The sequence below is a fragment of the Prosthecobacter sp. genome (genome assembly GCF_044222565.1).
GTDB lineage: Bacteria > Verrucomicrobiota > Verrucomicrobiia > Verrucomicrobiales > Verrucomicrobiaceae > Prosthecobacter.
The window spans coordinates 57,672-113,394 of record NZ_JBGANA010000024.1; the positions used below are offsets into that span (position 1 = coordinate 57,672).

A 55,723-nucleotide genomic window follows, 5' to 3' on the forward strand; every position below is an offset into this window, starting at 1 on the left:
CGAGGGTGCGGTCGCTGGTGGAGAAGACGATGGCGTTGGATTTGACGTGTTTGACCACTCGCCAGCCGAAGCGCATGGCTTCGAGTTCGTCGCGGGTTGGCGGGCGGATGGTCTTCACTTTGGACTCGAGATCGTCCAGGCCGAGAGCGCGGGAGTCGCTGTCCATGACCATGACACCGCCAGGGGCCGAGCGGATGATCGGCTCGGTGAGCGCCTCGGCCACGCCGGGGAGCATCTGGATGAGGCGCAGGTTTTTTTTCTTCTGCAGCAGGGCGCGGGCATCAGCATCGAAGTCAGGGGCGATGATGACGTCGGTGAAGATCTCGGAAATGATGCGGGCCAGGCCGATGGTCATGCTGCGGTTCACCACGATGACGCCGCCAAAGGGGGCCTGCTTGTCGGTCTCGAAGGCTTTCTGCCAGGCCTCGCGCAGATCTTCATCCGCACAGCCCACGCCGCAGGGATTCGTGTGCTTGAGGATGGCCACGGTGGGGCGGCGGAATTCGAGGGCGATCTCGGCAGCGGCGTGGATGTCGAGCACGTTGGTGTAGCTGAGGTCCTTGCCGTGCAGCTTCACGAAGTAGTCGCCGAAGTTGCCGTAGAGGGAGGTCTTCTGGTGCGGGTTGTCCCCGTAGCGCAGCTCCGAGTAGAGCGGCAGGCTGAGATTGAAGGTCTTCTGCGTGGTCTGCTCCTTGTTCAGGTAGGCGGCGATGGCGGAGTCGTAGGCACCGGTGCGCTGGAAGACCTTGCAGGCGAGGCGCTCGCGAGTGGCCAGGGTGGTGTCTCCGGCGTGCTCTTTCATTTCTGCCAGGACGACTGAATAGTCGGCGGGATCGGTGATCACCGTGACCCAGCGGTGGTTTTTGGCGGCGGAGCGCAGCATGGAGGGGCCGCCGATGTCGATGTTTTCGATGGCTTCCTCAAGGGTGACGTCCTTCTTGGCGATGGTCTGCTCAAAGGGGTAGAGATTCACCACGACGAGGTCGATGCAGGGGATGTCGTGCTTCTGAGCGTTCTTTTTGTCCTCGTCGTTGTCGCGGCGCTGCAGCAGGCCGCCGTGGACCTTGGGGTGCAGGGTTTTCACACGGCCGTCAAACATCTCGGGAAAACCGGTGTGGTCGGAGACATCGATGACGGTGAGGCCGCCGTCTTTCAGATGCTTGGAGGTGCCGCCCGTGGAAAGCAGTTCCACTCCCAGAGCCGCCAGTCCTTTGGCGAATTCGAGGAGGCCGGATTTGTCGGAAACGGAGAGCAGGGCGCGGGCGATGGGCATGTGAGTGAGGAGAAAGTTCGGGCGGGGGAGTAAAGGGAGATTTGCGGGGGTGCCAAGCGCATTTCACAGGCCAATATTGTGTAGGCAGATCCTGTATTTTCTTGTCCTTGACGCATCCTCTGAATTAGAAAGTTTGTCCCGAGCGCATGAGCACTCCACCGCCCCTCCCGCCTGACCCTTCCAATCCCTCGGGAGAGCATCCGGACAAAAGGGACGCGTCCTACCCGGAGAATCCCTTCGTCTATACCGGACCACCAGAAGAAGCGCCGTACCAGATGGCACCTGTGACGGACGATGCCTCTGCCAAGCCGGAAGCCTGCGTGGCCTGTGGTGCGCCGGAGTTTAGCTCTCTAACGGAAGTCCCTGTGTGCGAGACCTGTCGTGTGGCGCTGATTCGGTACCCGTACCCGAAGTGGGTCAAGGGGGCTGCTGCGGCGGTTTTCGCGCTGACGATGGTGGCACTGGGGCTTTCGATCGGGCGCATTCAGGATGCGTACCACTTCACCCGGGCCAAAAAGATGGTGGCGGAGCAGCGGTGGGAGGAGGCCTGCCAGACCTACCGCATCCTCGCCCCACGCCACACTGACAACGAAACTGCCACCCTGTATGCAGAGGCCGCCTTCAAAAGCGGGCACCATGACGAAGCGATGACAGCCATGCATTCACTGCAGGTATGGATGATGACCACCGACCAGCGAACGCGTGCAGGAGCTGTGCTCAAAGGCCTGGAAAAGCTGGGGATAACGATCGAGACGCCGGCTGAATCCGTCCAGATGGTGAAACCGCTCACGCCTTGATGAGGGCACGAACACTCCCGCAGCCCTCTTTTTCACCCCCATGATTTTCATTCCTCGACCCATCATTGCGGCGGCCACCTTTCCAGGCGTCATCGTTCACGAGGTTGTGCATCAGCTCGTGTGTCGCATCACCTGCACGCCGGTGCTGAACGTCTGCTACTTTCAGGTGGCGGCCCCCGCGGGCTATGTGATCCACGATGAGCCGTCCGATGGCTGGAAACAGCTGCTCATCTCGTTGGCTCCCTTTGTGGTCAATTCCACGCTGGCTGTCCTGATCTGCCTGCCGGTGGCTATGGCGGAAACGGCGAAGGCGGAGACCGGGGCGCTGGACATCTTTCTGGGCTGGGTGGGCATGTCTGTGGGCATGAATGCCTTTCCAAACTTCGCGGACGCCGCCAGCCTCTGGGAGGCGGTGAAAAAGAAGGATGCCTCCTGGCTGATGAAGATCACCGCCACGCCCGTGGTGGGATGGAGCTACGCGGTGGCGGCACTTTCCTTGTTTTGGTTCGATGCCCTGTATGCTGGCCTCCTCTGCTTCGGCCTTCCGTTGCTGGTACTGGAAGCGATCGTTTAACCGGCCGTCGTGGTGGATGTGTGCTGACAGAAGGGATTCACGGCCCGGTTTTCGGCACAAAGGGCGGGTAAAACTTCCGCGCGCCGAACTCCACGTAGAGGTTCTCGCCGATCTTTAAATAGACGGGCAGGGGAAGGGGAGTCTTGTCGCCGGTCTTGCCGGGGGCAGGGGGCGCGGGCTGGTAGATGAAGTGGCGGCCGGTGGAATCGCGCGCCCGTTTGAGCATCGTAGCGTCGTCAAAGGTTACGGCCTTTTCGCCGCGGAGGAAGAGGCCCTCCTCCTGGCCGGGGAAACGCAGATTCGGCTCGTAGCGGTCGTCCTTGCCGAAGGTGGTGTAGTACTGGCTGTCTCCTAGCGCAGTGGGGTATTCGGTCCAATCATAGTCCGCACGGTGAAGGTGGATGCGCCAGGACAGGATGACGAGAGACGTGAACAGCAGCGCCCAGCCGAGCAGCAGACGGCCGGGGGTGTCGCGGATTTCATTCGCCATGGGCAGGGGACATCAAAGCGGGGAATGCCCGGTGGCCAATGGAAAAGTGCGGGGGCTTCGGGACGCTGGCGAGGGGTCCAGTTGGTAAAATGATGGAGGGTAAAATGATTTAAAATCAAAGGATTGGAATCATTTTACCCTCCATCATTTTACCATTAAGGCGTTCCCTTCGGTCATAAATGAGCAGTTGTCAGCGCTGCTCGCTTCGGCTTCGATGCAGCCCCTATGAGCAAAAAATGGCGCATCGCCGGCATCAATTTCGATCACTTCCACATGGGCGACCTGCTGCGCCAGACCTCCGAGCACCCGAACGCGGAGATCGTGGGCATCTGCGATGAGCAGCCCGCACGCCTCGTGGACGCCCAGCGGAATTTCAGCCTCACCGACGCCCAGGTCTTCACCGACTACCGCGCCTGCATGGAGCAGACCAAGCCGGACATCGTCATCCTCTGTCCCGCCGCCTCCAATCACGGCGACTGGGTCTCCAAGATCGCCCCCTTCGGCACCCACATCATCATGGAGAAACCCTTCGCCGGATCCCTGGCGGAGGCCGATGCCATGATCGCCGCCATGCAGCCGCACGGCAAGCTCCTCACCGTCAACTGGCCCCTCGTCTGGGATGCCGGCCAGCAGACCGCGCACCGCCTCATCCAGGAAGGCCTCATCGGCGAGGTCCGCGAATTCCACCACCACGGCGGCAATCGCGGCCCGCTCTACCACGGCGCCGACAAGATCGAAAAAGAACCCAGCGCCGCCGAAAAAGCCGCCAGCTGGTTCTACAGCAAAGCGCAGGGCGGGGGCTCCTTGCTCGACTACATGGGCTACGGCACCACCCTCGGCACCTGGCACCTCGGCGGCCGGGCCCCGTTGGAAGTCACCGGCGTCTGGGACGAACCCGCCGGGCTGGAGGTGGACGAGCACGCCGTGGCCATCATCCGCTACAGCTTCGGCCTCAGCAAAAGCGAAACCCGCTGGGGCACCTTCACCGATCCCTGGACCCACCAGCCCCAGCCCAAGTGCGGCTTCGTCCTCAAAGGCACCGACGGCACGATCTCGTGCTACGACTACGCCACCACCGTCCGCGTCCAAACCCGCGCCCGCCCTGAAGGCTACGAGATCCCGGTCGATCCCGTCCTCGCCCCGAACCGCAATCCCGTCGAGCACGTCATCCACCACCTCGAAAACGGCGCGCCCCTCATCGGCCCGCTCCGCCTCGACATCTCCCGCATCGGCCAGCAGATCGTCGATACCGCCTTCCAGAGCGCGCAGGAGAAACGCACCCTCAAGCTGGTGGGGTAGGCTGGCGCTCGGTAGCCGTTTTGCCCAGTGTAGGCCTCTCCATGAGCCTCCAAACGACCCGGTTGTTAACTACCAACAATCAATGTAATGTAAAGTATTGTGGCGGTGGGTCAGACGGATTATGAAGCTGGCACCGGAATAACTCAAGGCGGTGATGGCGACCTCTCGTCAAGGTGTATTCTTCCATCGTTATACAGACCGATTGCCTTGGCGGGTTTCCTTATTAACTTGCTTGCCATGACGCCATTTAAACCTTGGACTGAATCGCAAATTGTACATGGTCTAGAAGCCTATTGCGGATATTTGCCAGATGAGCGGGTCCTCGTTGTCACAGTAACTCATGGTGATCGAGGTGGTCCGAGTTCGGTCGTTTTTGAAGTCAATGGGAGACCGCCAACTGCTTTCTTCACTCAAGGAAAGGTGTTCGTTTACAAAAACGATAAGATGAACCTTCTTCAGTATGAGCCGGGAATAGTCCGCTCTGGCAAGAACTATGAATTGGCTTGGCAAATTTATAATTATGCGACGAATTGCTTGAAGGCCACTCCTCGTAAGAAGGACCCAATGTTAACAACCTGAATACCTTTGAATCGTACCTTTTAGGAAAAATGCCAGTAATTTAATGCGCAATAAGAAGCATGGAAGAACTACACGCTAAATACGAAGGAAAGACTGTTCAAATTGTTGGGGGTGGAACTCTCACAGTCACGGGAAAAGACGTGTGGCTTGAATACACGACTCGGGGCGATGTGGGCGTGCTTGTTGCCAATTCTATCAAATTGACGCCGGAGCAGCTGAAATCACTGGCACCTCACAAGGACACTACGATTGCAGACTTTTTTCTTGCCGGAGTTCTGCCAGCGCCCACGAATATCTGATCTCAATTTTGCGTCCCGAGAAAGGAGACGTGTAGTACCTTTACCCTCCCACCGGTAGCCTTCGACGGGCTGCCGAAGCCGGCGCAGTTGATGTCATGTTCTTGGAGGTTTGAGGATGATTATCCTCTGACGGTCTTGAAGATGGCTAAAACGCAGCAGGTAGCCACAATGTACTGCAATGGGTTGCCATTAGCGCCAGGTTTCAAATTAAGCCAGCCGCAGACCATCACATAGACAACCAAAAATGCGATGGCTGCACCCAAGGCGCGCCAAGTACGTGGCCCTTTAAGATCGGGTTTGCGAATTTTGTTCACCACTGTCACGACCACCGCAGAAACGAATGCCAGTGCCGCCAGACCCAGCAGCCAGATCATAGGATCAAACACATTAAATGACGACAATATGAAGAATCTCATAAAGGAGAAAATGTCAGGCATTTAGCACACCACCAAGGCAAAAATCGGCCAAAAAAGACTCCAGGCATTTAGTACGCATACTGATGGTGTATTCATCTGAAAATCTGCAAGTTACGGCATTCTTTAGGAAAAGATGCCAGACATTTCGTATGCATAGCCATGGTGTATTCATCTGAAAATCAGCAAGTTCCGGCATGCTTTACGCGTGCCTCACTTGGCGCGTGAACTGGGGCATTAGGTGACCAAGCCTGCGAGACGGCAGGCCACCGTCAGGTAGAGCGACGACGGAGGCAGGACTTTGTCCGATGGTCCTGCCCTACCCAGAAGCCCCCCTTCCCTGCTCCCCGTCCAAGGCCGCCGGGACGCTGGCCGGAAGTTGCCGAGTTGCCATCCCTAGAGGTGGAAACTCGGCAACTTGGGGGCTCCGGCCCGACGGGCGGCAGCGGAGCGCCGGGAGGCGCGGCGGAGGATCCAAGCTCAGCGACCCGGCGGACGAGACCCAAAGATTGCAACCGCGACCCTCAAGCCGGGTTCGCTGCAGACATGGTTAGCCCTCATGATTTTGGGGGGCTACCACCGAGAACCTCGGTGTAAAACCTCCGGTTTCGTGCGACCAACTCGTCGAGGGATTTCTGCCGTGCGATCCGGTAAGCACGGAACTCCTCAAGGGACTCTCGCTTCACCCAAAGCTTGGCCTCGCAGTCAAAGACCGCGCTTCTCTTCGCGGCGCGACAAAGCGCCAGATACTGCGTCGGGTCTGCTGCCGCGGTCCAAATTCTGCCCTCCGGTGAGTCTTCGCCGCCACCCGAGAACTGAATCTCAGCACCCTCTGCACTATACCTGACGAGCTTCGCGCCAATACGCTGCGCCTCCGCCTCGATTACTGTGCGCATCGATGGGCAAACGTATAATTGGATTTGGCGACCCATGCGCGTGAAGGCTAACAGGTGGCTGGTGAACCGATGTGTTGGGTGAATCCCAACCACTTTATCGCTGACGGATTTGCTGCCATATGGGACAAAGCTAACAAAAGCGTCGGCTGGTGCGCAAGAGGCTTGTTATTTGGCACCACAGACCGTGGCGGCCTCCAAGCGAAAGCCCCCTTCCCGGCTCCCCGGCCAAGGCCGCCGGAACGCTGGCTGAAAAGTTTCCAAGTTTCCATCCCTAAGCATAGAAACCTGGAAACTTTTGCCTCGGCCAGCCGGGTGGCAGCGGAGCGCCTGGAGAGGCAGGCCTCATGCGCTGCTTATCCTGCGTGCGGAAGCAACTCTGCGAGGGTGACCTGATGGCCCGGAGCGATGACAACCATTGCATTCCGATTCCGGGGGTTCACCTGCCACATCAGCTCGCGGCAGCGCCCGCAGGGAGCGACGACCATCCCGCCCGATGCCACCGCGACCACAAGCGCGATTTCGGATTCTCGCGCTTTGAGCATCTCTGCGACTGCCGCGTGTTCCGCACAGAACCCCATGCCGCATTGAGTATCCACGCAGATGCCCGTGTAAACCCGCCCGGACGCTGACAAGATGGCAGCGGCCACGCCGCCGGCGGAGCAGTCGGCGCTCGTGCGGAACTCGCCAGCTAAAGCATTCGCAGTGGCGATCAGCTCTGCTTCGGTCATCATCAGGTTTCAGTTACGGTGCTTTGTGGTGGGCCTAACTCCTTGAATGGTCAAGCTGCGGTGGACTTCCATTCGGAATACCGTCTGTCCAAAACGGGCTTGAGCTTGTCGAAGGTCTCCCAAGTGTCTGGAATACGGTAAAGGTCATCCGGGGAGAATCCAAGTGTCTCGCCGTAATCATTGATGTATTTGCCAGTCTCGAAGTCGAAGTAGTGCTCGGTAAAATCGTTGCCTTCCTCATTCAAGTCTTCGTCTGTGAACTTCCCATCGCAGAACTTGAGGAAGAAGGCTCCCGGTGTGAGTGACCGCTCCTTGAGCGTCGGGATGCTCTCTGGAAAGTCCTCCACATGAATGTCCCCAGCCAGGCCCGACAGGAGTGACCAGGCCAGAAACATTCCTGTGTGGGTTGCTCCTGCCTCGGGCGGCAGATCTTTCGGGAAATTCCCGCCTGAGTGCCATGACGCATCGTCGTATTTCATATCGACAAAGCTAACAAAAGTGTCGGCTTGTGCGCAAGAGGCTTGTTGTTTCGCACCACGGAGTATGGCACTCTCCCTGCGAAGCCCCTGCCCGGCCTAGGCTCGACGGGCGCTGGCCGGAAAGTTTCCAAGTTTCCACCCCTAAGCATGGAAACATGGAAACTTTTTGGGACGTGGAAATGGAGCGCAGGAGGAGGAAGCGGTGGGAAGCTGGTAGGGCTGGTCGTCCCCAACCAGCCGCGTGTGTTCGCGGGGTGCCGAGCGGTCATGTGCCGTCTAGAGGGCCACAGACCCTGCGAAAGACGGCGCTTGGGGGACCAAGCGACCTACCCGTGAAAACGATGCGAGGCATTTGGTACTCGGATGAAGTCACACTTGCATCTCGAACTGGACCTGGTCTCCAGGAATGGCGTAGCCCTTTTCGGGGGTGAAGAAGCCCTGCTCGACATGGAAAAGTCGGAAGCCTCGCTTGAGGTAGAAGGCGATGTTTTCGCTTTCCCAGGATGCGGTGCATACCATCAGGCGGCTGAGGCCCTTGAGGCGGCAGTAATTCACCGATTCTTCGATCAGGCGGCACCCAATGCCCTGCCCTTGGTGGCACCCTACGACCGCAAGGCTGATGATCTGTGCGGTAGTGCCCACCGTCTCAATCTGGGCCATTCCGATGACTTCGCTGTCGATCAATGCGACCAAAGCGTCCCCAAGCTTGTAGTAGCTCTGGATCTCGCTTTCGGACTCATCCGCCATACGGAACAAAGGCAGCAAGTCTGCCCTGTCCCCCTCGTGCAACTGAATATGGGCCATCATTCGAACTCCTCGCGGTTCACCGTTCTCGGTTACATCCCCGCAGGAGCACTAGATGAATGACATGAAGGTTTTATTCCGGAAAAAATCATCCGTCACGGGAATACCCCGAGGCAGCGAGCTAACCAAAGCGTCGGCTGGTGCGCATGAGGCTTGCTATTTCGTACCACGGACAGTGGCAGCATCCCTGCGAAGTCCCCTTCCCGGCTCCCCGGCGAAGGCCGCCGGGACGCAGGCTGGAAAAGTTTCCAAGTTTCCACCCCTAAGCATGGAAACTTGGAAACTTTTTGGGACGTGGCAGCGAAGCGAAGGAGGAGGCAGCGCTACGCGAATGGCGGCAGTCCATTCCGGGCGGGCGTCTCAACGGGAACGGTCACTTGGGCGCAAAGATGAGCCCGCTCACAAACTCATTCGTCTTGAAGAAGTCCGAGTTGATCACCGGCTTGCCGGCGAGGGTCAGGTTTTCAAAGGTCAGGTTTCGGATGCGGCCCTCATTGTGGCCCCACAGGAACTGGGGCTCGCCGAGCACGCTGGGGGCGGCGATGGAGATGTTTTGGAAGAGGACGCCTGAAAGGTCGCCCTTTTCATGCTCGCCGCTGCCGTAGGGCTTGGGCACGGTCAGGCAGAGGAAGAACTGCTGCAGCGTGGGGCGCGGGTCGGTGATGCGGATGTTGCGGAAGATCACGCCGGGGCCTCCGGCTTCGTTGTTCTCGCCGCGTGCATTGAAGACGCGGCCGCCGCTCCAGTGGTGCCATTTGGCGCGGGAGTAGATCACATCGCAGTCCTCCACGATGAGACTGCGCGCGGGGATGCTGCTGAGCACGAAGGAGGAGCCGTTCGCGTCATTCCACAGCACGCAGCGGCGGATGCCGCGGCCGTTGACATAGAGCGAGTCGTCTTGCGTGCGGAGGAAGCAGTCCTCGATGAGCGTGTTGCCAAAGGGATTGATGCCATCGCCGTTGGCGCGCCAGGTGAAGATTTTCGTCCACTGCACCTGGTTCGGGTGCCCTTCGGTGTAGCGATTGATGAGCATGACCGAGTGCGAGGCGGAGTCGGCGATGGTGAGCCCCTCCACCTGGGTGTCCTCCGCCCCGAAGATCTCCACGGGCTTGCGGCTGATCTTGCGCTGGGCGGAGTCAGATGCGGGCAGCGCGCTCTCGTGCTTCAGCCGTGCGCCGGAGAGTGTGCCGTGGCCGAAGATGCGGATGTTTTTCCCGTCCTTCCATTCGGGATTGCAGAAGGAGCCATACACCATGGCATCTCCGGGTAGATAATACCGGCGGCTGGCATGCACGGGAAATGCCGCGCCGATGTCATGCACTCCGGGCAGAAAGTAGAGCGTGCTCCAGTCGCCGTCCGCCGGCGGTTTCTCGCCGGGCTTCACCGTGCGGACGCCGGAGCCGTCGGGGCGTGGCTTGTCCGGGAGCGGTGGATTGGCAAAGATGGAGACGGTGTGGATTGGCGGGCCGTGGTAGCCTTTGCCGGTGTCCTGCCCGTCCATCTGGCCGTCGATGTCCACCGCGACGAGGCAGGGCCCGCCGAGCTTCACGAGAGCCTTGCCCTCCTTCACTGCGCATGCCGAGGACGGACGCTGTGGGTGCACCGCCGCGCTGCGGATCGGCTGGCCATCCGCCCGGCTGATCTCCACCTCCACGGCGGCGGAGGTTTCAAAGTTCACGTAGGTGTGCGTCCAGCCTGCCAGGGTGTCAAAATAAGCCTCCTCCGTCTTGCATGCCGTCTGCCACGCAAAGGCACTCTTCCATTCCCCATCGGTGCCACGCACGCGCACTTGGTAGTGCTCCGAGGCGGCAAGCCCCGGCACGGGCGGGTAAACCACAAGATCACTGGCAGCGTGCAGGACAGCCAGCGGCAGGAGCAGCAGGGCGAGGGTGGAGGTGATGGCTCGGTCCATGGTCACTAAAAGGCTCCTGCTTTCCCTTCTTCGCATCCTCTTTCGCCGTTTCCGCCAAAATAGATGGCAGGTGTTCAGCATGTCACGAAGCAGTGGGGCCAGAGGCAGCTATCGGGAAGGTGCGATCGGACTTGCGACTTCTCGGGCTGTGGCTTGTTTCTGGTTGGAGTGGCCGAGGCTGGCGCTTCCGTCCCCTCCCCCCCCTCGCAAACTGCCATGAAAACCGAGACCATTGATCGTGCCCGCCAAGTCGCCACGGAGTGTCATCAGATGCAAACGCGTCGGGACGGCGTGACGCCCTACATTGTGCACCCGGAAAAAGTGGCGGAGATCGTGGAAAAAATGGGCGGAGGCGAGCTGGAGATCGCGGTGGCGTGGCTGCATGACACGGTGGAAGACACGGAGATGACGCAGGAACGTCTGCTGGAGCTCTTTGGCCCGGTGATCGCCGAGGCGGTGCAGGCGCTGACGCACGCGGAGGGGGAAGACTACCCCACGGCAGTGCTGCGCGCGAAGGCGAACCCGATTTCACGGATGGTGAAGATGGCGGACAATCTGGCAAACCTGTCTGACAGCCCTTCGCCGAAGCAGGTGGCGAAGTATGCGGGGTCGCTGATTCAACTGCTGTCCAAGTGACTCTGCTTTCAACGACTTCCCGCCCTCATCTTTGGGCTTCGGGGACACGGCTGAAAAAGTTTCCAAGTTTCCATGCTATAGGATGGAAACTTGGAAACTTTTTGGCTGCGGCCTGCGGAGGGGCAACGGAGGGCAGGGAGAGGCAGTGCCCCCCTGCCCTGATCGTTAGATGGTAGGAGGCTACCAGCAAAGGGGCAGGATCCAGATCAATGGATGGACACCATCACGCCTGCCCTCACATGGGTGGCGAGGCGGGCGATGTCCCAGTTGGCGAGGCGGACGCAGCCGTGGCTGGCGCTGCGGCCGATGGCGTCGGGGTCGCTGGTGCCATGGAGGCCGATGCCGGGCTTGTTCAGGGCCACCCAGATGACGCCGACGGGATTGTTCGGGCCGGGGTGGAGGAGGTAGGTTTTGTCCCCACGCTCGCCAGTGTTCAGGAAGGAGAGGTCGTAACGGAAGTCGGGCAGCAGGGCGACACCTTTGACCTTCCACTCGCCGAGGGGGGACTCGGTCTGGGCGGAGCCGATGGTGACGGGGTAGGCGGCGACAAGTTTTTCGTTTTCGAAGAGGCGGAGCATATTGTCTTTCGTGTCCACTTTGACGGCGATTTGGTCGGGGGAGAGCGGGCCGGTGGGCGCTGTTGCGGGTGCAGGGGCATCCTCAGGCGAAGGATCCTTTTCGGCGGCCTTGGGGGCTTTTTTGGCCTTGCTGTCCTTGGCTCCGGTAGAGGGGTGTTTGGGCTTGTCTTCTTTGACCTGGCCGGAGGCTTTTCCATCCTTGGACTTGGACGCCAGCAAATCGAGAAGGGGGAGGGTCTTCACGCTGGCGAGATCGAAGGGTTCGACATTGGGAACTCGAAGGGTGTCTCCGGCTTTGAGGGCTTCGAGCTTGCCGGGATTGAGCTCCCGGAGGTAGTCGATGTCCACGTGAAATCTTTCTGCAACGGCCTCGGCCACAGTGGCATAGGGCAGCCATTTGAGCTTGGCCATCTCAGGCACCTTCGCGGGCAGCTGGCCAGCGGCGCTGACGTCCGCCTCCGTGACGGTGTAGGTGGTGAAGACATCCTTCACGGCGCTGGCCAGGTCCATGTCCGAGAGGTCGGGCAGCGGGAGGGTCTTTTCGGGTTTGCCTGCCTCCTTGGCGGAAGGGGCGGTGGGGGCGGCCGGGGTTGGGAGCGGCGGGAGGCTGTGGGCCTCACGGTAGAGTTCCAGGGCCTTTTCGGAAAAGCCGCCGAAGCGCCCGTCGATCTTGCCGGGGCCGAAGTTGCCGCGGTCGAGGAAGACCTGCAGGCGAGTGGCGGCTTCGTGGTCGGCAGGGAGAGCGTGCGGGGCTGCGGGCGGGTGCGACAGGTCGGCTGCGGGGAGCGGCAGGCCGAGGAGCAGGATGAAGACAGTCAGCACACGGGGCAGTAGGGAGAGATTCATGCTCTGATCTTCGCCCCTGCGCGGACCGGTGGCTGTGCGGGATTCCTCCTGAGCACCCCTAGGGGGCGGCACTGAGGCAGGCGGCCATTTCCTATAACACGAGCCGTTGTAAAGAGGTTCTGTCTTTTTTGGCAATGACTCCCCCCGCCCAGCGTGAACTTTTTGAGAACGGGTTTACACTGGCTGCATGCGCCGCCGCCCCGCAAGCAAGAGCCTGGACCCCTCCCCCTGCCCGTCTGAAGATGTGGCGGCATCGGTGCCGGCGCCAGAGCTTGGGATCCTGCACAGCGAGGGGGAAGTGCGGAGGCTCATGGCAGGCAAAGGCCGGGTGAATGCTGCGCAAATGGCTGAGGTGCTGGCGAGGATCAGCAGCGTCATGGCGGACTATCTCGAAGGCGGGAGGCACATCGAGGTGGTGCTGAACCCGGTGGAAATCCTCTCGGCTGTGGATGCGGCGCTGCAGGAAGCGGAAGGGCGCCCAAGTCCCTGGCCGGACGGCGCGGATGCTCGCACCTTCTTTGTCCACGGACTGTATGAAGAGCTGGTCCAGCAGCCGAGCAATCTCTTCCAGACGCGCGTGTTTCCAGATGGCTCCGAGCGGTATATCCCGCTGGACAAAGGCACCTGGAAAGCCTGCCTGAAGCGTCTGCGGGAGCAGATCGTGAGAAGCGGATCGCAGCTGGGACGGCGCGGCGGGAAACGGGGATGATTTTGAAGGATGAAGCGAGGAGTGGCCAGGCGGACATAGCGTGGGCTGTACCTGTCAATTACAGGGGGCGTGAGAACTCACTCAGGGGCCTGCTGGATGAAAAGAGAGAGGCAGACGCCCTGTTCCAAGATCAGTTCATAGGCGCTGGCGGCGAGGACGGGCTTTTCGAGGATGGCAAGGACGAGCTCCACGAGCGTGGCGGCTTTCCGTTCAGCGGTGGGGTTGTCGCTCACACTTGCAATCAAGGTGCTGCAGGCGGCCCGAAGCCGGGCGAGTTGCTCAGGACTCAGATCCTGGTGCTGACTGGCATAGACTTTGACATCGATCGTTCTGAGTGCCTCGAGGGCTGCCTCCTTTTGCATAAGGTGCTTGTTTCGGTTCAGGAGTTCACTGTGGCAAATGGCGTCACGCAGTATGACGATCTTTTAATTATAAGATATGGGCCATTACACCTGAATAAACTAAAGAAAATGTTCATTTTAGGTCACTTTGGTGCCTTTTTACCAAGAGAATCCAGCTTTCGAAGTCTTCTCCACCCAAAAAGCAGGTTCGCCTCCCCTGCCCTGTGCTGTGGCACGAGCGGCAGGCTGGCCGGTGGGAGACGCTTTGCTGTTCCGCATTTCCATATGGTCTCGCATGGGGACGCCTTTGCGGCGCAGATACCGCCACATGTGGACGCTTGGGGATGCTTCTTGAGCCGTGTTCGTGTGAACGGTCCAGAAAATCAATACATCCACTTTTTGCTCAATCTTTTCGTAAGTTTTTAGCCGCTAACTTGCGCCGCGTGATCCGAATTCTGGGTGTCAGGAGGTAAAGACCCCATGAAAACGTTTAAAGTGTCTCTCAATATTGGCGGCGCTTCCTTTATCCCGGCTGATCGCTGGGAAAAAGATGGCGACTGGTACAAGTTTTATCGGGAAGGTTCCATGATCGCGGAATTTGCCGCGCCCTGGGTGAAAAAGATCGAGGAACGTGACTTCCCCAACGACAATGGAGAAGCGGCCAAGTGAAGAAGCTTCTGGCTGCGAGCATGCCGAGCCCTTTCATTTCCGGCCACCTCTGTCCTCTTTCAGGGAGGAGGCGGATTGAGCAGGATGAAGAGGAGGTGGCCGGAAAGTGTGCCCGGTAGGGGTGGTCAGCGATGCGCTACAGCCAGCTTATGGGAGGACGAGGTAGCTGCCTTCGACGGCCTGCTTCTTGTATTTCTGGCCGTTGTACAGATACTCCACGGTCAGCATGTTGCGGCCCTGTTCCTGAACCACGACCTGGGCGACACCGGCGGTGGTGGTGCCATCGGTGACGGCCACGGCGGCTCCGGTGGCGATGGTGGAGTTGCCTTGGTCTAAGGCAGCATCGCTAAGCTGGTCGGTGACGAGGATGGAGACGGGTGCATTAATCACACCGCTGGGCACCAGCTTGTTGAGGCGGTTTTTCACGTTTCTGGCAGCCTCATTGGGCAAGGAGTAGCGGGCGCTGATGAGCTGGATGGTGCCAGGGACGAAGCCGTTGGTAACCACGACCGGGGCACCCGCAGGAGCGGCGCCAGGAGGCACTGCACCGGGAGGGACCGCACCGGGAACGGGGGCAGGCGGGGCATCGACGACGGCCATGCGGCGGGCGCTCAAGACTTCCATGGCCTGGGAGAGCAGGCTGGCACGACCGGTGGGGGTGATGACGGCGCCATTGAAGGTGCCCCCGTTGGGATTGGCCTGGCACCAGTCGCGGGTGCTGATGGCTTGCTTCAAGGTGGCGAGGGACTGACCGGTGAGGTCCATGAGCTGCAGGGCCTCCCTTTCCTGGCGCTGGAGCATGGCGGCCTGGGCGTTGCCAGCCTTGCGATCCATCTCAGCCTGGGCCTCGGCGGCTGGATCGGCCTGACCATATTTGACGCGAATGTCTGGCGGCAGATTGGAGAGGGTGATGGTGGCAAACCCATCGGAATGCATGATGCGGATCTCGGTGGGAGACACCTTCATGACCTTGACCTGCTGGAAGGTCTTGCCGTCCAGGGTATTGAGCTGGGGATAGACATCAGCAGCTTTGACCGCCAGTGTGCAGGAAAATAAGGACACCACTGCAAGAATTGTTCTCATAGTGGGCGCATTGCAACACAGGCGGTCCCTTTCGTCAAGGCGGTGTTCGAAAATAGAGAAAACACGCACTTCTGATCTCTCAGACGATCTTCCAGGCCTCGCGCATGGGGCGGAGCAGCATTTGGTTGGCCTGCTCGTCGCCCTCAAAGCGTTCGGCCTTCGGGTCGAACTTGAGAGGCCGGCCGAGAGCGGCGGAGATGGCACCGATGTGGCAGGTGGTGGCGGCGCGCTGGGCGATCTCTGCCGTGGCGGCGGTGCGGCTGCGGGAATACACGGCGTCGATGAAATTGCGGTGGTGGTTCTTGGACTCGTAGAGCTTCACGTCGGTGTCCTTGAGCTTGGCGCGCAAGATGGCGTCGTCGCTGGCCTTGAGGACTTCGGACTCGGTGTAGATCCAACCCTCGCTGCCGATGAAGCGGGTGCCCCATTTCGTCTTGTCCTCGGTGCTGGTCATCACCACGCGGGGGCCGTTGGTGTATTGGTACTCGATGCGGAAGCTCTCGGCGGCATCGTAGATGCCGGAACTGCGGCGCTTCACCTCCGTGGCGCTGACCTCTGTGGGGGTGGTTTCATCCATGCCGGCCCCCCATTGGGCCACATCCAGAAAGTGCGCGCCCCAGTCGGTGATGTAGCCGGGGGCGTATTCCTCGATCCAGCGGAAGTTGAAATGACAGCGCGCCGCCGTGTAGGGTTTTTCGGCGGCTGGGCCGAGCCACATGGCGTAGTCCAGGTGGGCGGGCACGGCCTCCGTGGCCTCCAAGCCGGTGTAGCCGCCACGGATGGCAAACTTCCCCGGCACGCCGATTTCGATTTCCTTCAACGTGCCGATGTAGCCATTGCGCACGCGCTCGCAGGCCATGCGGACTTTCAGGCCGGAGCGCCGCCAGGTGCCGCACTGAAGCACGCGCTTGTTTTCCTCCACCGCACGGCAGATGGCGCGGCCTTCCAGGATGCTGGCGCCGAGAGGCTTCTCGGAATACAGGTCTTTCCCAGCTCTCGCGGCGGCGATGGCCACATTCGAGTGCCAGTGGTCCGGCGTTGCGTTCATGATGGCGTCCACGTCCTTGCGGGCCAGCACCTCGCGGAAGTCTTTATAAATGGCGGTCTCGGGCAGGCCGGCCAGCTTGGCGGCCGCGGCAGCGTGCTGGGAGTCCACGTCGCAAATGGCCACAATTTTCACGCGTTCATCGGCCATGAGGGCCTTCAGGTTGCTCGTTCCCTGCCCGCCCACACCGATGCAGGCTAGCTGCACCTTTTCATTCGGGGACACGGCTCCTGCTCGCCCCAAGGTGGCGGCGGAGACGATGAAGGGGACGGCAGTGCTGAGAAATTGACGACGGGTGGGAGATGCTGCGGTGCGCATGGGAAAGAAACGCCACTGGTTTCCGATATTCATCATTCCACCTATTCCGCCTCATTCATGGATTCCCCTGCCCTGCCCCGCCGTCGTGACTTTCTGCAAACCACCGGCCTGGGCCTCATAGGCTGGCCTGCGCTGCAGTCCTTCTTTGGCAGCACCGGTTCCGCGCTGGCACAGTCGTCAGCCGCGCCTGCCACTGCCGCCGCAGGTGCGACCACTCTTCCCCAGCTGAACCGCTTCCCGCGCATGATGCAGGACTGGCTGGTGACCGAGGTGCGTGCTGCCGAGCAGCGCGGCAACGCCCGGCGTGAGGCTTTGAAGACCAAGGTGGATGCCGAGGCCTATGTGAAGTCTGTGCAGCAGCGCATCCGCGACTGCTTTGGCCCGCTGCCAGAAAAGACGCCGCTGAATGCCAAGGTGACCAAGACGCTGGAGCGGGAGGGCTACCGCATCGAGAACATCGTGTTTGAAAGCCGTCCGGGTTATCTCGTCACGGGAAACCTGTACCTGCCTACCGCAGCCAAAGGCAAGGTGCCGGGCGTGATCGGCGTGTGCGGGCATTCGCTCAATGGCAAGGCGGCGGAGGCGTACCAGAGCTTTGCGCAGGGGCTTGCTCGCCAGGGGCAGGCCTGCTTTCTCATCGATCCCGTGGGCCAGGGCGAGCGCTTTCAATACCTCAATGAAAAGCTGGGATCGCGCCTGGGCGGAGGCACTTCGGAGCACAACCAGATGGGCGTGCCGCAGGCGCTGGTAGGCGAGTTTCTCGGCACCTGGTTTGTGTGGGACGGCATACGTGCGCTGGACTACCTGATCACGCGTCCGGAGATCGACACGAAGCATCTTGGCATCACCGGCAACTCCGGCGGCGGCACGCAGACGACGTGGCTGTGCGGAATGGAGCCGCGCTTCACCATGGGAGCCCCATCCTGCTTCGTCACCACCTTCCGCCGCGATGCTGAAAACGAACTGCCACAGGACATGGAGCAGTGCCCGCCACGCGTCCTCGCGCAGGATCTCGATCATTGCGATTTCCTCGCAGCGATGGCGCCGAAGCCGGTGATCATCCTCGCGCAGGAGAAGGACTTCTTTGACAATCGCGGCTCTACGGAAAGCTACGAGCGGCTGAAGAAACTCTACACTCTGCTCGGCAAGCCGGAAAACATCCAGCTCCACATCGGGCCGGATCCGCACGGCTACACGCAGTCGAATCGCGAGGCGATGTACAAGTTCTTTGGCAAGGCCACGGGCGTCCCCGCCGCTGCGGCGGAGCCAGCGCTGGTGATCGAGAAAGACGAAGAGCTGCTCTGCACGCCGAAGGGCCAGGTGGCGGAGTCTGGCTCGCGCACGCTGATGAGTTTCACGCGGGAAAAGGCAGAGGCTCTGGCTGCGAAGCGCAAGCCGCTCTCCGGCGAGGCTTTGCGCAAAGCGGTGCGCGAGGTGCTGCGGTTGCCCGCGCTGGCAGAAACCGCGCCGGATTACCGCATCCTGCGCAGCGTGGGCCAGCGCAAGTACCCTACCAAGGGCTACTGTACCTACGCCGTAGAAACGGAGCCTTCAGTGTTTGCCCTCGTCACACGCCTGAGCGATGAGGCGCTCACCTCGCGCCTGCCGCGTGGGCAGAGCAAGGCCGTGCTCTACATCTCCCACCGCTCCGCCGATGCCGAGCTGCGCAGCGATCCCTTTGTAAAAGCGCTCATGGCCGCCGCACCTGACGCCGCCTTCTTTGCCTGCGATGTGCGTGGCATGGGAGATTCCCAGCCGGATACCTGCGGGGCCAATCAGTTCCTCGGCCGCTACGGCAGCCACTATTTCTACGCCGCCTTCAGCCAGATGCTGGACCGTCCGCTGCCAGGCCAGCGCGCCCACGATGTGCTGCGCGTGCTGCAGCTTCTCGCGGCTGCTGGGCACACAGAGGTTCATCTCGCCGGTCAGGGCTGGGGCGCTTTGCCTGCCGCATTTGCCGCGCTGCTGTCTCCTGAGGTGAAACAGGTCACGCTCAAGCACGCGCTGACCTCCTTCCATGAACTGGCGATCCACGAGGACCAGCAGTGGCCCGCCGCCGTCATGGTGCCGCAGGTGCTGCAGCACTTTGACCTGCCCGACTGCTATGCCGATCTGCAAACGCGCGAGTGCAACCTCAGCCTCATCGAGCCCTGGACTGCCGCTGATGGCATGAAATGACATTTTTCCACACGCCTTTTCTCCACCCACCCACGCCATGCAGACCCAACTCAAGATCAAGCTCTCGCTTTTCATGTTCCTCCAGTACTTCATCTGGAGCTGCTGGTACATGACGCTGGGTTCCTACCTCGGCACGGTGCTGAAGTTCAATGGCGAGCAGATCGGCCTGGCCTATGGCGCTTTTGCCTGGGGAGCGATCCTTTCTCCCTTCATCGTGGGATTGATCGCAGATCGCTTTTTTGCCTCGGAGAAAATTATCGCCGTGCTGGGTGTGGTCGGCGGACTGGTGATGCTGGGGATACCGCAGTTGAAGACCTTTGGGGCGGTTTATCCCATGCTGATTTTGTATTGCACGCTCTACGCGCCGACGCTGGCGCTGGGCAATTCCATCTCCATGACCCATCTCGCGGACGCGAAGAAGGATTTCCCGTTTGTGAAAATCTTCTCCGCTGTGGGCTGGATCGCCGGTGGTGTGGTGCTGAGCCAGTTGAAGGCGGAGCAGTCAACACTGCAGTATTATCTGGCGGGCGGCTCGTCGATCGTGTTTGGCCTGTTTGCTTTGGTGCTGCCGCATACGCCGCCGAAGAAGAAGGGGCAGGATGTCTCGCTGGGGGAGGTGCTGGGGCTGGATGCGCTGGCGCTGCTGAAGCGGCCCGCGTTTGCCATCTTCATCCTGTGCATGTTTCTCATCTGCATTCCGCTGTACTTTTACTTCGTGAACATGGGCAGCTACCTCACGCAGCTGAAGTGGGAGGACATGGCGCAGAAGATGACGCTGGCGCAGGTCTCGGACATTCTTTTCCTCATCCTGCTGCCGCTGATGCTGAAAAAGCTTGGCTACAAGAAGACGATCTTCCTTGGCATCTTCGCCTGGGTAACCCGCTACTTCATGCTCAGTGCCAGCGCCTCGGGCACGGGTACGCTGCTCATCTTTGGAGCGATCCTGCTGCATGGCGTCTGCTACGACTTCCTCTTCATCGCGGGGCAGCTTTACGTCGATAGCGAAGCCAACGAGCGCATTCGCGGCGCGGCACAGGGCCTCATTGCCATCATCCTCTGGGGTTTTGGCTCGCTGGTGGGCACCTACCTCGCCGGATATTTCATGGAGCAGCATAAGCTGGCCGCACCCAAGGGAGATATCACCCACGACTGGTCCGCCATCTGGGCCACCCCGGCTTGGATCGCCTTGGGGGTGCTGGTGCTGTTTTTGATCTTCTTCCGCGAGCCGCGTGGTACTACCAGTGCCCGCTGATGAAAAAAACGTAAGCTTGCCTTCCGAGCGAGATTCGAACTCATGGTCGCGTCACCTGCAAACGCATCATTCGGCGGGTGAGACCATTGCTCGGCACCACATCGCCTATCAGCACTGGGTCAGGAGTGGTGCCGGGTTTCACGATGTGCGGGGTGCTGCCACCTGCGCTGGTGTTCCACTGCCACGCACCACCGCCCTGCTTGGTCGCCACGGAGCTCCAGTTCACCAAGTCCTCGGTGGCCTGCACCGTATAGATCACATCCGCCGGCGGCGGGGTGGGAAGCGTGAAACTGAGGGAGAGCCGGTCAGTGAGCAATGGATCTGCCGAACTCTGCACGATGTTTGGCAACGCGGAAGATGGGGCCGTGACGAGGGGACTGTGGCCGAGGGCATACTTCAGCAGGTTTGGCAGCCCGTCTCCGACGTACGACTCAGTATCCGCGAGATTTGCGGAAGTGGCATCGGTGCCGAAATGGTTGAGCCTCCAGATTTGCATGCCAGGGGAGAAGACAATCTTGCTGACTGTGCCGGTTGGACCGTTTGCGACAAAGAGGTCGCCGGAACGGTCAAAGGCCAGGGCTTGAGGTTGATTGATGCCGGTGAGGGAAGGTGGATTGACACCGGTGAGAGCGCTGGATGGAGTCGTCGATCCGGCGACGAACTTGCTTACCGTGACGCCATGAAAATTTGCCACGAAGAGATTGTCGTAGCTGTCAAAGGCCAGAGAGAAAGGCCCGCCGAGGCCGGTGAGCGTGGCGGAAGGCGTGATGGCTCCCGGTGCAAATTTGCTGACCGTATCTGCACTGGAATTTGTCACGAAGAGGCTTCCGAAACTGTCAAAGGCCAGAGCGGTGGGATTGCTGAGACCCGTGAGCGTGGCGGAAGGTGTGGTGGCACCCGGCGCAAACTTGCTCACGGTTCCCGCCTGATAATTTGCCACAAAGAGGTTGCCGAAGTTGTCGAAAGCAAGTGAGACTGGCCCGCCGAGACCGCTGAGCGTGGCGGAAGGAGTGACGGAGCCAGGCGCAAACTTGCTCACCGTGTTAACATGAAAATTGGAGACGAAGAGATTGCCAGCACTGTCGAAGACCAGGGCAGTGGGACTGCCTAGACCGGTCAGCGTGGCGGAGGGACTAACCACACCGGGCGCAAACTTGCTCACGGTGCCGTCGAAAAAATTGGCGACAAAAAGATTGTCAGAATGGTCAAAGGCCAGTGCGTAAGGATTCCAGCCGCAGACGAGCGTCGCAGATGGCACGGTGGTCCCAGGTGCAAACTTGCTCACAGTGTTGTCATTGCTGTTTGCCACAAAGAGGTTGCCAGAACTGTCGAAGGCTAGAGCACGAGGCGAGGCGAGTCCCGTCAGAGTGGTAGTCGAGCAGTCCTGCACCAGCGTGGCGACCACGACCGGTGGGCCGGAGGATAGACCGTTGACGGAGACAGAGGCCCGCAACACACCGGTAGTGTCCGGTGGAATTTCGAATGTAAGGGTCAACTTGGTGGAGGTGGCGGCCGTGACCACACTTCGGCCACCATTGTTGTAGGCTACGATGTTGTCGAAGACCACGATGTTGTTGCCGGGGGTCGTGGCATCGAAACCGGTGCCGTTAATGGTGAGCGTAATGGCGTCACTCAACTGGTTCGCGGTGCTGCTGGTGACAGTGGGAGCGGCCGCGGCCCCCTCAGAAACAAACAAAGCCAGAATGAGCGCCAGCAGGATATGGCGCAAGCTTGTCATGCTGCTGGCGGACCCGGAGATTTCGCGAGGCGATGAATTCAACGTGCATAGCAAAGGAGATGGGCATTTCATTGGCCGAATTAACATGTGCCACTGCATAGACATGGGGCGTAATTCAGAATTATATGCAGAGGAGGCTTTCGAGAAAACAAAATCTCTGACACCTTCATCTGGGGCATGTCCTACGTGCCACGGTCACATTTGATCTGCTCCCTTGATCCGTATTAGAGAGCCATCGGATCCCCTCGGGGGGGAGACATATTAACCGTGGTCGGGCTGGCGAGATTCGAACTCACGACCTCTTGCACCCCATGCAAGCGTTCTACCAGGCTGAACTACAGCCCGACCTATGGTTGACGTTCTCACCAGCGGAGCCGTTTTTGAGGTGGCCGCCGTTTGGCGAGAGGACGCGCATTTTGGACAGACCTGGAAGCTTTGCAACTGCGATGTTGTGTTCTTGTGAGAATGTCTGCGGGGCTTGCCATTGTACGGCGGCTCAAGTAAAACCGGGGCCTTAATCCTCTGCATGGTCACCATTACAATTCAGGAACTCACCAAACGATTTGGCGGCAGTGTCGTCCTGAGCAGTGTGGATCTGCAGATCGCGGCCGGAGAGCTGTTCTTTCTGCTGGGGCCGAGCGGCTGCGGCAAGACGACGCTGCTCCGGCACATCGCGGGCTTTTACACGCCGGACGCGGGCAGAATCTACTTTGATGACGAGGACGTGACCCGCCTGCCGGCACACCGGCGCGGTACAGGCATGATGTTTCAAAGCTACGCACTGTGGCCGCACCTGAACGTGGCGCAGAATGTGGCCTTTGGCCTCGAGGAGCGGAAGCGCCCTCGGCGGGAGATCGAGCACCGGGTGTCTGAGGCGCTGGAGCAGGTGAAACTGGACGGCCTGGGCACGCGCAAGATCCAGCAGCTCTCCGGCGGGCAGCAGCAGCGCGTGGCGCTGGCCCGCGCGCTGGTGGTCCGCCCGAAATGCCTGCTGCTGGACGAGCCGCTGTCCAATCTGGATGCCAAACTGCGGCTGGAGATGCGCACGGAGATCCGCCACATCTGCAAAGAGCATGGCCTGACGGCCATCTATGTGACGCATGACCGTGATGAGGCGCTGAGCATGGCAGACCGCATGGGAATCATGGACGCGGGAAAGCTCACCCAGGTGGGAGCGCCTCCGGAGATCTACCTCAATCCCGCCACGCGCATGGTGGCCGAGTTCATCGGCGAGACGAATTTTGTGGAGGGGCGCATGCTGCGTGAGAGCAGCCGCGAGGGGTATCTGGATGTGGAGACGCCTTTTGGTGTGCTGCGTGGACGCACCGACGGCACCTGGCAGCCTGCTGCGGGGCAGCCGGTGATGCTGAGCATCCGGCCGGAGGCGCTGACCTTTGGCAACGTGCTGGATTCCCCCAACCGCTTCCCGGGGCACATCATCGACACGACCTATCTCGGTGCGACCGTTCAGTACCTGCTGCAGATCCACGGCGGTCCGCAGATGAAGGTGTGCGAGATCAATCCGCAGGAGATCCGTCTGCCCGGAGCAGAGGAGGTGCGCCTGATGGCGGCGATGTATGATGTGGTGATCTTGAGGAAATGAAGGCGTTTTTCCAGAGCGGTGCGCGCGAGGGATGTCTGACATCCTTCTCTTCCTCCTGCTCCTCCTCTTGCTCCCTTTTCAGGAATGCGAAGGCCGTATGCGCAAAAGAGGACGAGGGGCCACTCGGCGGCGGCTTGAGGACAAGCCGCCCTACCCGCCGCCGGACAAGCGCGCGCCCAGCGCAGGTAGGGCGGGCTGTCCCCAGCCCGCCGTCGTCGGAGCCCAAAGCATATTGGAGCCGGAGCGGTGCGGTGGTTTCCTGGGCGCTTTGGTCTGGGAGGATTAAGCAGAACGGAGCGATAAGATCGAGGACGAGGTCGAGTAGGAGGACGAGGACGAGCAGAGGAAGGGGGGGAGCGTTATGAAGGCGCTTTTGGAGAATCCGCGTGTGCAGGCTGTCATGGCGTGGATGCATGTCTGGCGCAAGGAACTCGCGGTCGGAGTGGCGATGCTGGTCACGCTGGCGGGGCCGTTTTTGCTGAAGCCAAAGGAGAGCACGGCGCCCTCGCACTACGATGAGCGGCTGGTCATCATATCGCCGCATCATGACCGCATTCGGGCGGAGTTTGGGCAGGCGTTTGCCAAACAGTGGAAGCAGCAGACGGGCAAGACCCTGTTCATTGACTGGCGTGTGCCGGGCGGCACCTCTGAGATCGCCATGCTGATCAAGTCGGAGGCCTTGGCGGCGTTTCAGCAGCACTGGGAGAAGAAGCTGAATCAAACCTGGACGCCTGCCGTGGCGCAGGACTGCCTAAACCCGAAAGCGGCGCCGGACAACGCAGCGCGCAAGGCCTACCTGGCCTCCAACGTGGGCACGGGCATGGACGTGTTTTTTGGCGGGGGCGCGTATGACTTTGAGCAGCAGGCCAAGGCGGGCACGCTGGTGGCGGGCGATGGTGAAAAGACGGGTCTCAGCGCTTTGGCGAAAAAGCACCCGGAATGGTTTGGCGAGGGCGGAATTTCTGAAAAGCTCAGCGGGGAACCGTTCCGCGATCCCCGATTTCGCTGGTGCGGCACCTGTCTTTCCACCAGCGGCATCGTTTTCAATCGCGATGTGCTGCGGCGACTCGGCATCGCTGAAGATCCGGCGGCGTGGGCGGACCTCGCTGACCCGCGATACTATGGGCAGATCGCCCTGAGCGATCCTGGCAAAAGCGGCTCCGTGACGAAGGCGCTGGAGATGCTGATCCAGCAGCAGATGCAGGCGGCGTATGAACGGCTCAAGGCCGTGCCGAAGTCCAGGCTGACGCCGGAGCAGCTGGAGGCCCAGGCGGTGGCGGAGGGGTGGAATGAGGGACTGAGGCTGATCCTGCGCATCAGTGCGAACGCGCGTTACTTCACCGATTTCTCCACCAAGATCCCGCTGGAAGTGGCGAAGGGAGATGCTGCCGCAGGCATGTGCATCGACTTCTACGGACGCTCCGCCGAAGAGAATGTGCGCAGGGCAGACGGCAGCTCGCGCGTGGGCTTCATAGCCCCGCTGGGAGGCACCTCCGTCAGCGTCGATCCCATCGGCATGCTGCGAGGCGCACCCAATGCGGAGCTGGCCACGGCTTTCATGGAGTTCGTGCTGGGAGATGCCGGACAGAAGCTGTGGAGCTACCGCGTGGGCGAGCCCGGAGGCCCGCAGCACCACGCCCTGCGCCGGCTGTCTGTGCGGCGGGACCTCTACACCGCCGAGAACATCCCGCGCATGAGCGATGGCAAGGAGGCACCCTTTGAGAAAGCCGAAGCCTTCACCTACCACCCCGAGCGCACCGCCGCCGCCTTCAGCGCCATCCGCTTCATCGTGCGGGTGATCTGCGTGGACTCGCATGATGAACTCCACGCTGCCTGGAGGCACATCATCGACAACGGCATGCCCGAGCGCTCCGTTCAGGTGCTGGAAGATCTGACGCGCGTGAAGTACGAGGCCGCTATGGGCACCATCTCAAAGACCCTGGCCGCCCGCGACAAGGTTCAGGAAACCCGCCTCGCACGTGAACTTGGAGACGCCTTCCGCAACCAGTACCTCAAGGCCGGCTACATGGCGCTGCGGAGGGAGTGAAAACCTGACCTATGTCCAAACTCATTTCCTTTCTGATCTTTCTGGCGATGACGGTGTTCTTCGCCTGCTTCTTTGCCTACCCGATCTGGGCGGCGCTGGAGACGGCGTTTCGTGGGGCGGATCATCAGTTCACGCTGGAGTTTGTGTCTGAAGTATTCTTCAATGAACTGTATCGGGAGGGCTTGTGGAATTCATTTGTCATCGCGGTGTGGACCACGCTGGGGGCGCTGTGCCTGGCGCTGCCGCTGGCGGTTTGCTACGTGCGCTTCCAGTTTCCAGGTCGTGCGCTCATGAACTCGCTGGTGCTCATGCCCATGATCCTGCCGCCGTTTGTGGGTGCTATCGGCATCAAGACGATGCTCGGGCAGGCGGGTGCGCTGAACAGTCTTCTTATCAATCTCGGGCTGATGGATGCGGCGCATCCGACGGACTGGCTGGGGCAGCACCGCCTGCTGGGCATCATTGTCATGGAGGTGCTGCATTTGTACCCGATCATTTATCTGAATGCGGCGGCGGCATTGTCGAATCTCGATCCCGCGCTGGAGGAGGCGGCGGCAAACATGGGCTGCAATGCGTGGAGCCGCTTTTGCCGCGTGACGCTGCCGCTCATCATGCCGGGCGTGTTTGCCGGGGGCACCATCGTCTTTGTGTGGGCCTTCACGGAGATGGGTGTGCCGCTGCTGTTTGACTACGACCGCGTCACAGCGGTGCAGATTTTCCGCAGCATCAATGACCTCAGCGGGAACCCCTTCCCCTATGCGCTGGTGGCGGTGATGCTGGTCTTCAGCACGCTGTTTTACCTGGCGGGCAAGCTCTTCTTTGGCAGCGCCAGCTCCGGTGGCGGCGGTCGTGCGACGACCGCGCGGGAAGCCATCTTCCTGCCCGTGGGGCTCGGGTGGCTCTGCACTGCGTTCTTTGCAGGAGTGACCTTTCTGGCAGTACTGCCGCATCTGGGGGTGGTGCTGCTGTCCGTTTCCAACGACTGGTATGGCACTGTGCTGCCGCATTCGTTCACGCTGCAGCATTACCACGATGCGCTGGGGCATGAGCTGACGCTGTCCTCCATTGCGAACAGTCTGAAATACTCCGCGCTGGCCATGGTGGTGGCGCTGGTGCTTGGCATCGGCGTTGCCTATGTGTCCGTGCGCACGCGCATCTGGGGGCGGCAGCTGCTGGACGCCATGGCGATGCTGCCACTGGCAGTTCCTGGTATCGTGATGGCTTTCGGTTATCTGGCCATGACGCGGGAGGGCAGGCCCTTTCACTGGCTCATGCTCGGAGAAGATCCCCTGCTGCTGCTCGTCATCGCCTATGCTGTGCGGCGGCTGCCGTATGTGGTGCGCTCCGCGGCTGCTGGATTTCAGCAGGTCAGCCCCACGCTGGAGGAGGCCGCGCAAAACCTCGGCGCGCGCCCTGAAAAAGCGCTGTGGCGCATCACCCTTCCTCTCGTGGCACCGAATCTCGTCGCCGGTGGCCTGCTCGCCTTTTCCTTCGCCATGCTGGAAGTGAGCGACTCCATGATCCTCGCGCAGCAAGCCGCACACTTCCCCATTACCAAGGCGATTTACTCCCTGGTGCTCTCTCTCGGCACGGGGCCAAATCTGGCCTCCGCCCTGGGCGTGTGGGCCATGCTGTTCCTGGCGGTCACGATTCTTGGCGCCGGGGTGATTTTGGGGAAGAAACTGGGGGCGTTGTTTCGGGGATGAAGCCCAAGCGCCCCGTCAAAATCAAAACCTTTCAGCAGGCCTGCAAGTTTGTCCTGAAGGTGAAAACCTGCCTCATCTTTGGCTCGAAGAAGTCAGATCTTCCCTGCCTGTGGGATGTGGTGGACCTGCCGGGCAGACAACCCGGGCAGCCGGGCTGGGGAGAAAAAGTGGAGGCGGTGTGGGGGTGGAAGAATGAACTGCCGGCACGGTTTCCGGACGAGATCTTTTATGGCAAGCTGCCCGGTGGACTGGCGATGCTGATGTGCGTGGACCATCTGCGGAGCGTGCATTATCCGGCGCATCATCGACCAGTGTCCACATGCAGCCCGCTGGCGCGGCGGGCGTATGATCTGATCCGCACTGAACCATATACCACAACGGAGTTGCGCAAGGCGCTGTCTCCTTCGGGAACCATCAGCAAGAGCAAGGTGGATGGCGCGCTGGTGGAGCTGCAGGTGACGCTGAATATCACGCGCTCGAATGAGCCGGGGCTGAAGCGCGACACCTGGCTGCCCTTTGCCGAGCAGTATCCAGACATTTGCGGAGGTGAGGCATGAATCGGACGGATCGCCTCGTCGCCATGGTGATGCTGCTGCAGTCACGCCGGGTTATCACCGCGGCTCAGTTGGCGGAGCATTTTGAAATCACGGAGCGCACGGTGTACCGGGATCTCGCAGCTCTTGGAGAGGGCGGAGTGCCCATCGTGGGAGAGCCGGGGGTGGGTTACAGTCTGATGAGCGGCTACTGCCTGCCGCCGGTGATGTTTTCGCCGGAGGAGGCTTTTGCTTTCGTTACGGGCGGCTTGCTGGTGGAGCGCATGACGGATGCCTCCATGCGTGAGGCGATCCGCTCCGCCATGGGCAAGGTCACGGCGGTGCTCCCGGCGGGATTGCAGGGCCGCGTGGACCGCCTGCGCAAAACGATGGTGATCGGCGCCCGGCCCCCGACGAAGGGCAGCGTGCCGCTCAGCACTGTGCAGCGTGCCATGGCTGAAGGCCGCGTGCTGCGGCTGGACTACCTCGGCGCAGCGCGTGGGGAACCCACCGAACGTCTGGTGGAGCCGCGCGGGCTGGTGTTTTACATGGATCACTGGCACCTCATCGCCTGGTGTCGGCTGCGCGGAGACATGCGCGACTTCCGCGTGGACCGCATCGTCCGCTGCGAGACGCTGCCGGAAGCAATCTCGCCACACCCGGATTTCAATCTCAGCGAGCACCTCGCACGATGCATCGTGCCGGAGCGCAGTGAATTTGCTGTGATCGAAATCCCCGAACTACTTCTCGAAGGCGTGCGCCGCTTCTGGGGGCCGACCATTGTGGAGGAGGAGGCACTTCCCGGCGGACGCGTGCGCGTGCGCTTTGCCTTCCGCCAAGATGGGCTCGATTACGTGGCCCGCTGGCTCCTGAGCCAGGGGACTGATGCCGAGATCGTCTCGCCTTTGCTGTTGCGGGAAATGGTGGCCACCCTCGCGCTCGCCACGGCGGAGCATCATCGGAAGAAAAAGTAGCCTCGGGCGAAACACCCCTGACATAGGGTTGTCAGGAGGCGGTGCGAATGCTGGCAGGTGATCGCAACTGATTGCGGTCCGAAATCACAAACCACAAGCCAAGACCCACCCCATGAGCCAGACCACCGAACCCACCGTCTCCTTCTCCCTGACCTGCAAAAGCGCCGACGCTGCGCTCGACTTCTACACCCGCGCCTTCGGAGCCGTGGAGCTCTTCCGGCTCTCCCCTGCCCCCGGCGTGGTGCCGCATGCCGAGTTCATGATCGGAAACACTCACATCTATATTTCGGACGAAGCACCTTCCGCCAATGCTCATGCCATCCCGGCGGGTGGCATGGCCCCCTGCGGCTTCACCATCCAGGTGGCGGACTGCGACAAAGCCTTTGAGCGCGCGCTCGCCGCAGGCGGCTCACCGCTGAGCCCCTCGCGGGATCAGTTCTGGGGCAGCCGCACCGCGATGATCCGTGATCCCTTCGGCTACCGATGGACCTTCAGCCAGCACCTCGAAGACGTGCCACCGGACGAGTTGCTCAAGCGCGCCCAGGCGTTCATGAGCCAGGGAGCAAAGTAGCGTGGAAGGTTCCAGGCAGTGGCGGAGATAGGTCCGCCGCTGCCAAAGTCACAGTGGCATGCGAGTTACTGCTTGCCAGCGGCTCTGTGTTCTCTTTACAAAGATTTCCAGATCCCGAGGCGTTTGTGTGCCTCTTACTGCCGCCTTTGACGCATGAAATCTCCAGCCCTTTTCCTCCTCCTCGCCACGCTGTTTTGGGTCACTCTTGCCCGGGCGGAGGTGAAGTCGGTGCCGGAGTTTGACGAACTGATGACGAAGTATGGCAATGACGTGCAGCTCAGCGCAGGGGCCATCTACGATGCGGGCGTGACCGAGCTGAAGGCCAAATATGTCACGGCGCTGGAGCGAGGGCTGAAGGCTGCGCAGGAGGGCGGCAGGCTGGAGGACGCGCTGGCCTTCAAGGAGGAATCCAAAAAGATCTCCACGGGCGGCGAGGTGGCAGCGGAGTCGGAGACGACCTCGGCCGAACTGAAGAAACTGCGGGGCATCTACCATCAAAGCATGGCGCGACTGGAGCAGGACAAGAACAAGGCCACCAATCCAATCATCACAGCCCTGATCGGCTCCCTGGACCGGCTGGTGGTGACGCTGACTAAGGCCGGGCGGCTGGACGAGGCTTTATTTGTGAAGCAGAAAAAGGACAAGCTGGGAGAGGAAACCTCGAAGGCCGAGGTCAAGGCGGCCGAGGCCGCAGCAGCTGCGGTGACTCTCGAAAAAGGCACTTTCACCAACACGATGGGCATGAAGTTTGTCCCGCTGCCAGGGACGGAGGTGCTGATGTGCATCCACCAGACACGCAATGCGGACTACGCAGCCTTCGCCGCCGAAACGCCCAGCATCAAGGCCGCCCCAGTGTATGCTCCGTCGGTGCCGAAGGACCGGTCTGGCGAGCACCCGATCAGAAATGTGCGCCAGATTGACGCTGTGGCTTTCTGCGAGTGGCTGAGCAAAAAGGAGGGCAAGACCTATCGACTGCCCACCGATGAGGAGTGGAGTATCGCCGTCGGCCTCGCTGGCAAGGAGAAGCGCAGCAAGGACTCCACGCCGGAATCCCTCAACAACAAGAATACGACAGATTTCCCCTGGGGCACGGAATGGCCGCCGCCTCAAGGAGCGGGCAATCTGGGCGACACCGCCTGGAAGCAAGAGTTTCCCAAGGAGACGTGCATCGAAGGCTATACGGACGGCTTTCCGGTAACCTCTCCGGTGATGACCTTCAAGCCCAACAAGATGGGACTCTATGACATGGGGACCAATGTGGGCGAGTGGGTCGCTGACTGGTGGAATACCATGGAGAAAGAGCGAGCCTACCGCGGTGCCGGATTCGGCACCAAAGTGAAGGGCGAAGCCTTTTCCTCCAAGAGGGGGCATTTGAGGCCCGACGTGGCTTATGGTAATGCCAACCTCGGCTTTCGCTGCATTTTGGAAACGAAGAAGTAACGCTATGAGGATCATGGGTTCGGGGCATAGGTTATTCACAGTGATCAAATGTAACGTTAATAACGTTTTCTTGACGTAACGGGAGGTTGCCGATGAATATGCGGCCATGAGACGCCCTTGGATCAAGATTGAAACCTGCACACCGGACAAGCCGGAGATCTGCAGCCTGGCCACGCAGCTGAAGCTGGATGAGGACACAGTTGTGGGTAAGCTGGTGAGACTGTGGTCCTGGGCGGAGCTAAATCGCATCCAGCCTAACGATATTGGCGTTACAAAAGAGTTTATCGACAAGCTGGTTGGACGCAAAGGTTTTGCTGCTGCTCTGGCTCAAACGGGATGGTTGGAGGAAACGGAAGGAAAACTTTCGTTTCGTAACTTCAAGCGTCACAACAGCCCCGTGGCCCAGAACAAGGCTCTCACGGCGAAGCGGGTGGCCAGACACCGTCTCCGCAAGTCGGTGGTTAACGAAAAAGATACGTTTGAACCGTTAGCAGGCGAATCTCAGGTTGAACGACCCAAGGCTAAGGGGAAGGTCAAGAAGGGCAAGTCAGTGAAGGAGGTAAAAGTAACGATTGAACCGTTGCCTGATGCGGTGATTGAGGTTGGCGAGGTTGTGGAAAGTGCCACCTATGCTGATAACTCTTCGGACGTGTTTAATCCAGATTCAGCACTGGAAATCAAAGATGATGTCGGGGTGGCAAGTGAGCCGGAGAACGTGGTATCTGTAACGGTAGCTGATGAACCTGCAACCTCTGTGAAAGAAGATGAGACCTTGCCTGTGATCACGCCCCAAGAGGCGCTTGCAGCCCTCCAGGTTGAGGAACCGGCACCCAAGAAAAAACGCTCCAAAGCGACCGCGGAAAGCGACGATCAGCCGATGCTGTTTTAATTGAGGAGCGAAAGGCCTAGTTGGGAACGAATGATGCCGCTCCTTCCTACGAAGTGGCGCCTTGGAAATGCGCCGACGGGCTTATCCCTTTGGTACTTTGAAGATTTCCGAGTTACGTTTTAAGCGTTACGAGCATTGGCTATCTTGTCACTTTGGGAGGTACTATGGCGAGGGTCGGAAGGCAGCGCTGGCTGTGTTAAATATGTATTTAACATTGGTTAATAATGATTTAGAGTTAACCATCCTCACTTTCAGCAGCGGCCTTTGGCAGCAAACCGCCTTGACCCCTGCTACGAGGCTCGTGCACCGTCTGAAGTGCCGGCAGTTTTCTCTCTCCAGCGGTAACGGTGGCTCCACGGATTGGGTTTGTGCTCCACGACATCGGCGATGATCTGGCCCATGACGGGTGTGAACTTGAAGGCATGGCCTGAATCTCCGGCGGCGACAATGAGGCCGGAGTGGGCGGGGTCGTGATCAATCCAGAAGGCACCGTCGAAAGTGTCGCAATACAGGCAGACGCGGGTGGAGTGCAGAGGCGCGGAGGCCAGCGACGGAAAGGTCTCGCGAAGAAAGGCTCGGTAGCGCTCCTCCTCGCCGGGTGGGAGGGCGCGTGCGTCATTCGCATTCACCCGGCGGCCGGGGCCGTGGTTCGCGACCTTGACGAGCCCGGCGGCGTTGGCGGGAAAGCCGTACCAGCCGGTCCGACCGATATCCGCGCCCCAAACTGGAAACTGAGGCGGGGTGAAGGGGCTCGGGTCATCCGGTTTAAAATGGAAGACGGTCTGCGCGGTCGCCCACATGACGTCTTGAATGTGTGGCAGCAGGCTGGGTGTCCAAGCGCCGGCGGCGACGAGGGTGGAATCGGCCTGCCATTTTTGACCGCTGATAGAAGCGACGCCAGTGCAGCGACTGCCTTCGAAAAGCGGGCGTGGCTGGGGAACGTTCTCGTGGATCTGCACCCCGGCGGCACGTGCTTTGGCGGCGAGCCGGGCGATGACGCGGCCGCTTTCCACCCAGCCGCCAACGGGATTTAGATATCCGTCTCGGTAAACGGAGTGGTTCCAAGCTGGGTGCATTTCCCGCAGGGTGTCGGAAGAGGTGCGACGGAGGCTGTAGCCACGCTGAGAAATAAAGGAATGGCTGTCATGTTCAAATCCCTCTTCTTGTAGTGAATGACGCGACATGACAAGGAATCCCGCCTCATGGTAGAGCTCCTCCTTCCAATGAGCGTTCCACTCATGCCAGCGCCGGATGCTGAGTTCACCCATGGCTGTATGTTGTTCATCCTGAGCGTAATCCATGCGAACTACTTTGCTGATATCGGTGGAGGCAGCATCGGGATGCGGCAGCGGACCTTGGTCGATCAGAGTGACCTGCCAGCCGCGCTGGCGGAGTTCCAAGGCGGCCGTGAGGCCGAAGCAGCCGCCGCCGAGAATGACAAGAGTTGAAGATCCGGGCATATTCATATCTTTAACGGGGCTCAAGAGCTTAGACTGGTCACTCAACACCTTAAAATGCCATTCTGGAACAACAGGGATATCAAAATCTTGCTGGCCGCAGTTTCCCTGGCATTGCTGCTGGGGAGGGCTGAGGGGGCGGAAAGTGATCTTGAGGCGCGCCTGACCACACTGCCAGGCTTGAGCCAGGAAGAAAAGCCTCCAAAGGCAACCGCCTTTTCCCTGGGTCTGCGAGCGCTGGAAGCCAAGGACTATGCGGGTGCTCTTGCGCAGTTTGAAAATGCGGTGTCGGAAGCCCGGATCGACGCCACGCCGATCTGCTGGCTGACCGCGCAGTACCAAGTGTGTCACACGCTCAACTTGCTGGGCAAAAGTGCCGAGGCCGTGGTTCGTGCCCGGGAGATGGTGACGGAGTGCGAAGTCTCCCTCGGAGAAGAAGACCCCATCACCAGCGAGGCTTTGTCCCATCTGGCCTTCCTTCTCAAGAACAATGGGCGACTGACTGAAGCCGAGCCGGTGTATGCCCGGAATCTGGCAAGCCTGGTGGAAAAACACGGAGATGACAGTTTTTTCTCTGCCGGCGCCCGCACTCGGCTGGCCGATCTGCTGATGCTGCTGGGCCGAATGGAAGAGGCGGAAAGCCACCACCGGCAGGCACTGGCAGCGGCACAGACCTGCCTGGGCCAGGAGCATACAGATGTCTGCTTTTTCATGACCCATCTGGCCTACTGCCTCCACGTGGTCCGGAAGAAGACTGAAGCCGCCGAGCTGATGGACAAGGCCTTTGCCATTGTGCGAAACAGCGACGCTCTCAAGCTCTCCAATGCAACTTCCCTGCTGCGGCGCCAGGCGGAATTTTTCCGCGACAGCAAGCAGATGGACAAGGCGCGGCTGACGGGACGACTCTGCCTGACGCGACTGGCGGCAGGAGGAGAGAGCAATCGCATCCGTTTCTTTTACTATGACCGGGTCAAAGAACTGTATCACTCCATCCTGGCGGCGGACGGTTTGAAGCCTCAGGAGATTCAGAACCACCTAACAGAAGTCGAGACGCAGGCGCGGGGAGACCGGTAGGGAAAGCAGTTCCGAGCTTTAGCTTCGTTCGGGAAGGTGCGGGGCTCTCCGGGACGAGCTGAAGCTCTTAACTGCTTTGCACCGTCTCAAACACCGCGCCGCCGAGGAGCCGCTCGCCATCGTAGAGGGCGCAGATCTGGCCAGGCGTGAGGGCACGCTGGGGCTGGGTGTATTCCAATTCTGCACGGCCGCCGCCGAGAGGCTTGAAGGTGGCGTCTCCTGCCGGGCAGCGGTAGCGGGGCTGGGCTTGCAGCAGACGTTCCTCCGTCAAAGGAGCGCCTGTGGTGGAGATGGAATACAGGGTGGCCCTGCGTGCCCAGAGCAGCGGGGTGTCCGGGTTTTCAATGGCGACGACGAGTTCGTTGGTGGCCGGACGTTTGGCCACCACGACGTAGGCCTGCTTGTGGATGGGGCTGGCCACGCCGTGGCCCTTGCGCTGGCCCAGGGTGTAGAGGTGAAGGCCGCGGTGCTCGCCCATCACCTTCCCCTCCAGATTCACGATGGGGCCGGGATTGTCAGGCACGAAGGTACGGAGGAAATCCTCCATCTTCACCTGACCAATGAAGCAGATGCCCTGGCTGTCCTTTTTCTCAGCTGTTTTCAATCCAAACTCGCGCGCCTTTTCCCGCAGCTCAGGCTTGAGCAAATGCCCGATGGGAAACTGGGCGATGCGGACCTGATGCGGCTGCATCATGGCGAGGAAGTAGGTCTGGTCTTTGTTGGGGTCAGCACCACGCAGGACGTGCCCGTCCTCCTTTCGTGCATAATGCCCCGTCGCGATGGCCTCGAATCCATGCTCCTGGGCCCAGTCCCAGAGGACGCCGAATTTCATCTCTCGGTTGCACATCACATCGGGGTTGGGGGTGATGCCGGCCTGGTAGCCTTCGAGCAGGTACTTCACAACCTTTTCGCGGTATTCGGTCATGAGATTGACCACGCGGAACGGGATGCCGAGCTGCTTTGCCACGGCTTCGGCATCGGTGATGTCCTCCTCCCAGGGGCAGTGGCCGATGATGTTCTCCTCGTTGATCCAGTTTTTCATGTACACACCGGAAACGTCGTGGCCGGCGCGCACGAGCTCGGCGGCGGCGACGCTGCTGTCCACGCCACCGGACATGGCCACGAGGATTTTCTGGGGGGTAACGGGGTTCAAGGTGAAAGGATAACGAAGAGAGCGCCTATCTGGGTCCGTGCAAGCGGGGGACTATGGGAAAAGTAGTCATGAGCTTTAGCTCGTTCTGGGAAACGCCGCGCACCCTCAGAAGCCAGAACGAGCTAAAGCTCTTGACTACCTTGCGCTGCCCAGAAGGATTCACCCCATGACTGCCGAAGAAAAGGACGAGCTCTTTTATCGCGACACGGAGAGCATTGCGTTTCCGAAGTTGGATGACCATCAGCTGGCGCAGCTGGAGTCGCTGGGGACGAGGCACCAAGTCCGTGCGGGGGAGATCGTGGTGAAGGCGGGGCAGCGGGAGTTTCCCATGGCCCTGGTGATCAGCGGGGAGCTGGAGGTCTATGAGCTTCGTGACGGAGTGGAGCAGATCTTGGCGAACCCCGGACCGCGGGATTTTCTCGGGGAGGTTTCCATGCTCACGGGCACTTCGGCGATCGCCAGTTATCGGGGCAAGGCGGAGGTGTCCGAGGTGCTGCTGGTGCCTGCGGAAAAGCTGAGGTGGGCGCTGGCGGAACTCCCCGGCGTGGGCGAGCCGCTCGTACAGGCCTTCATGATGCGGAGGGAGCGCCTTCTGCGGGACAAGGAATTCGCGGGGCTGCGCATCCTGGCGAGTCCGCGTTGCAGCCATGGGCATCGCATCGACGATTTCCTGGACAAGAATCATGTGGTGCATCGCCTCATCGATGCCACCACCGCCGAGGGGTTGGCGATCTGTGAGCTGCATGGGCTCACGCCGGAAGGGCTGCCGGTGTTGATCGCGAGTGATGGCTCGATCACGCCTGATCCGACGATCTTGGACGTGGCCCGCATCGCAGGGCTGCTGCGGCCGCTTTCGACGGAGCAGGATCCGGAGTTGCTGTGCGATCTGGCGATTGTCGGCGCGGGTCCGGCCGGGCTGGCGGCAGCGGTGAATGCGGCCTCGGAGGGGTTGGAGACCGTGGTGTTGGAAAGCTTTGCGCCGGGCGGCCAGGCGGGATCGTCTTCCCTGATCGAGAATTTCTTCAGCTATCCGACCGGGATCAGCGGCGGGGCTTTGACCAGTCGCGCACAGCTTCAGGCACATCGGTTCGGAGCGAAATTTTCCACGCCATCGCGGGCACTGACGCTCTCGTTTACCGAAGGCGGGCACGGGGCGGAACTGCGGATCGAGGGCAGCGAGACGGTGCTGAGGTCAAAATGCGTCATTCTCTCCACAGGGGCGCAGTACAACCTGATCGAAGCCGAGGGGCGCGAGAAATTTGAGAGCATGGGCGTGTATTACGCCGCAACGAAGATGGAGTCCAAATTCTGCAAGGACAACACCATCATCGTGGTGGGTGCGGGGAACTCCGCCGGACAGGCGGCGATGTTTATGTCCGAGGTGGCCCGCAAGGTTATCATGGTTATTCGGGGCGGGGACCTGACGAAGAGCATGTCCAGCTACCTGTCCAACCGAGTGACGGCGAGGGCGAACATCGAGATCCTTTATCATACGCAGGTGCGGAAGATGATGGGAGACGAGAGGCTGAAGGCGGTGGAAATCCTCAACTCAAAGACGGGAGAAGTGCGTACGGTGGAAACGGCGGCGGTGTTTTCCATGATCGGAGCCAGGCCCTGCACGGAGTGGCTGCCGCCCGAGATCTGGCGGGACGAGAAGGGCTTTATCAAAACGGGGCAGGCCGTGGCGGATGCGCCTGCGTGGAAAGATGCAGGGCGCCTGCCTTATCCGTTTGAGACGAGCATGCCGGGTGTGTTTGCCGCGGGCGATGTGCGGTCTGGCTCGGTCAAGCGCTGCAGTGCGGCCGTCGGCGAGGGCAGCATGGCGATCGAGAACGTGCATCAGGTGCTGGGGACGTATAGCTAGAAGGAGTGCTGAGCTTTAGGTGGTTCTAGAAGCGAAGAACCGCTCCCCCAGAAGCCGAAGCGAGCTAAAGCTCTGGACTACTTTGGCGGCAGGGCGCTTAATAACGGCCCATGAATTTTGTCTCCTCGTCCCGCCTGCTGGGGGCCTTTGCGCTGGCCCTGGTGTTCTCAAACTGCGCCGGAATGGGAGGATCTCGCTCGGCCCTGCCAAGGCTCATGGTGCAGAGGCTGGACTGGATGGATGACGTGGCGCTGGCCAAGAGCGTGAAAAAAATGCCCATCCATGATCCGAAGCGCGAGGCTGAGCTGCTGGCTGCCATGACGCAACGCGGAGTCGCTGCCGGGTTGCAGGCCGAAAACGTGCGCCGCTTTTTCAGCGGGCAGATGGAGGCTGCCAAAGTGGTGCAGGAGGAGTGGCTGCAGCGGCATCCCCACGGACTGACCTCCTACGTGATGGTGCCGGATCTCTCCAAAACGATCCGCCCTGCCCTGGATGAGATTGGAAACAAGCTGATCCAACAGCTCGCTCTGCAAGCGCGGAGGCAGAGTTCACAGGAAGAGGCCCTGCAGATTCTGTCCCGAGCACGAAAGCGCCTGAAGCGTGCCGGTTACTCCGATGCAGTCATTGCTCCGGCCATCGAGGGGTTGCAGGCGGGACTGACCTTGGTGCCTTGTGATGCGGAGCCCCTGAAACCTGGTGGCAATGCGCCACCCAAGGGTGGTTATCCTTTTCGCTTTTCCGCATTGACTGGCAAGAAAGATATTCAGCCTCAATGAACTAAGACCCCTACGAGCATGCGACTGGTGAAAGTTTTGACCAAGCCCTGGCTGGCGCGGCTGATGCGGCAGCGGGGGCTGTGCCGTGCTCTGCTGGTCGTGGCCGTGCTGCTGTCGTTTGCAGCGTGGATGCAGTGGCCCCTGTGGCCGTGCACTTTTGCAGAGGCCACCGGGCTGCCCTGCCCCGGCTGCGGGCTGACGCGTGCCACTTCCGCCCTGTTTCACGGCGAGTGGCGCGCTTCGTGGCAGTTTCATCCCTTTGCGGGCGGCTTTTTGCTCGGAGGAATTTTCGTGATTGCGGCCGCTCTGCTGCCGTCAGAGAGGGTTGAAACGCTGGCTGCCACGGTGGAAGGCATCGAAAGACGCACTAAACTCCCTGCGATCTTTTTGGTGGCAGTGCTCTGTTTTGGCTTGCTGCGGATGCTAGGATTCTGGTATCAGCCTGAAGTAGGGAATTTTTCGGGCCGCTTTCTAAAGGGGCCTGTGAGTTCCAAGACTCAACACACAGGACAATAACCAACGCACCCCAAACTGCCACCTTATGGAACCTCTCGCACAACCACCCGCCGCCGCAGGCGCCAGCATCGCCATGCTGGCAGGCTTCGGCATCATTTGCCTTGTCAGCTTTATCTGCTGGATCAAGGTGCTGATAGCCCTGTTTAAGAAAGAAGGCGCCGGTCTCGGCATTCTGGGACTTTTTTGCAGCATCTATCTTTACATCTGGGGCTGGCTCAAAAGCAGGGAACTGGGGCTGAAGTCCACCATGGTTTGGTGGACGCTTTGCATCGTGGCCAGCTTGGGCCTCTGGGTTTTCGCCGCCGCATCCTTGGTTAACGACCCCAACTTCAAAAAAGGCTGGGAAGACGGCCAGCGCCAGATCCGCGAACAGCAGCGGATGCAGCAGCCGAACTGATCGGAATACATCAGCAGCTTAGTTTACGCAGACGCCATCCCTGTTCGCGGGGATGGCGTTTTGCTTGGGCGTGCAGAACCCCGGCTTGATCTTTGCCTGCGCTGCATTCAGATGAGGGATGGAAGAAAAGATTCAGAAAGTCCCCACTGGCGAATTCCACTCCGGCTACGGCTGCATCATCATGAGTGCCGTCATCGGGGTGTTTGGCTTCATAGTCTGGTGGGGATACTACACACTGAACACGATGAACGCGGCCATCGACGAGTTTACGCAAAAGACTCCGGCACAGCTGCCGGCGATCAGCCCCGTGCCTGACCTCCAGCAGAGGCTCAAGGAATTTACCGACAAGGCCAATGGCGGCGTACCGGCCACACTGAAGCTCTCAGCCGCGGATCTCAATGCCCTGATCCTGATGGCTCCCTCCGAGGCCAACGGCAGCTACAAGGACATGCTGCGGATCAAATCCTTCAACGCCGAGAAGCAGGTGATCACCACGGATGCCAGCATGCCGATGAACACCAAAAGCTTCACGGACGGCAGCAAGCGCTACCTGGTGGGCGAGATCGATTTTGCCTTGGAAATGACCGAGGTGGGACCGGATGCGAAACCCGCGGCGATCCGCGTGCCGGGCAAGACGGTGCTGGAGGAAATGGTCAAAGGCATGGCCATGTATGGCTACCTCGGCCCTTACCAGAATGACGCGGTGACCGGTCCCGTTTTGAAGATGATCAAGAAGGTCAAGATCGAGGCGGACGGGGTGGTGGTGAGCACGGTGACTGAGGAAGCAAAGAAGTAAGGGGTCTGCGATCGAGGACGATTTTGCTTCGCTGGCAGATCTTGACTTCTTTGACCGTTCCTTGACCTCTTGGCGATATCCTTCATGACTTCCCTTCCCCAGCATCCCAACCCCTGGCAGACTGTTTCCACCCGTGAGACTTACGCGAATCCGTGGATCCGTGTGCGGGAGGATCAAGTGATCAAGCCGACGGGCGGGCCGGGTATTTATGGGGTGGTGGAGTACAAGAACATCGCCGTCGGGGTGGTGCCGATCGATGCGGAAGGTTACACCTGGCTGGTGGGTCAGTGGCGGTACTGCCATGGGCGCTACGAATGGGAAATCCCCGAGGGAGGCTGCCCGGCTGGAGAATCTCCAGCGGAGACCGCCCGGCGTGAACTGAAGGAAGAGACGGGCATCACTGCGGCGAACATTGAGCCCCTGCTGAGCGGCATCCAGCTTTCCAATTCTACCAGCAACGAGGTGTGCGATATCTTTGTAGCAACGGGTCTGACTCATGGCGAGGCACAGCCGGAGGACACGGAGCAGCTCGAGGTGCTGCGCCTCCCGCTCCGCGAAGCTGTGGAGATGGCCCGCGACGGCCGCATCCGAGACAGTGTCAGCGTGCTGGCCCTGCTGGCAGTGGCTGGACGTGCCGTGTGACCGTGGAAGATCCGAAAGGACCCCGAGTCCCGCGCCCTGGCTGTGCAAGCAACCCGGACATGAGGGCGTAATGTACACTTGGCGTCATAGTGTCCTCCAAAATGAGGACGGCTCGTCGCTGGATTGAAGCTTGCCAGCAGGGACGCTTATGGATACTCAACAGGCTTATAAAAGTCTAAAGGTTGCCTTTGAATGACGTCCGCCACCCCTCCTCGAATCTATTGGTTGTTTGGTCCACCCGAGGCTGGCAGGTCCCAACTGGCGAAGGCACTCCAAACCCACCTCCGCGCCCGCGGCTGTCCGGCCACCTACCTGAACGGAGGTGAATTGAGCGCAGGCCTCTGCCGGGATCTGGGATCCTCCGAGGCAGACCAGCTCGAAAAGGTGCGCCGGGGCGCCTACCTGGCGGAGTCCCATGCGGCCGGAGGAAATGCGGTGATATGCTCCTTCCTCACTCCACAGCACAAGCACCGCGAGATGGTGCGGAAGATATTGGGAGATCGCGTCTGCATGATCTATGTCCGCTGCACTCTCAAAGGGTGCAAAACCTGCCCGGGCAAGAGGCAGAGGGCTTCGCGCTCCGATGAAGGCACGAGTTTCGAAGTGCCTGCGGAGGCTGATGCTGTGATCTCCGCGCACAGCAGAGCGGCCATCACGGCACTCCTGGCCCTGTGCAAGATCACGTCCTCGGACACCGCAGCCTCGGGAAGCAAAGGACCGGGGGCCAAGTCTTCCGGACATGCCGCCGACAAAAAAGAGCTTTCGGCCCGTGAAAGCGAGGTGCTGGGTTTGCTGATCAAGGGCCTGCGCCACAAAGAGGTGGCAGAGCGTCTGGGCATCTCCACGACGACGGTCCGCACCCACATCGAGCGTGCCTGCCGCAAGCTCTCCGCCAGTTCCCGAACTGAAGCGGTGGCCCGTTTTGCGGCGATGGGGCAGAAGCTGCCCAAGGACGACGGCAAACGCTGAGCGTGCAAGCCTGCCGGCTCATTTTTCCATGACGCAAAAGCCTTGTCGTCGCCACAGCCGAGTGTCAGAGTAAGAACGCATGAACATCGAACAACTGCAGCAACTGAAGGCAATGGTGGAAGAAGCGGGCGATCTGCCTGAGTCGGCGAAGGCCAGGCTGCTGGAAATACTGGTCCAGCAGGAGGTCGAAGTGGAGTCTTCGGAGGTGGAGGGAGATCAAGCACAGCTGCTCTCTTCCGTGGAGGAATTTGAGGCCGCGCATCCGGAAGCGACGAGTTTCATGGGACGGCTGGCCACGACCCTGGCGAACATGGGCATCTAAAGCTTCGGGATGTGGCGGATAATTCCGGTCTGAAGGGTTGGACTGGCCGGGAAATCCCTCCGTCCCCTAAAAGAACTGTAATCCGTCTTTGACAGAACTTAGGAGGCGTGTAGTATCGCGCCCCCTTTCCCCAGAGGAACGTCGCCATGCCAAACACACAAGTCATTCTCAAAGAACAAATCAAGGGCCTCGGAGCCGAAGCTGATGTCGTCAGCGTGAAGCGCGGTTTTGCGCGCAACTTCCTGCTCCCCCAGGGCAAGGCCTATGAAGCCACCAAGGGCAACCTTCGCCACACCGAACGCCTCAAAGCCGTGCGCGCCGAGCGTGAAGCCAAGGAAGTGGCCGAAGCTGAAAAGATCGCGTCCAAGCTGAAGAAGGTGAAGCTCAAGCTTACCCTTTCCACAGGCCAGGGCGGCAAGGCTTTCGGTTCCATCACCACCATCGACATCGCCAAGGCTCTTTCCGAAGAGTCCAAGATCGAGATCGACCGCCACATGATCGTGCTGGAGAAGCCGATCAAGAGCACCGGCAACTTCGAAGTCGTCGTCAAGCTCGGCCACGAGATCACCGCGACCATCAAGCTGGCCGTCTCCGCCGCCGGCGAAGCCGCTCCTGCGGAAGAAGCCGCTGAATAAGCGTCTGAGTCCCCGAAGCCTTAACCATTCTGCAAAGCCGCGTGATGAGCGCGGCTTTGTTGTTTTTGGGAAAGCAGTCCAGAGCTTTAGCTCGTTCCGGGAAGACCTCGAGCATACGCACGCTGACCTGAGCGAGCTAAAGCTCAGTGCTACATTAGTCCCTGCCTAAAAACACACGAAAGAGACACTTCCGTACCGGGTATTGATATTGACAATCATGCGTCCGGTTTGGAGCATGGCAGCACTCAACACCATGAAGAAATACAACGTCGGAATCATCGGATACGGCTGGGCCGCCAGCGCGCACATTGACGCCATCAATAAAACGAAGCAGGGGCAGGTCACAGCGATCTATTCCTCCCGCAAGCTGGACGATGCCGAACTGAGCGCGAAGCACGGCACGCCGATCAAGAGCTACCAGAGCCTGGATGAAATGCTGGCCAATCCCGACGTGCATGTGGTGGACATCTCCAGCTACCCGAGCCAGCACCGGGACCAGGCAGTGAAAGCCGCCAATGCCAAGAAACACATCATTCTCGAAAAGCCGATGGCAAACTCGCTGCAGGAAGTGCGCGAGATCGTGGCTGCGGCCAAGGCCAATGGCGTGAAGGGCTGCGTGTGCTTCGAGTGCCGTTTCTCGAACCAGTTTCAGGTGACCAAGGCGCTGATCGATGAAGGCCTGCTGGGCAGCCTGCATTACGGTGAAGTGGACTACTACCACGGCATCGGCCCCTGGTACGGACAGTTCCGCTGGAACACTGGCAAAAAGGACGGCGGCAGCGCGCTGCTGACCGCCGGCTGCCACGCCTTGGACGCCCTGCTCATGGTCATGGGTGGCGAAGTGGAGAGCGTGACGAGTTTCTCCACCAAGACGAAAAGCGACATTTTCAAGCCCTACGAGTACGACACCACCAGCGTGACGCTGATCCACTTCAAAAATGGCGCGGTAGGAAAGTCCGCCGCCGTGGTGGACTGCCTGCAGCCCTACTATTTCCACACCCACCTGTGCGGCAGCCAGGGCAGCCTGCTGGACGACAAGTTTCACTCGATGAAACTGCACACGGACAAGCACGCGTGGAGCAAGCTCTCCATGAAGATGCTGGACTCCGGTGATGTGAGCGACCACCCTTACGAGACGCAGTTCCAGGCCTTCTTTGATGCCCTGGACGAAGGCAAGGACATGCCGCTGACAAGCTTCCCCGAAGCTCTCCGCAGCTTCGAAGTCATCTTCGCCTCAGACAAGAGCGCCGAACAGGGCGGCAAGCCGGTGCGCATCGCAGATCTCGACTAAAATTCCCTGCCCAAGGCATGGATTACGGTCGTTCACAGCGGTGGTATTGAGCACGGCAAGGAAATCGGCGCAGGTGCTTATCAGGGATTTTCCTGATAGGTGCCAGGCCGATCGAGCAGTGGTTGCATAGTGCGGCAGTTGTGGTGGAGTTGCGCATGAGCACAACCACACTGCTGTCGTCCTGCAAAGCCGGACTGTTTCTTGCCGCCGCCGTGTTAACACTCTCCAGCTGCGATCCCTATATGGGCTATGGCGGAGGATACGGAGGTGGGTATGGCGGAGGCTATGGCTATCCATCGAGCCTTTCGTCATTCATTCCCGTCGGGAATTCGTACAATTACTCGTACTATCCGCGCTACGGAGCCTACTACCACCGCCCCACCCAGCAGTACCATTATCTGAATGGGAACAACTGGATGTCAGGACCGCGCCTGCCGAACTACTCGCATTCGACGATCCAGGCTTCGCACTCCGTGCCGTTTAACTTCAACAGTCATCCTTCGAATTACCATTCTCAGGTCAGCAACGCCTTCCCCCACACCTGGACTCCTCCAAGCGGTGGCGGCAGCAGCGGGCACCAGTGGAGCGGCAGCAGCAGCAACAGCAGCTATCACGGTGGCGGCTGGTCCGGCAGCGGCGGCTGGAATGGCCACCGCAGCTTCCGCTAAGGAGGTGCGATCCTCTGCCGGATTCACAAAAGCTCTCCATCCCCTTCTGCAAACGCCTGCCTCGTCTTGGGGCGGGCGTTTGCCTTTCCACCGGTGGCGCCAGGTAGGCTGCAGCCTCTATATTTCATGGACACGAATGCCAGATGTGAGATACAAAAGCTGGCGATGAAGAAACTTTCGCTCATCCTGCTCGGCGTGCCGCTGTTTCTCATGAGCGGACTTGGCTACGTCTTGATCGCAAACAAGCTCGTGCGCGATCGGGAGCCGTGGTTTACGCTGTGCCTCGTCTGCGGACTGGCCACCACTGTGGCGCTGCTGGCTTGGTGCACGGGCACTACGTTGGTGATTGGTCTGGGCGTGTTTGCCGGGGCAGTCTTTCTCTATCTGGGCATGTGCCTGCTGTTTGGCAAAGACAGCCGCATCGAGATGCTGGTGCCAGCCCACGTTTTGGCCATCCTGTCAATGATGGCCATCCCGGTCTACACGAGTGTCAGGAAAAAAGCTCTGCGCACTACAGCTGCAGTGTCCAGCCACTACCAGACCATGACTTCTTCTTCCTTCTCCTCCACAGCGGCGGGCGGCGCTGGTTTGACGAAATCGTAAATGATAGGAATGCTCATCAGCCCGGTGCGGCGGTCATCAAAGTAGTCAGAGTAAAACGGCCTGCCAAAAACGCGAAAGCCCAGCAGTTTGTACAATGGCAGAAGGCGGGTGCCGGACTTGGTGACCACGTGCGCTGCATGGTGCTGCTTGGCGTAGTCCTGCATGGCTGCGGCCAGCTTCATCAGCGGCATGCCGGTGATGCTTTTACTGGCGCAGCCGCGGGAGACTTCCATGATGAGACCATCCGAGGGATAGACGAGATCCTGCGCATCTGACTCGCTCTGCAGCTCCAATTTGGGCACTTCATCGCTGCGCAGCACACGCACCACCCCAGTGATCTCCCCCTTGGAGTTAAAGAGTCCGAAATGATGGGCCACCTCGTCAAATTCGTCGATGTCACGCAGCAGGCCGCTCGTGTACACCTCGCGCCGCAGGCGGGCGATGGTGTCGCGGTGCTCGTGGAACGAAATCGGTTGAATCATGGATTTGGAGAGAACGACGGATGCAATTCTAAGGACACAGCATGGGAGGCAAAGCAACGAAATCCGACTAAATAAAGGTTAAGAGCCCTTGGCGGACGAATACGGTTCAGCCGAGTGAGCAGATGCCCCCGGCTCCAGCACGTTCAGCTTCCTCAATGGAGATGCAGCGCAACTCTGGCAGGCCATCAAAACCCTCAGGAATTCTGCCGGGCAGAAGGACACGGAGGCGGTGGAGGCCACGAATGCGCAGGGCACGCACCTCCCGCAGTACCGACTCCGCAGTGACCGGGAGATGGGCTGGATAGGCCCAGAGCGCCGAGAAGCCGCCGCCTTGCTCGTGGTGAATGAACGCCGTGTGTCCAAAGAGCTCGGCCACGGCACCGTCCAGGCGGTTCCAGCGCAGGAACAGAGAATGATTGCCGGAAAGGAGGCCGTCATGGGCGGAGAGGCCGTCCAGCCATTTGCTTTTGTAGCGCAGCACGCCGTCCTGCAGAACAGGCTGGCTTCCGCCCAAGAGGATGCGCGTGCAGCCCAGCGCCTTGGCATGTGTGATGGATAGTACGTACAGGGCGGCCAGCCCTCCCCTGCGAAGAATATCCTGGCGCCCGTCCAGCACACCCGTCACCAAGGGAACCAGGGTCCTGCCCTGTCTGGCCAGAAGATCTCCAGCGATCTTCTTCCCTCCCTCCGTGATCCAGAGAATCCAGCCGAAGCGAAAGGACAGCCGCAGCATCCAGCGCGGGGCACTGGGCAGCTTCGCCGTATGGCGTGCTGCAAGGTAGGGGGTGTGGAAGTGATCGTAAAAGGTGTCGAAGTCCTCCGGCACCTGGGAGAGATGGCTTTTGTAACCCCGTTTTTTCACACGGCGGAAGTCTGACTCTCCCTTCCAGGACTCGCGTCCGAGCACTTGGGGATCCTGCGGGACGGCCATCCAGCAGGAGACAAGGGGCGGCACGGCCAGGTAGTCTGAATCCAGAAACAAGCGTGCAGATATGAGATCAAGCCCCACCAGCGTGAGATCCGCCGCCGGCTGCTGGAGGTGCAGATGCCTCCGCAGACGCCAAACGGGAACATGAACGATGCTTTGCACCTCCGGCTCCTCGGCAAACCACCGCTGGGAGACATACTTGCTCCACTGCTGCCGGCCTGCCGCCAGCAGCGTGACCTTGCGGCCGGAACCGCGTGCCACACCGTGCATCATGCGCACGGTCACACGCCAACCCAGGAAGGGCAGCAGCAGGCGCATGCCCCAGCGAAGTAATGCCTTGGCGAAGGACACCATCATGCTCGTTTTTTTCCACGCAGATAGGAGGTCAGCCCTTCTGGGCCGCCCGTGTTTACCACCGGCAACGGTATGAGATGCACCTCCGAAGGGCAGACGAAATCCACCGGCACTCCACCGGGCAGCAGTATGTGGAAACTGTGCAGTCCGTGCGTCTTGAGCCTCTTGTATTGGCGCTCCAGGTTTTCCGCCGTCAGCGGCTCTGAGTGGGGAAAAGCCCACAGCGCGGAGAAGCCGCCCATGTCATGATGAAACAGCGAGGTGTGGCTGAAAAAATCTGCCACCGGGCCCGCCAACTGATTCCAGTCCAGCAGCAGGATGCAGTTGCCGCCAAGAATGCTGTCATTCAGAGTGATGTCTGTGGCCCATTTGTTTTTGTAGCGAAACACACCGTCATGCGGAGAGGGTTCGTTCCCACCCATGTGGATCCGCGTGCAGCCCAGTGCCCGAGCCTTCTCAATGCTGTAAACGTAGGTGGCGGACAGCACGCCTTCAACAAGGAGGTCTGCGCGCCCATCCATGACACCATTCACCATTCGATAGTAATCTTTGCCTCTGACGATCTCGATGCTAGCTGCCAGGAGTTCGCCATTTCGCGTGATCCACATCAGCATGCCTGATTTAAAAATCAGCCGTATGCGCGCGCGCGCGCCCACCACCGCAAGAGAGCCGTGGCGGCGGGAGACGTGGGGCTTGTAGAATCTGTCGTAAAACAGATCAAAGTCTTCTTCATCCCGGCTGAAGTGAGCGTCCAGCTTGCGAATGCGGACACGGCGTATGTCAGCCGCACAATTCTTGCGCTGGCGTGCGAAGGCCTTCATGTCCTTTGGCACTTCCATCAAGCTGCCCACGGACATGGGCACGGCAAGGTAGCGCCGGCGCAAAAAAACGCGCGAGGAGACACGATCGATGCCAATGACGGTGAGAGCTGCCTGCGCACGCCAGTCCCCCAGCAGGCGCTCCAGCCGCCAAACGGGCACCGTCACGGTGCGCACCACGGCGGGCTCTGAAGCGAAGAAGCGCTCCCGTATAAAGTCGTAGCCCCAGCCCGCGCCGAGCAGATGCACTTCCCGCCCGGAGGCGCGGTCCGGACCACGCAGAAGCACCACTGGCACCCGCCATCTGGAAAAGGGCAGCATGATGCGCATCAGCCAGCGCATCCAGGTTTGAAGAATCAGCGCCATTCAGGTCGGTCAGGCGTACTCCAGCAGGGCTTTGATGACTTTGCGCTCGCTCACGGCTTTGAACGCGGCGGCGATTTCTCCCAGGGGAAAACGATGCGTGATGAAATCGGCGGACGTGAGGCGGCCTTCGCGAATCCACTGGCAGAGAGCGGCCTGCGATTCCTTTTCATACCGGCGGGTAGGCCACTGGTGCACGAAGAGGTTGAAGTTAAAATCCGCCTTCGCTTTGTCGATGTGCAGCACGCCGTGGGTGAGCACGCCGTAGATGCAATGGGAGCCGCCGCGGCGCAGGAGTGGCAGGCCCTGCTGCAGGATGTCCGGGTGACCGACGGCATCGATCACGGCATCCAGCTTTTTGCCGCGAATCTTGGCCAGTTCGCCGATCTCTAGGTCGCCGGGTGCGAAGGCGGCATCGGCACCAAAGGCCAATGCCTTGGCCTGCTTGTCCGCATGGCGATCGACGATGCCGATCCAGCCGAGGCCGAAGAGTCGCCCAAGTTTGACAAAGCTGAGACCGACAGGACCGGCACCATAGATGAGCACATCATCGCCGGGCTGAAGATGGAAATCGCGGAAGGCACCCAGCACCTCGCGCCAGGTGCAGAGCAGCACGGCCTGCTCCGGCGGGATGTCTGCATCCACGCGGGTCTGGATCTCGAAGACCTCCACCCAGCCGTGGGCCTCATCTGCCACGCCATCGGCCACCATGGCGTCATGATCATTGGCCAGGGTGTACTCGCCAAAACCGCCCCAGCCGGAATCGACGCCTTCGCTTTGCAGATCAAAGACGAGGCCGCCGACGGCGCGGTCGCCGACTTTGAAGTTCTTCACTTTGTCTCCCACAGCGGTGACGATGCCCACGCTCTCATGGCCGAGCGCGAAGGGAAACTTGTCCTCCATCCCAGGAAAGGTGCCGCCGAGAAGTTCGGAGTCGGTGCGGTTGCACAGGCAGGCACACTCGGTGCGCACCAGAGCCTGATAGGGGCCGGGCTTGGGCTGCGGGGTGTCGAGAATGGCGAGTTCTCCAGGTGAAACGGCGATGACAGACTTCATGATGATGGGAAGTGCATCCGAACACGCGGCGAATGCGAGTGCAAGCGTGGAGACAATGAAAAGTAGTCCAGAGCTTTAGCTCGCTTTGGAGAGCGTCCTCACCTGCCCCATGCCGTCCATGCAAATTGAAAAACCGGGCAGCATGAAGGTGTCAGCGCTCCTTCATTCCTCCGGCAACGGCACATTCTGCTCCACCTTGCCGGTACGGGGATCGGGGAGAATTTGGGGCACGACGCGAGCGCTGACTTTCACGGCGTTGCAGCCAGCCTGGTCCAGGCTGTGGCGCATCTGCTCCTCCATACCGCGTACGAGCCGGGCTTCATCGACACCTGGAGAGGGAACGACCAAAGCCTCCACGGCATCCGGCGCAGTTTGGCGGAACTGATAAGCAGCCACATCGTCCCGTTCATCCATTTTAAACAGAAACAGCATGCCTGTGAAGGCGCGGATTTCGGGAGTCTTGAAGGTGTAGTTCATCGAACTGCGGCCGATGAGCTGCTCGATGCGGCGGAAGGGCCATTCGGAGTCCACAGGGCCGAGTTTCACGCGGTCATTGATGCGGTAGCGCAGCAGTGGCAGGGCCTTGTTCATCAGCGGGGTGGCCAGCGCGTGGTCGGAAAGCACGCCCTCGGGCACCGGCTGGCCCTGGGCGTCAACAGCCTCAAAGGCCAGCAGGTCATCATGGCAAAGCATGTGCTGCATGCCGGACCACTGGCGGGCGATGCCGAGCGTCTCCCCGCAGCCATAGGTGCTGAAAGGTTCGATGCCGAAGGCACGGCGGCACAGGTCGCGGATGCCAGGCGTGGTGGCGTCTCCGCCTGCGGAGAGGTAGCCCCTGCCCTGCGGCATGCGGATGTTCAGCTCTCCACTGAGCTGCGCCTTCGCCAGTCGGCCAAGCAGTGAGGCATAGCCCATCATGGCATCTGGCTGAATGCGCTGCACCTGCGCCAAAATCTCTGGCCACGGGGCGGTGATGCTGATGGCGTGGTAGCGGGAAAAAAGCGCTCCTATCCGGGGCCGTGTGCGATACATGATGGCCGAAATGGCGGGTGATGCATCCGTGACGAAGGCGATGACTTTGAGTCTTCTGCGAAGGCCTGGAGAGCTTGGCTCCTCTGCTGCATCAGCACTGCTGCGCGGGGAGGCGGAGTGACGCACGTTGGCGGTGGCGTAGATCCAGTCCACCGCATTGACGTCATGCACCGTCGGGGTCACCACTGCGGAGGTGCCAGCGGTGGTGCTGACCATCCAGCGGCCATGGTGAAGCCTGTTCCAATTCTTTGGTTCTTTGAGATAGGCATCCAGCGCGGCACGGCGCAGGCGCGGATCTGCAACGATCTCATCCCAGTTTTCGAGCATCAGCTCCTTCGTTATCGGGGGGATGTCGGTGAGCTGGCAGCGCTCCACATCGATGCCCTTCAGATGTCTGCGATAAAAGGGGCTGACCTCCAGCGCGTGCCGCGCCATGGCACGCCAGCGCTGCTCCTGCAGCTTCAGGAGGTCGGCGCGGCTCATGAGCTGGGCCTGGCGGGCCAGCCTGGAGGCGCGGATGAGGTTCAGGGTGCGGAACATCACGGCACTCCTTTGCGAAGCGTCTGCCATGGGTCAAGGAGGCGCATGGCTGGGAGGCGATAAATCCGTCCCATGATGGCGCCCTTTCTCTAGGCCGTCTCGTCCCGAAGGGGGACGTTTTGCTCCACCTTGCCCGTGCGCGGATCGGGCTGGAGCTGCGGCACCACGCGGGCCGAGACCTGCACGCCGGGGCAGCCGCCCTCCTGCAGGCTGTGCTGCATGGCGGCGGGCAGCTCACGCAGCAGCAGTGCCTCATCGGCGCCGGGCTGGGGAATGAGCAGGCACTCCACGGCATCGGGGGCGGTCTGGCGGAACTGGTATGCCGCCACGTCCGTGCGGTGCTCCATCACAAACAGGAAACGTGTGCCCACAAAAACGTGCCGCTCCGGCGTGCGAAACACATACGTCATGGTACTGCGGCCGTGAATCTGCGTGATGGTCTGGAAGGGCCACTCTGAATCCACAGGGCCCATTTTCACGCGGTCATTGATGCGGTAGCGCAGCAGCGGCAGGGCCTTGTTCAGCAGTGGTGTGGCCAGCGCGTGATCGGAGAGCACGCCCTCGGGCACAGGCTGGTCCTCGGCGTCCACAGCCTCGAAGACCATCACGTCATCATGGCACACGAGGTGCCGCATGCCGCGCCACTGGCGGGCGATGCTGAGCGTCTCCCCGCACCCGTACATGCTGAAGGGATCGATGCCAAAAGCACGGCGGCAGAGATCGCGGATGCCGGGCGTCACGGCGTCTCCGCCCGCCCAGATGCAGCCGCGCTCCGGCGAAGGGTGCAGCTTTAGCTCGCCACTGAGCTGGGCCTGCGCCAGCCTGCCAAACAGGGAGGCGTAGCCCATCATCACATCCGGCTGGATGCGCTGCACCTCCGCCAAAATCTCCTCCCATGGCGCGGTGACATTGATGCGATGGTACTGGCAAAACAGCGCGCCCACCCAGGGACGTGTGGCATACAGCGCTCCGGAGATGGAAGGTGCGGTGGAAGTGATGAACGCCGCCGCACGCAGCCGGCGCCGAAACAGCGAGGGCTGACGTGAGCTGTGGGGAGAGGCGGAGTTCCGCAGGTTCTGCGAGGCGTGGCCCCAGTCCACTGCTGCAAGATCATGGGGGATGGCCAGCGCCGCACCAGTGGTGCCGGAGGTCATGCTTACCATCCAGCGCCCATGATACAGCGTGCCCCAGTTCCCGGGATCGCTCAGAAACTTTTCCAGCTCCGCCCGCCGCAGTCTGGGATCGGGGACGATCTCGTCCCAATGCGCCACCAGCAGCTCTTTCGTCAGCGGAGGGATGTCGGTGAACTGGCAGTGCTCCACATCGATGCCCGCCAGATGCCTGCGGTAAAAGGGGCTGACCTCCAGGGCGTAGCGTGCCATGGCCCGCCAGCGCTGCTCCTGAAACTTCAGCAGATCCTCACGGCTCATGAGGTGGGCTGTTTTGACCTCCTTGCGAGCACGGAGGATGTTGAGAAGGCGGCTCATCGTTCATGCCTTTGTCATGAGCCCGGGCAGGAGTCAAAAAAGATTGGGACAAAGTAGTCGAGAGCTTCAGCTCACACGCCCTGAACATCCACTCAAGCCCAGGTTCCACCTTCCCTCATGAAGCGCAAATCCCGCACAGCATCTCCCCACATCCGCGCTGGAAATCAGCCCGTTTCTTGCTTTGAAAAGAAACATCCATGCTCCGCAAGATTTTTGAATACCTCCTCTGGCCCCTGATCCTCGTTGCCGCCCTGATCCCCACTGGCATCGGCATCGCACACAAGCAGGGGCCGCTGGCTTTCAACATCACCTACTTCAGCCTGGCCGCGCTTTTGTTCTTCCTGGAACGCAAGTTTCCGCATGAAAAGGAATGGCTGCACTCAGACGGACAGGAGTTTCCAGACTTTGCGCACACGGCCTTCACCAAATCGTTTGTACAACTGCTCATTGTCTCCGCCACGGTCATCGGCCTGGCAGACGTGGTGGGCGGGGACCAGGGCACGGGGTTGTGGCCAAACCACTGGCCCATGTTTCTTCAGGTCGTGCTTGGCCTGGTGATCGCGGAGTTCGGGCTGTACTGGGCGCACCGCATCGCCCACGAGTGGATGCCGCTGTGGTATTTCCACGCCGTGCATCACAGCAGCAAGAAACTGTGGTTTTTTAACACGGGACGCTTCCACATCGTGGACACGCTCAAGAGCATGATCTTCTCCGCGCCACTGCTGGCGCTGTCCGGCGCTCCGAAGGACGTGATGCTGTGGTTTGGCGCCATCACCGCCTACATTGGATTCCTCACGCACTGCAACATTCAGATGCGCTTCGGCTGGCTGAACTACATCTTCAACACCCCCGCCCTGCACCGCTGGCACCACTCCAAGGACCTGCGTGAGGGCAACAAGAACTACGGCGAAAACCTCATGCTGTGGGACCTTGTCTTCGGAACGTACTACGATGACACCAACCGCCGTCCGCCGGTGGAGATCGGCATCAAGTCCGCCATGCCCAAATCGTTCTGGGGGCAGGTGGTGGAGCCCTTCCGCTGGCATAAGTTTCAGACCTCCGCCAAGGAAGGCACGCACAAGCGCGAGTTGCTTTAAAAGGATCAGGATCTGACACATCGCCCCGAAAACGACTTGCCGCCCCGCAGAGCGCATGCGAAGCATCGGGCCCGAAACAAAGCGCCCGTAGTTCAACGGATAGAATGGTGGTCTCCGAAGCCGCAGATTCAGGTTCGATTCCTGACGGGCGCACCAGTTTGAGGGGAAGTTTCTGATGCCACATAGCTGTGGCATCTTCCAGGCTCCGCACTGTTTTGGTGGATCACGGCATAGCGGGAGTCAGGTAGGACTTGTAGCCGTTTTCGTTCGAGCGCTTGCCGTTGGTCACGGCCATCCAGCCTTCAAAGGTCACCTCCATCCATCCCGGCTGCGTTCGGCCCGTGGTGAACAGCGGCATGTTGTGCCCTTCAAAAACCGCCAGAGGCCGTTTATCGTAGCCAGGCTCGTCCCGCAGCCTCTGGTCTTCCAGTTCCAGCCCGTCCTGCAGCTCGATCATCGTCGCCTCTCCCGCCCGGAACGAATCCCGGTCGATCTTCAAGGCCTTTTCTGGCATCCATCCCTTGAACAGCACATGACAGCGCGGCACGGGTGCCTTGCCGTCCTTGTCCGCCTCGTGGGAGGTGCTGGTGGACAGGCGAAAAAACTGCGCGCGGTCAGATTTTGCATCGTAAAACACACGTCCAACCTCCCGCGGCAGCGAGGAGGCCTGATGAACAGCGATGAAGTCTTCCTTTGGATTGCTGTCCACATGTGCCACCCTGTAGGGTACACCGCCGATCAGTGGATGGGCCGACAGACGCCCTACCTGATCTTCATGCGCTTCCAGCCGCACCGCCAGCTGCTTTGTCTCCTCCTCCAGCCTCCCCGCCTGTGAAGCCACTTTGGCGATCTCCTCCGAGACACTGCTTGTCAGTGATTTTTGAAAGTCCTTGTCCTTAACCAGGCTGTCAATGATCCTGTTCACATCCCCCTGCAAATCAGCGATCTTCTTCACCGTCGCCAGCTCCCCGCGCAGTTTCTCGATCTTTGCCAGTTCCTCGGGGAGCTTCTCCGTTTTCTTCAGCACCGCTTCCATCTGTGCCCTGGCCGTCTGCAGGCTTTTCTGCAGCTCCGCCATCTCTGCCTCCTTTGCTTTGATGTCTTCCAACGCCCTCTTTGTGAGAACAGTCGCGACCGTCGCGTCGGTCCGCGCTTGCTCCAAGGCCGCGCGATGCTGTTCGCAGGTTTCCCTGGAGGCGTGCTCCGCCATCTGCCTCATTCCCCAGCCCAGCCCGCCCAGCAGCAGTGGCACCACCAGGGACAGCAGCCCCTTGCGCCTCAGCACGTAGCGAATCAGCGACTTTTCAAACGCCGATGGCGAGAGTGTTTCATTGGCGGGTTCTGGGCAAGCGGGCTCAGACGTACGGCTCATGGGTGGGAGTGGTGAGGTGAAACAATTTACATGTGTTTTTTAAAATGAGCTTGATCCTGTGGCAAGCCCCACCTCAAAAAGAAGTCTTGAATGGAGGAAGCCCAAACTGGCGGATTGAACACCCCCTGCCGCCTCGTTCATTGCCCGATGCCCTGCCCTACCCGCGTTCGTTATCGTGTTGTCGGCTTCATGCTGGCGCTCGGCGCCCTCACGTACCTTGATCGTGCCTGCATCGCCACTCTTTCGCCGGACATCCGCCGCGAACTCGGTCTCAGCAAGGACGAGATGAGCTGGATCTTCAGCGCCTTTGCCATCGCGTATGCGGTATTCGAGATTCCGACGGCATGGTGGGCGGACCGCATCGGAACGCGCCGGGTGCTGACGCGCATCGTGGCATGGTGGTCGGCATTTACCATGGCCACCGCCGCCGCGTGGAGCCTTGGATCCATGATGGTCATCCGCTTTCTGTTTGGTGCCGGAGAAGCAGGCGCGTGGCCAAACATGGCGCGGACATTCTCACGCTGGATCCCCCGCACCGAGCGCGGCACCATTCAGGGCATCTTCTTTTCCGCCGCGCATATCGCAGGCGGACTGACGCCCATGATCACGCTGGCTGTGGCGGGAATGTGCGGGTGGCGCTGGACTTTTGTAATCTTCGGCATTCCCGGGCTTCTTTGGGCACTGGCCTGGTTCAGGTGGTTCCGCGACGATCCGGAGGAGCATCCTGCGGTGAATGCGGCAGAGTTGGAAAAGATCGTGGCGGGGCGTGATGCCAGCGCCGGGCATCACGCAGGATGGGCCTACTGGCGACAGTTGCTGTTGCATCGCAACACGCTGCCGCTCTGCCTGATGTATTTTCCTAACAGCTTCGGCTTCTACTTCTGCATCACCTGGTTGCCAGATTACCTGCGTGAGCAACACGGCTTTGACTCGATGCGGCTGGGCTTCTTCACGGGTCTGCCGCTGCTGCTGAGCCCGGTGGCGGATCTGCTGGGAGGGCTGGCCACGGATGCAGCTGTGCGCCGTTTCGGGCTGCGCATCGGGCGTGTGGGCGTGGGAGCCACGTCCTACCTGGTGGCGGGCATCGCCATGCTGATGGCCGCGACTGCCAGACAACCTGAACTCGCGGCGTGGTGCATCGCCACTGCAGTGGCTGCCAGCATGTTTACCCTCGGTGCCTCCTGGGGAACTGTCATTGACGTGGGTGGCAGCCACACGGGCGTGGTGGGTGCGGCCATGAACACGAGCGGCCAGATCGGCAGTGTGATCTGCCCGCTGATCGTCATCTGGCTGCAGGAGCACTACCATTGGAACGCGCCCGTCTGCCTCATC

General features: G+C 60.4%; 54 protein-coding genes, 2 tRNA genes and 2 pseudogenes (2 of these 58 only partly in view). 36 read left to right on the forward strand and 22 right to left on the reverse strand.

Features of this window, described 5'->3' with window-relative positions; all coding sequences use genetic code 11:
- Positions 1–1,273: the 5' portion of a bifunctional phosphoribosylaminoimidazolecarboxamide formyltransferase/IMP cyclohydrolase gene (gene purH, locus ACILSR_RS26535; protein ID WP_395752841.1), read on the reverse strand. Its footprint begins 266 nt before the window's first position; only the first 1,273 of its 1,539 coding nucleotides appear in the window; the start codon lies at positions 1,271–1,273; its stop codon lies off the left edge, out of view.
- 146 nt (positions 1,274–1,419) lie between these two features.
- On the opposite strand from purH, the gene ACILSR_RS26540 reads away from it, so the two are divergent.
- Together ACILSR_RS26540 and ACILSR_RS26545 are read left to right on the forward strand one after the other, a co-directional pair.
- Positions 1,420–2,070 carry a hypothetical protein gene (locus ACILSR_RS26540; protein ID WP_395752842.1) on the forward strand — a complete coding sequence of 217 codons (651 nt, stop codon included), beginning with the start codon at positions 1,420–1,422 and terminating at the stop codon, positions 2,068–2,070.
- Between the two features lie 40 nt (positions 2,071–2,110).
- A complete protein-coding gene (locus ACILSR_RS26545) occupies positions 2,111–2,644 on the forward strand; it encodes a metalloprotease family protein (RefSeq protein ID WP_395752843.1) in 534 nt (177 codons plus the stop codon).
- Between the two features lie 37 nt (positions 2,645–2,681).
- On the opposite strand, the gene ACILSR_RS26550 is transcribed toward ACILSR_RS26545, so the two are convergent.
- Positions 2,682–3,134, reverse strand: coding sequence for a hypothetical protein (locus ACILSR_RS26550; protein ID WP_395752844.1), 453 nt, complete (start codon positions 3,132–3,134; stop codon positions 2,682–2,684).
- Between the two features lie 225 nt (positions 3,135–3,359).
- Here ACILSR_RS26550 and ACILSR_RS26555 point away from each other — a divergent pair, with 225 nt between their 5' ends.
- The 3 genes from ACILSR_RS26555 to ACILSR_RS26565 all read left to right on the forward strand — a co-directional run bounded on the left by ACILSR_RS26555 (position 3,360) and on the right by ACILSR_RS26565 (position 5,311).
- Positions 3,360–4,433 (forward strand): Gfo/Idh/MocA family protein, encoded by a 1,074-nt coding sequence (locus ACILSR_RS26555; RefSeq protein ID WP_395752845.1) that lies wholly within the window; start codon positions 3,360–3,362, stop codon positions 4,431–4,433.
- A gap of 237 nt (positions 4,434–4,670) precedes the next feature.
- Positions 4,671–5,012 carry a hypothetical protein gene (locus ACILSR_RS26560; RefSeq protein WP_395752846.1) on the forward strand — a complete coding sequence of 114 codons (342 nt, stop codon included), beginning with the start codon at positions 4,671–4,673 and terminating at the stop codon, positions 5,010–5,012.
- A 59-nt stretch (positions 5,013–5,071) separates the two neighbouring features.
- Positions 5,072–5,311 (forward strand): hypothetical protein, encoded by a 240-nt coding sequence (locus ACILSR_RS26565; protein ID WP_395752847.1) that lies wholly within the window; start codon positions 5,072–5,074, stop codon positions 5,309–5,311.
- A 119-nt stretch (positions 5,312–5,430) separates the two neighbouring features.
- Here ACILSR_RS26565 and ACILSR_RS26570 read toward each other — a convergent pair whose 3' ends face one another.
- From ACILSR_RS26570 to ACILSR_RS26590, 5 genes are all read right to left on the reverse strand, one after another.
- Positions 5,431–5,748: a hypothetical protein gene (locus ACILSR_RS26570; protein WP_395752848.1), complete on the reverse strand. Its 318-nt coding sequence runs from the start codon at positions 5,746–5,748 to the stop codon at positions 5,431–5,433.
- A 1,225-nt stretch (positions 5,749–6,973) separates the two neighbouring features.
- The gene (locus tag ACILSR_RS26575; RefSeq protein ID WP_395752849.1) at positions 6,974–7,351 is read right to left on the reverse strand and encodes a cytidine deaminase family protein; all 378 of its coding nucleotides are present in this window, start codon (positions 7,349–7,351) and stop codon (positions 6,974–6,976) included.
- 47 nt (positions 7,352–7,398) lie between these two features.
- The gene (locus ACILSR_RS26580; protein WP_395752850.1) at positions 7,399–7,827 is read right to left on the reverse strand and encodes a hypothetical protein; all 429 of its coding nucleotides are present in this window, start codon (positions 7,825–7,827) and stop codon (positions 7,399–7,401) included.
- 369 nt (positions 7,828–8,196) lie between these two features.
- Positions 8,197–8,634 carry a GNAT family N-acetyltransferase gene (locus tag ACILSR_RS26585; RefSeq protein ID WP_395752851.1) on the reverse strand — a complete coding sequence of 146 codons (438 nt, stop codon included), beginning with the start codon at positions 8,632–8,634 and terminating at the stop codon, positions 8,197–8,199.
- A 370-nt stretch (positions 8,635–9,004) separates the two neighbouring features.
- The gene (locus ACILSR_RS26590) at positions 9,005–10,543 is read right to left on the reverse strand and encodes an endo-polygalacturonase (protein ID WP_395752852.1); all 1,539 of its coding nucleotides are present in this window, start codon (positions 10,541–10,543) and stop codon (positions 9,005–9,007) included.
- Between the two features lie 216 nt (positions 10,544–10,759).
- On the opposite strand from ACILSR_RS26590, the gene ACILSR_RS26595 reads away from it, so the two are divergent.
- Entirely contained in the window at positions 10,760–11,179 is a 420-nt protein-coding gene (locus tag ACILSR_RS26595) for an HD domain-containing protein (RefSeq protein WP_395752853.1), read from the forward strand.
- Positions 11,180–11,385: 206 nt separating this feature from the next.
- Here the strand turns inward: ACILSR_RS26595 and ACILSR_RS26600 are convergent, their stop codons facing one another.
- Entirely contained in the window at positions 11,386–12,603 is a 1,218-nt protein-coding gene (locus tag ACILSR_RS26600; protein ID WP_395752854.1) for a L,D-transpeptidase, read from the reverse strand.
- Between the two features lie 187 nt (positions 12,604–12,790).
- Here ACILSR_RS26600 and ACILSR_RS26605 point away from each other — a divergent pair, with 187 nt between their 5' ends.
- A complete protein-coding gene (locus ACILSR_RS26605; protein ID WP_395752855.1) occupies positions 12,791–13,312 on the forward strand; it encodes a hypothetical protein in 522 nt (173 codons plus the stop codon).
- Positions 13,313–13,389: 77 nt separating this feature from the next.
- On the opposite strand, the gene ACILSR_RS26610 is transcribed toward ACILSR_RS26605, so the two are convergent.
- Positions 13,390–13,674, reverse strand: coding sequence for a hypothetical protein (locus ACILSR_RS26610; protein WP_395752856.1), 285 nt, complete (start codon positions 13,672–13,674; stop codon positions 13,390–13,392).
- Positions 13,675–14,133: 459 nt separating this feature from the next.
- Here ACILSR_RS26610 and ACILSR_RS26615 point away from each other — a divergent pair, with 459 nt between their 5' ends.
- Positions 14,134–14,322: a hypothetical protein gene (locus ACILSR_RS26615; protein WP_395752857.1), complete on the forward strand. Its 189-nt coding sequence runs from the start codon at positions 14,134–14,136 to the stop codon at positions 14,320–14,322.
- 147 nt (positions 14,323–14,469) lie between these two features.
- Here the strand turns inward: ACILSR_RS26615 and ACILSR_RS26620 are convergent, their stop codons facing one another.
- Both ACILSR_RS26620 and ACILSR_RS26625 read right to left on the reverse strand, forming a co-directional pair.
- Entirely contained in the window at positions 14,470–15,405 is a 936-nt protein-coding gene (locus ACILSR_RS26620; protein WP_395752858.1) for a hypothetical protein, read from the reverse strand.
- A 79-nt stretch (positions 15,406–15,484) separates the two neighbouring features.
- A complete protein-coding gene (locus ACILSR_RS26625) occupies positions 15,485–16,768 on the reverse strand; it encodes a Gfo/Idh/MocA family protein (RefSeq protein ID WP_395752859.1) in 1,284 nt (427 codons plus the stop codon).
- A 57-nt stretch (positions 16,769–16,825) separates the two neighbouring features.
- On the opposite strand from ACILSR_RS26625, the gene ACILSR_RS26630 reads away from it, so the two are divergent.
- Together ACILSR_RS26630 and ACILSR_RS26635 are read left to right on the forward strand one after the other, a co-directional pair.
- On the forward strand, positions 16,826–18,946 hold the full coding sequence (locus tag ACILSR_RS26630; RefSeq protein WP_395752860.1) for an alpha/beta hydrolase family protein: 2,121 nt from the start codon (positions 16,826–16,828) through the stop codon (positions 18,944–18,946).
- 37 nt (positions 18,947–18,983) lie between these two features.
- On the forward strand, positions 18,984–20,198 hold the full coding sequence (locus ACILSR_RS26635; protein ID WP_395752861.1) for an MFS transporter: 1,215 nt from the start codon (positions 18,984–18,986) through the stop codon (positions 20,196–20,198).
- Positions 20,199–20,238: 40 nt separating this feature from the next.
- Here ACILSR_RS26635 and ACILSR_RS26640 read toward each other — a convergent pair whose 3' ends face one another.
- Both ACILSR_RS26640 and ACILSR_RS26645 read right to left on the reverse strand, forming a co-directional pair.
- A complete protein-coding gene (locus ACILSR_RS26640) occupies positions 20,239–21,936 on the reverse strand; it encodes an IPT/TIG domain-containing protein (protein WP_395752862.1) in 1,698 nt (565 codons plus the stop codon).
- Positions 21,937–22,204: 268 nt separating this feature from the next.
- Positions 22,205–22,281, reverse strand: a tRNA-Pro gene (locus ACILSR_RS26645).
- Between the two features lie 181 nt (positions 22,282–22,462).
- Between ACILSR_RS26645 and ACILSR_RS26650 the strand changes: the two genes are divergently transcribed.
- The 10 genes and pseudogenes from ACILSR_RS26650 to ACILSR_RS26695 all read left to right on the forward strand — a co-directional run bounded on the left by ACILSR_RS26650 (position 22,463) and on the right by ACILSR_RS26695 (position 31,699).
- Entirely contained in the window at positions 22,463–23,539 is a 1,077-nt protein-coding gene (locus ACILSR_RS26650; protein WP_395752863.1) for an ABC transporter ATP-binding protein, read from the forward strand.
- Between the two features lie 361 nt (positions 23,540–23,900).
- Entirely contained in the window at positions 23,901–25,586 is a 1,686-nt protein-coding gene (locus ACILSR_RS26655; RefSeq protein ID WP_395752864.1) for an ABC transporter substrate-binding protein, read from the forward strand.
- An 11-nt stretch (positions 25,587–25,597) separates the two neighbouring features.
- Positions 25,598–27,292 carry an ABC transporter permease gene (locus ACILSR_RS26660; RefSeq protein ID WP_395752865.1) on the forward strand — a complete coding sequence of 565 codons (1,695 nt, stop codon included), beginning with the start codon at positions 25,598–25,600 and terminating at the stop codon, positions 27,290–27,292.
- Positions 27,289–27,849, forward strand: a complete 561-nt coding sequence (locus ACILSR_RS26665; RefSeq protein WP_395752866.1) for a hypothetical protein — start codon at positions 27,289–27,291, stop codon at positions 27,847–27,849. The genes ACILSR_RS26660 and ACILSR_RS26665 overlap by 4 nt, the downstream gene beginning before the upstream one ends.
- 23 nt (positions 27,850–27,872) lie before the next feature.
- Positions 27,873–28,007: pseudogene (locus ACILSR_RS26670) on the forward strand (helix-turn-helix transcriptional regulator); the annotation flags it as partial.
- Between the two features lie 173 nt (positions 28,008–28,180).
- Positions 28,181–28,285, forward strand: coding sequence for an EspF repeat-containing protein (locus ACILSR_RS26675; protein WP_395752898.1), 105 nt, complete (start codon positions 28,181–28,183; stop codon positions 28,283–28,285).
- A pseudogene (locus ACILSR_RS26680) lies at positions 28,269–28,799 on the forward strand (helix-turn-helix transcriptional regulator); the annotation flags it as partial. The gene ACILSR_RS26675 and the pseudogene ACILSR_RS26680, both read left to right, overlap by 17 nt.
- A 112-nt stretch (positions 28,800–28,911) precedes the next feature.
- Positions 28,912–29,370, forward strand: coding sequence for a VOC family protein (locus ACILSR_RS26685; RefSeq protein ID WP_395752867.1), 459 nt, complete (start codon positions 28,912–28,914; stop codon positions 29,368–29,370).
- Positions 29,371–29,523: 153 nt separating this feature from the next.
- Positions 29,524–30,810, forward strand: a complete 1,287-nt coding sequence (locus ACILSR_RS26690; protein WP_395752868.1) for a formylglycine-generating enzyme family protein — start codon at positions 29,524–29,526, stop codon at positions 30,808–30,810.
- A 106-nt stretch (positions 30,811–30,916) separates the two neighbouring features.
- On the forward strand, positions 30,917–31,699 hold the full coding sequence (locus ACILSR_RS26695) for a hypothetical protein (RefSeq protein WP_395752869.1): 783 nt from the start codon (positions 30,917–30,919) through the stop codon (positions 31,697–31,699).
- A gap of 290 nt (positions 31,700–31,989) precedes the next feature.
- Here the strand turns inward: ACILSR_RS26695 and ACILSR_RS26700 are convergent, their stop codons facing one another.
- Positions 31,990–33,159, reverse strand: coding sequence for an NAD(P)/FAD-dependent oxidoreductase (locus ACILSR_RS26700; protein WP_395752870.1), 1,170 nt, complete (start codon positions 33,157–33,159; stop codon positions 31,990–31,992).
- Positions 33,160–33,246: 87 nt separating this feature from the next.
- Here ACILSR_RS26700 and ACILSR_RS26705 point away from each other — a divergent pair, with 87 nt between their 5' ends.
- Complete coding sequence (locus tag ACILSR_RS26705) at positions 33,247–34,230, forward strand: tetratricopeptide repeat protein (protein ID WP_395752871.1); 984 nt, start codon at positions 33,247–33,249, stop codon at positions 34,228–34,230.
- 67 nt (positions 34,231–34,297) lie between these two features.
- On the opposite strand, the gene mnmA is transcribed toward ACILSR_RS26705, so the two are convergent.
- Positions 34,298–35,383 (reverse strand): tRNA 2-thiouridine(34) synthase MnmA, encoded by a 1,086-nt coding sequence (gene mnmA, locus ACILSR_RS26710; protein ID WP_395752872.1) that lies wholly within the window; start codon positions 35,381–35,383, stop codon positions 34,298–34,300.
- 166 nt (positions 35,384–35,549) lie between these two features.
- On the opposite strand from mnmA, the gene ACILSR_RS26715 reads away from it, so the two are divergent.
- The 12 genes from ACILSR_RS26715 (at position 35,550) to ACILSR_RS26770 (ending at position 44,862) form a co-directional block, all read left to right on the forward strand.
- A complete protein-coding gene (locus ACILSR_RS26715; protein ID WP_395752873.1) occupies positions 35,550–37,247 on the forward strand; it encodes an FAD-dependent oxidoreductase in 1,698 nt (565 codons plus the stop codon).
- A 110-nt stretch (positions 37,248–37,357) separates the two neighbouring features.
- Complete coding sequence (gene aroQ, locus ACILSR_RS26720; protein ID WP_395752874.1) at positions 37,358–38,023, forward strand: gamma subclass chorismate mutase AroQ; 666 nt, start codon at positions 37,358–37,360, stop codon at positions 38,021–38,023.
- Positions 38,024–38,122: 99 nt separating this feature from the next.
- Entirely contained in the window at positions 38,123–38,539 is a 417-nt protein-coding gene (locus ACILSR_RS26725) for a DUF2752 domain-containing protein (protein ID WP_395752875.1), read from the forward strand.
- Between the two features lie 25 nt (positions 38,540–38,564).
- Complete coding sequence (locus ACILSR_RS26730) at positions 38,565–38,936, forward strand: hypothetical protein (protein WP_395752876.1); 372 nt, start codon at positions 38,565–38,567, stop codon at positions 38,934–38,936.
- Positions 38,937–39,054: 118 nt separating this feature from the next.
- On the forward strand, positions 39,055–39,732 hold the full coding sequence (locus tag ACILSR_RS26735) for a hypothetical protein (protein WP_395752877.1): 678 nt from the start codon (positions 39,055–39,057) through the stop codon (positions 39,730–39,732).
- A gap of 84 nt (positions 39,733–39,816) precedes the next feature.
- Positions 39,817–40,374 (forward strand): NUDIX domain-containing protein, encoded by a 558-nt coding sequence (locus ACILSR_RS26740; protein ID WP_395752878.1) that lies wholly within the window; start codon positions 39,817–39,819, stop codon positions 40,372–40,374.
- 192 nt (positions 40,375–40,566) lie between these two features.
- Positions 40,567–41,343 (forward strand): adenylyl-sulfate kinase, encoded by a 777-nt coding sequence (locus ACILSR_RS26745; protein WP_395752879.1) that lies wholly within the window; start codon positions 40,567–40,569, stop codon positions 41,341–41,343.
- Positions 41,344–41,422: 79 nt separating this feature from the next.
- Complete coding sequence (locus ACILSR_RS26750) at positions 41,423–41,665, forward strand: DUF4404 family protein (protein WP_395752880.1); 243 nt, start codon at positions 41,423–41,425, stop codon at positions 41,663–41,665.
- Positions 41,666–41,811: 146 nt separating this feature from the next.
- A complete protein-coding gene (gene rplI, locus ACILSR_RS26755) occupies positions 41,812–42,300 on the forward strand; it encodes a 50S ribosomal protein L9 (RefSeq protein ID WP_395752881.1) in 489 nt (162 codons plus the stop codon).
- 253 nt (positions 42,301–42,553) lie between these two features.
- On the forward strand, positions 42,554–43,591 hold the full coding sequence (locus ACILSR_RS26760; protein ID WP_395752882.1) for a Gfo/Idh/MocA family protein: 1,038 nt from the start codon (positions 42,554–42,556) through the stop codon (positions 43,589–43,591).
- Positions 43,592–43,746: 155 nt separating this feature from the next.
- Positions 43,747–44,259 (forward strand): hypothetical protein, encoded by a 513-nt coding sequence (locus ACILSR_RS26765; RefSeq protein WP_395752883.1) that lies wholly within the window; start codon positions 43,747–43,749, stop codon positions 44,257–44,259.
- A gap of 126 nt (positions 44,260–44,385) precedes the next feature.
- Positions 44,386–44,862, forward strand: a complete 477-nt coding sequence (locus ACILSR_RS26770) for a hypothetical protein (protein WP_395752884.1) — start codon at positions 44,386–44,388, stop codon at positions 44,860–44,862.
- On the opposite strand, the gene ACILSR_RS26775 is transcribed toward ACILSR_RS26770, so the two are convergent.
- The 6 genes from ACILSR_RS26775 to ACILSR_RS26800 all read right to left on the reverse strand — a co-directional run bounded on the left by ACILSR_RS26775 (position 44,793) and on the right by ACILSR_RS26800 (position 51,922).
- Positions 44,793–45,344, reverse strand: a complete 552-nt coding sequence (locus tag ACILSR_RS26775; RefSeq protein WP_395752885.1) for a GNAT family N-acyltransferase — start codon at positions 45,342–45,344, stop codon at positions 44,793–44,795. The two genes, ACILSR_RS26770 and ACILSR_RS26775, sit on opposite strands and share 70 nt — an antisense overlap.
- 106 nt (positions 45,345–45,450) lie before the next feature.
- On the reverse strand, positions 45,451–46,629 hold the full coding sequence (locus ACILSR_RS26780; protein WP_395752886.1) for a hypothetical protein: 1,179 nt from the start codon (positions 46,627–46,629) through the stop codon (positions 45,451–45,453).
- Entirely contained in the window at positions 46,626–47,810 is a 1,185-nt protein-coding gene (locus tag ACILSR_RS26785) for a hypothetical protein (protein WP_395752887.1), read from the reverse strand. The genes ACILSR_RS26780 and ACILSR_RS26785 overlap by 4 nt, the downstream gene beginning before the upstream one ends.
- A 9-nt stretch (positions 47,811–47,819) precedes the next feature.
- On the reverse strand, positions 47,820–48,863 hold the full coding sequence (locus ACILSR_RS26790) for a zinc-binding dehydrogenase (RefSeq protein ID WP_395752888.1): 1,044 nt from the start codon (positions 48,861–48,863) through the stop codon (positions 47,820–47,822).
- A gap of 162 nt (positions 48,864–49,025) precedes the next feature.
- Positions 49,026–50,465 (reverse strand): hypothetical protein, encoded by a 1,440-nt coding sequence (locus ACILSR_RS26795; protein WP_395752889.1) that lies wholly within the window; start codon positions 50,463–50,465, stop codon positions 49,026–49,028.
- Positions 50,466–50,524: 59 nt separating this feature from the next.
- The gene (locus ACILSR_RS26800; protein ID WP_395752890.1) at positions 50,525–51,922 is read right to left on the reverse strand and encodes a hypothetical protein; all 1,398 of its coding nucleotides are present in this window, start codon (positions 51,920–51,922) and stop codon (positions 50,525–50,527) included.
- Between the two features lie 197 nt (positions 51,923–52,119).
- On the opposite strand from ACILSR_RS26800, the gene ACILSR_RS26805 reads away from it, so the two are divergent.
- Positions 52,120–53,019 (forward strand): sterol desaturase family protein, encoded by a 900-nt coding sequence (locus ACILSR_RS26805; RefSeq protein ID WP_395752891.1) that lies wholly within the window; start codon positions 52,120–52,122, stop codon positions 53,017–53,019.
- Positions 53,020–53,100: 81 nt separating this feature from the next.
- Positions 53,101–53,175 (forward strand) — tRNA-Arg (locus ACILSR_RS26810).
- Positions 53,176–53,242: 67 nt separating this feature from the next.
- Here ACILSR_RS26810 and ACILSR_RS26815 read toward each other — a convergent pair.
- Positions 53,243–54,391 carry a hypothetical protein gene (locus tag ACILSR_RS26815; RefSeq protein ID WP_395752892.1) on the reverse strand — a complete coding sequence of 383 codons (1,149 nt, stop codon included), beginning with the start codon at positions 54,389–54,391 and terminating at the stop codon, positions 53,243–53,245.
- A gap of 147 nt (positions 54,392–54,538) precedes the next feature.
- Between ACILSR_RS26815 and ACILSR_RS26820 the strand changes: the two genes are divergently transcribed.
- Positions 54,539–55,723: the 5' portion of an MFS transporter gene (locus ACILSR_RS26820; protein WP_395752893.1), read on the forward strand. 69 nt of this gene lie beyond the right edge of the window; 1,185 of the gene's 1,254 nt are visible here — the first part of the coding sequence; the start codon lies at positions 54,539–54,541; the stop codon falls past the right edge of the window.

Coding starts and splice junctions, on each gene's coding strand:
- ACILSR_RS26690 (WP_395752868.1), top strand. CDS start 29,524: ATGAAATCTCCAGCCCTTTTCCTCCTCCTCGCCACGCTGTTTTGGGTC.
- ACILSR_RS26775 (WP_395752885.1), bottom strand. CDS start 45,344: ATGATTCAACCGATTTCGTTCCACGAGCACCGCGACACCATCGCCCGC.
- ACILSR_RS26700 (WP_395752870.1), bottom strand. CDS start 33,159: ATGCCCGGATCTTCAACTCTTGTCATTCTCGGCGGCGGCTGCTTCGGC.
- ACILSR_RS26625 (WP_395752859.1), bottom strand. CDS start 16,768: ATGCGCACCGCAGCATCTCCCACCCGTCGTCAATTTCTCAGCACTGCC.
- ACILSR_RS26795 (WP_395752889.1), bottom strand. CDS start 50,465: ATGGCAGACGCTTCGCAAAGGAGTGCCGTGATGTTCCGCACCCTGAAC.
- ACILSR_RS26740 (WP_395752878.1), top strand. CDS start 39,817: ATGACTTCCCTTCCCCAGCATCCCAACCCCTGGCAGACTGTTTCCACC.
- ACILSR_RS26585 (WP_395752851.1), bottom strand. CDS start 8,634: ATGATGGCCCATATTCAGTTGCACGAGGGGGACAGGGCAGACTTGCTG.
- ACILSR_RS26595 (WP_395752853.1), top strand. CDS start 10,760: ATGAAAACCGAGACCATTGATCGTGCCCGCCAAGTCGCCACGGAGTGT.
- ACILSR_RS26660 (WP_395752865.1), top strand. CDS start 25,598: ATGTCCAAACTCATTTCCTTTCTGATCTTTCTGGCGATGACGGTGTTC.
- ACILSR_RS26815 (WP_395752892.1), bottom strand. CDS start 54,391: ATGAGCCGTACGTCTGAGCCCGCTTGCCCAGAACCCGCCAATGAAACA.
- ACILSR_RS26565 (WP_395752847.1), top strand. CDS start 5,072: ATGGAAGAACTACACGCTAAATACGAAGGAAAGACTGTTCAAATTGTT.
- ACILSR_RS26765 (WP_395752883.1), top strand. CDS start 43,747: ATGAGCACAACCACACTGCTGTCGTCCTGCAAAGCCGGACTGTTTCTT.
- ACILSR_RS26655 (WP_395752864.1), top strand. CDS start 23,901: ATGAAGGCGCTTTTGGAGAATCCGCGTGTGCAGGCTGTCATGGCGTGG.
- ACILSR_RS26650 (WP_395752863.1), top strand. CDS start 22,463: ATGGTCACCATTACAATTCAGGAACTCACCAAACGATTTGGCGGCAGT.
- ACILSR_RS26745 (WP_395752879.1), top strand. CDS start 40,567: ATGACGTCCGCCACCCCTCCTCGAATCTATTGGTTGTTTGGTCCACCC.
- ACILSR_RS26695 (WP_395752869.1), top strand. CDS start 30,917: ATGAGACGCCCTTGGATCAAGATTGAAACCTGCACACCGGACAAGCCG.
- ACILSR_RS26665 (WP_395752866.1), top strand. CDS start 27,289: ATGAAGCCCAAGCGCCCCGTCAAAATCAAAACCTTTCAGCAGGCCTGC.
- ACILSR_RS26635 (WP_395752861.1), top strand. CDS start 18,984: ATGCAGACCCAACTCAAGATCAAGCTCTCGCTTTTCATGTTCCTCCAG.
- ACILSR_RS26735 (WP_395752877.1), top strand. CDS start 39,055: ATGGAAGAAAAGATTCAGAAAGTCCCCACTGGCGAATTCCACTCCGGC.
- ACILSR_RS26600 (WP_395752854.1), bottom strand. CDS start 12,603: ATGAATCTCTCCCTACTGCCCCGTGTGCTGACTGTCTTCATCCTGCTC.
- ACILSR_RS26780 (WP_395752886.1), bottom strand. CDS start 46,629: ATGATGGTGTCCTTCGCCAAGGCATTACTTCGCTGGGGCATGCGCCTG.
- ACILSR_RS26570 (WP_395752848.1), bottom strand. CDS start 5,748: ATGCCTGACATTTTCTCCTTTATGAGATTCTTCATATTGTCGTCATTT.
- ACILSR_RS26590 (WP_395752852.1), bottom strand. CDS start 10,543: ATGGACCGAGCCATCACCTCCACCCTCGCCCTGCTGCTCCTGCCGCTG.
- ACILSR_RS26790 (WP_395752888.1), bottom strand. CDS start 48,863: ATGAAGTCTGTCATCGCCGTTTCACCTGGAGAACTCGCCATTCTCGAC.
- ACILSR_RS26575 (WP_395752849.1), bottom strand. CDS start 7,351: ATGATGACCGAAGCAGAGCTGATCGCCACTGCGAATGCTTTAGCTGGC.
- ACILSR_RS26640 (WP_395752862.1), bottom strand. CDS start 21,936: ATGACAAGCTTGCGCCATATCCTGCTGGCGCTCATTCTGGCTTTGTTT.
- ACILSR_RS26610 (WP_395752856.1), bottom strand. CDS start 13,674: ATGCAAAAGGAGGCAGCCCTCGAGGCACTCAGAACGATCGATGTCAAA.
- ACILSR_RS26805 (WP_395752891.1), top strand. CDS start 52,120: ATGCTCCGCAAGATTTTTGAATACCTCCTCTGGCCCCTGATCCTCGTT.
- ACILSR_RS26750 (WP_395752880.1), top strand. CDS start 41,423: ATGAACATCGAACAACTGCAGCAACTGAAGGCAATGGTGGAAGAAGCG.
- ACILSR_RS26605 (WP_395752855.1), top strand. CDS start 12,791: ATGCGCCGCCGCCCCGCAAGCAAGAGCCTGGACCCCTCCCCCTGCCCG.
- ACILSR_RS26730 (WP_395752876.1), top strand. CDS start 38,565: ATGGAACCTCTCGCACAACCACCCGCCGCCGCAGGCGCCAGCATCGCC.
- ACILSR_RS26785 (WP_395752887.1), bottom strand. CDS start 47,810: ATGGCGCTGATTCTTCAAACCTGGATGCGCTGGCTGATGCGCATCATG.
- ACILSR_RS26580 (WP_395752850.1), bottom strand. CDS start 7,827: ATGAAATACGACGATGCGTCATGGCACTCAGGCGGGAATTTCCCGAAA.
- ACILSR_RS26620 (WP_395752858.1), bottom strand. CDS start 15,405: ATGAGAACAATTCTTGCAGTGGTGTCCTTATTTTCCTGCACACTGGCG.
- ACILSR_RS26545 (WP_395752843.1), top strand. CDS start 2,111: ATGATTTTCATTCCTCGACCCATCATTGCGGCGGCCACCTTTCCAGGC.
- aroQ (WP_395752874.1), top strand. CDS start 37,358: ATGAATTTTGTCTCCTCGTCCCGCCTGCTGGGGGCCTTTGCGCTGGCC.
- ACILSR_RS26685 (WP_395752867.1), top strand. CDS start 28,912: ATGAGCCAGACCACCGAACCCACCGTCTCCTTCTCCCTGACCTGCAAA.
- rplI (WP_395752881.1), top strand. CDS start 41,812: ATGCCAAACACACAAGTCATTCTCAAAGAACAAATCAAGGGCCTCGGA.
- ACILSR_RS26760 (WP_395752882.1), top strand. CDS start 42,554: ATGAAGAAATACAACGTCGGAATCATCGGATACGGCTGGGCCGCCAGC.
- ACILSR_RS26550 (WP_395752844.1), bottom strand. CDS start 3,134: ATGGCGAATGAAATCCGCGACACCCCCGGCCGTCTGCTGCTCGGCTGG.
- ACILSR_RS26540 (WP_395752842.1), top strand. CDS start 1,420: ATGAGCACTCCACCGCCCCTCCCGCCTGACCCTTCCAATCCCTCGGGA.
- ACILSR_RS26615 (WP_395752857.1), top strand. CDS start 14,134: ATGAAAACGTTTAAAGTGTCTCTCAATATTGGCGGCGCTTCCTTTATC.
- ACILSR_RS26800 (WP_395752890.1), bottom strand. CDS start 51,922: ATGAGCCGCCTTCTCAACATCCTCCGTGCTCGCAAGGAGGTCAAAACA.
- ACILSR_RS26770 (WP_395752884.1), top strand. CDS start 44,386: ATGGACACGAATGCCAGATGTGAGATACAAAAGCTGGCGATGAAGAAA.
- ACILSR_RS26560 (WP_395752846.1), top strand. CDS start 4,671: ATGACGCCATTTAAACCTTGGACTGAATCGCAAATTGTACATGGTCTA.
- ACILSR_RS26630 (WP_395752860.1), top strand. CDS start 16,826: ATGGATTCCCCTGCCCTGCCCCGCCGTCGTGACTTTCTGCAAACCACC.
- ACILSR_RS26715 (WP_395752873.1), top strand. CDS start 35,550: ATGACTGCCGAAGAAAAGGACGAGCTCTTTTATCGCGACACGGAGAGC.
- ACILSR_RS26555 (WP_395752845.1), top strand. CDS start 3,360: ATGAGCAAAAAATGGCGCATCGCCGGCATCAATTTCGATCACTTCCAC.